The organism is Microbacterium sp. CCNWLW41 (assembly GCF_037083505.1).
In genome coordinates this window covers 57,026-113,940 of sequence record NZ_JBAOJP010000014.1, presented here as the reverse complement: position 1 = coordinate 113,940, position 56,915 = coordinate 57,026, and the positions used below count along the sequence as shown (strand labels likewise).

The following is a 56,915-nucleotide window of genomic DNA, read 5'->3' as shown; positions in this document are numbered from 1 at the left end:
GACGTGCAGCAGCGCCTCATCGCGGCCACGCGCAACCGCGTCTTCCAACAGGCGATGGCGCGCTTCGAGATCCGCCAGCGGGTGCTGGCCGCTGCGATCGAGCCGCGCACCGATGCGCGCAGGTGGCTCCACGCGCTGATGGACGCGCTGGTCGCGCGCGACGTGGAGACCGCGGTGAGTTTGCTGGAGGAGGAGGAATCGCGGATCCAGCGTGCCGGCGTGGACCGCGCCCTCCGCGGATTGGTGGAGGCCGAGTCGGCGGCTTCCGGTGTCGACGGAAGGGCGCGCGCGTGACGACGACGGTGACCAAGGCGGAGGGTGCCAGGACGCACTCCTCGGACGAGGCCGCCCGCGTGGCGCAGGCCCTGCGGCGCGAGATCATCTCGGGCCGGCGTCGGGCCGGCAGCGTGCTCTCCGAACGGCAGATCGGCGACGCGCACGGCGTGGGGCGCGCCGCCGTCCGTCCGGCGGTGCAGAACCTGATCGACGAGGGCCTCGCCACCCCGGGCGGACCCCGGTCGGCCGCCCGCGTGGCCGAGTGCAGCTACCAGGACGTGACCGACCTTTTCGTCGTTGCACAGCAGGTGTCGGCGTACGGCTGCCATCTTGCGGCGCAGCGGCGCTCCCAGGACGACCTCGATCGTCTCGCCGCCCTGCTGCGCCGAATCGACTCCGCCCTCGCGAAGGACCGCCCGAAGGACGTCATGCGCGGGTGCATCGAGTTCCGCGATGAGTCGATGCGCATGTCCGACAACGAGGCGCTCATGGACATGGACGACGTCGTGCGTCCGCGACTGGAGGCGTACTTCGAGGAGATCGATCGTCCGTTCCCGTCTGCCGTCGGCTTCCACGCGGTGTACCGCGCCTTCGTCGAGCGGGACGCGGAGGCCGCCTACGCCATCGTGTTCCGGCTGTACCAGGACGCGATCGACGCGCTGACCGCGCACGACGCCGAGGGGCGTTCCTCGGCGGACGCGATCGCCGTGCTGAGCGGCGCCCTGGAGGCCTGACCCGCCGGGCTCCGGGAGTCGCGACGGCGCCGGTCGGTGCCGGCGTGCGCTGCATCCATCGCCGTGCGGTCGCGACGGGCCGGGAGACGGAGTCCGGGTCGTCGTCGTCACACGGCGACGCGGACGTGCGGCAAACACACAGGAAACACTCAGATGTCGATATTCTGGTCGCGCCGATCGGGTGTTCGATCCCGCACGGCGCGCGGGCGAGCATCGCCCATTCGGATGAACCCACGAGAAAGGGCATCACCATGACCGGTACGGCACGGAAGGCGACCGCTGAGGCGCTCGCGACCTTCCTGTTCGTCTTCAGCATCATCGGGGCCGTCAACAGCGGCAACGCGCTTGCACCGCTCGCGATCGGCCTCGCCCTCGGCGTGCTCGTCTTCGCGACCGGGCACATCTCCGGCGCGCACCTGAACCCTGCCGTCTCGGTCGGGGTGTTCCTGCGCGGCGGCCTGAGCGTCGGCGACCTCATCGCCTACATCGTGGCCCAGTTCGTCGGCGGCGCCCTCGCCGCGCTCGCGAGCTTCGCCCTGTGGCCCCGCGCCGCGGAGCCGACGCAGATCGAGATCGGCCCGGCGTTCCTCGCCGAGGCGCTGTTCACGCTCGTCCTGGTCTGGGTGGTGCTGAACGTCGCGACCTCCAAGGACACCGCCGGCAACTCCTTCTACGGCCTCGCGATCGGCGGCACGGTGTTCGTCGGCGCCGTCGCGGTCGGCGGCGTCTCCGGCGGCGGGTTCAACCCGGCCGTGGCCCTGGGGCTGTCGATCAGCGGGCAGTTCGCCTGGAGCGCGCTGTGGCTCTACATCCTCGCCCCCGTCGTGGGCGCGATCGTGGCCGCGCTCGCCTTCCGTCTGCTGAACACGGACGACGCGAAGAAGATCGCCGCCGCGGAGTGACCTCGCGCTCTCTCGAGCGCACGATCACCGACAGCGGCCGCGGAGCCCTGTCATCGCCACCTGCACGACGTCGGCTGCGATGTCGTCCGGAAGGACGGGACCTTCGGGGCGATACCACTCCACGAGCGAGTTGATCATGCCGAACACGAACCGCGTCAGGAGCGCCGGCTCGATGTCGTCCCGCACGCCGCCCTCGCCCTGGGCCTCGGCCACGAGGGCGGCGACCCGCTGGTCGAACGTCCGCCGTCGCTGCATCGCGGCGAGCTCCACCTGGCTGTTGCCGCGGACGCGAAGAAGCAGAGTGACGGTCGGCAGTTCGTCGGTCAGCACGTGAACGGCGCCGGTGACGACCTGTTCCAGACGGGACGTGGCCGGTCCCGGTGACCGCAGTGCGGTCTCGAGCACCTGCTCGAGCGAACCGAGAGCGGAGTCGAGCGCGATGCGGAGCATCTCCTCCTTCGAGGAGAAGTGGTGGTAGAGCGCGGCCTTGGACACGCCCAGTCGTCCCGTGATGTCGGAGACGCTGGTCGCGTCGTAACCGCGCTGGGTGAACAGCAGCACCGCGGCCGCAAGCACCTGGTCCCGGTCATAGCCCGGCCGGCCGCGCCGCGGTGCCGTCGCGGTCGGCGCGTCGGCGGACGCGCGCTCGGCATCGGGGGTCATCGAACCAGTCTCGCACCGTCCGGCGGGTCGCCGCCGCCGGGAACGGACGATCACGGGCGAGACCCGGGTTGCCGCGGTGACCCCCGGTCTGCGAAGATTACTGAACGATCGGTAGGAAAAGCTCAGAGCGTCGAGCGAGCGCCCGATTCCGCCGACGAGGACGATCCGCCCCGCACCGTCGCAGGAGGTCACGATGCCCGAGGCCTATCTGGTCGGCGGCGTGCGCACGCCCGTCGGGCGCTACGGTGGAGCGCTCGCCTCGGTGCGGGCGGACGACCTCGCGGCCCTCGTTGTCCGTGCCGCCGTCAAACGCGCGGCGCTGCCGGTCGACGCCGTGGACGAGGTCGTGCTCGGCGCCGCGAACCAGGCGGGTGAGGACAACCGCAACGTCGCGCGCATGGCCGTGCTCCTCGCGGCGCTTCCGGACACGGTGCCGGGCGTGACGGTGAACCGGCTGTGCGCCTCCGGGATGACGGCCGTCGCGCTCGCCGCCCAGGCGATCCGCGCCGGCGACGCCGATGCGCTGGTCGCCGGCGGCGTGGAATCGATGACGAGGGCGCCCTGGGTCCAGGCCAAGCCGGAGCGCGCCTGGGCGAAGCCGGTCGCCGCCTTCGACACGGCGATCGGGTGGCGCTTCACGAACCCGCGCCTGCTCGCGAGGGACCGGGCGACGTCCTCCATGCCGGAGACCGCCGAGGAGGTCGGGCGGATCGACCGGATCACGCGGGAGGACGCCGACGCGTTCGCGCTGGAGAGTCACCGTCGCGCGGTCGCGGCCCTCGACGCCGGGAGGTTCGCCGCGGAGACCGTCCCCGTGACCACCGCAGGCGGTCGCACCGTCGAGACAGACGAGGGGCCGCGCCGGGACACGACTCTCGCGGCGCTCGCTCAGCTGCCGGCCGTCGTCCCGGGCGGGTCTCTCGTCACCGCGGGCAACGCCAGCCCGCTCAGCGACGGTGCCTCCGCGCTGGTCGTCGCGTCCGAGACGGCCGTGAACCGCCACGGGCTCTCTCCCCGGGCCCGGATCGTCTCCTCCGCCACCGCGGCCCTCGCTCCCGAGATCATGGGGCTCGGCCCGGTGCCGGCGACCGGGAAGGCGCTGGAGAGAGCGGGCCTGTCCGTGGCGGACATCGGCGCCGTCGAACTGAACGAGGCCTTCGCGACCCAGGCGCTCGCCGTCATCCGTCGCCTGGGCCTGGATCCTGGGCGCGTCAACGCCGACGGCGGGGCGATCGCCCTGGGCCATCCCCTCGGCTCCAGCGGCTGTCGGATCCTCGTCACGCTGCTCGGGCGGATGGAGCGCGAGGGAGCGCGATACGGGCTGGCCACGATGTGTGTGGGCGTCGGCCAGGGTACGGCGATGATCCTGGAGCGGGTGTGACATGGCTGCGTCCCTCCGAATCGAACGGGCCCCCGACGTCGTCGTGGCGACGCTCGACCGTCCCGAGACCCGTAACGCCATCGACCAGGGGATGATCGACGAGCTGCACGCGCTGTGCGCCGAGCTGGAGTCGGAGCCGCGGACGCTCATCCTCACCGGCGCGGGAGGGGTCTTCGCCTCCGGGGCCGATATCGCCGAGCTTCGCGAGCGCCGCGCCGACGATGCGCGCCGGGGGATCAACACGCACGCGTTCCAGCGGGTCCGCGCGCTTCCGATGCCGGTCGTGGCGGCGCTCGACGGCTATGCGCTCGGCGGCGGCGCGGAGCTCGCCTATGCGGCCGACATCCGGATCGGCACGCCGGGTCTTCGGATCGGGAATCCGGAGACCGGACTGGGCATCATCGCGGCCGCGGGCGCGACCTGGCGACTGCCGGAGATCGTCGGCGCGGCCCGGGCTGCCGAGCTCCTCCTCACCGGGCGCATCCTGACGGGAGACGAGGCCCTCGCCTGGGGGCTGGTGTCCTCCCTGCACGAGCCCGGCGACCTCCGCGCTGCGGCGCACGCGATCGCCGAGCGGATCGCCCGGGCGGATCCTGCCGCGACGCGGCACACCAAGACGGCCCTGCGGGCGGAGAGCGACGCGCACCCGGAGCTCGAGCTCGAGCTCCAGGCCGATCTCTTCGAAAGCCCGGAGAAGCACCGGCGCATGACCGCATTCCTGGAACGGAGGAGTCGTCGATGAGCGAGGCGGACGCCACGGGCGCAGGCGAGGCGGACCGGGAGCGGGCCCCCGCGCGCGTCGGTGTGATCGGCGGCGGCCGGATGGGCGCCGGGATCGCGCACGCCTTCCTCCTCGCCGGATCCCACGTCGTCGTGGTGGAGCGCGACGAGGAAGCGGCCCGCTCGGCGGGAGAGCGGATCGCGGAGAGCATCCGCCGCTCGGTCGAGCGCGGCGGCACGGTTCGGGGTGTCGACGAGGCGTTCGCGCGGCTCGTCACCGGCACCGCACCGACCCTGCTGGCGGATCGGGACCTCGTGATCGAAGCCGTCCCGGAGGACCGGGGGCTGAAGACCGAGACCCTGCGTCGCATCGAGGGCGCCGCCCCGCACGCCGCACTGGCGACGAACACGTCGTCCATCCCGATCGACGATCTCGCCGCGGCTCTGGCCCGACCCGATCGGTTCCTCGGGCTGCACTTCTTCAACCCCGTGCCCTCGTCCGCCCTCATCGAGATCGTGACCGGGACCGCGACGGACGTCACCCTGGTCGAGGCGGCGCGGACCTGGGCGGCCGCCCTGGGCAAGACCGCGATCGTGGTGCGGGACGCCCCCGGGTTCGCGTCCAGCCGTCTCGGCGTCGCCCTTGCGCTCGAGGCGATCCGCATGGTCGAGGAGGGCGCCGCGACGCCCGCCGACATCGACGCGGCGATGGAGCTCGGCTACCGGCATCCCGCCGGTCCCCTCCGGACCACGGACCTCGTCGGCCTCGACGTGCGTCTGGGCATCGCGGAGGAGCTGCACGCCGCGTTCGGCGAGCGCTTCGCACCGCCCCGCCTGCTGCGCGACATGGTCGCCGACGGCAGGCTCGGTCGCAAGAGCGGCCGAGGATTCTACGAATGGAGCCCGTCATGACCGAGGTGCTGCCCAGCTTCGTGCGGGGATCGTGGTGGACACCGGCGGGCGAGGGCGGCGTCGTCGTCCGGGACGCGTCCACGGGGGAGGAGATCGTCCGGGTCGACGCGACCGGGATCGATCTCGAGGGCGCGCTGGCCCACGCCCGCTCCGTGGGGCAGCGCAGCCTCGGGGCGCGGACGTTCCACCAGCGGGCGCTCCTCCTCAAGCAGATGGCGCTCGTGCTCACCGAGCACAAGGAAGAGCTGTACGCGCTGTCCTTGCGCGCCGGGTCGACCCTGCGCGACTCGGCGAACGACATCGACGGCGGCATCGGCGTCCTGTTCACCTATTCGTCGAAGGGGCGCAGGGAGCTGCCGAACGCGCAGGTCGTCGTGGACGGCCCGGCCGAGCCGCTGTCCAAGGACGGGTCCTTCCTCGGGCGGCACGTCTACACGAGGCTCCCGGGGGCCGTGCTCCAGATCAACGCCTTCAACTTCCCCGTGTGGGGCGCCCTGGAGAAGTTCGCGCCCGCCTTCCTCGCGGGGGTCCCCACCATCGTCAAGCCCGCGACCCCGACCGCGTACATCGCGGAGGCGTGGGTGCGGATCCTCGTCGACGCCGGACTCGTGCCGGACGGAACGCTGCAGCTGATCTCGGGAGCCGTCCCCGGCCTCCTCGAGCGCCTGCGCCTCGGCGACCTCGTGGCCTTCACCGGCAGCGCGAGCACCGCGGAGGGTCTTCGCGTGCAGACTCCGGAGGGGGTCCGGTTCACGAGCGAGACCGACTCGATCAACGCCTCCGTGCTGGGTCCGGATGCGACCCCGGACACCCCCGAGTTCGACGCGTACGTGACGCAGCTCCTCGTCGAGCTGACGACCAAGGCGGGGCAGAAATGCACCGCGATCCGCCGGGCGATCGTCCCCGCGGGGATGTCGGCACCGCTCGCCGACGCACTGCGGGCGAAGCTCGAGGAGCGGGTCGTCCTCGGTGACCCTCGCGGGGAGGGGGTCACGATGGGCCCGCTCGTCTCGGTCGCGCAGCGCGACGAGGTACGGCGGCAGGTCGACGCGCTGCGGGCGGCCGGGGGAGAGCTGCTCCTGGGCGACGTCTCCGAGCCGGAGGTCCGTCGTGCGGACGGCAGCACGGGGCCGGCGCCGGACGGGGCGTTCGTCGTCCCGACGCTGATCGGCTTCGCGGACCCGAGGACGCCGGCGGTGCACCGGATCGAGGCCTTCGGGCCGGTTGCGAGCGTCCTGGAGTATGCGGACCTGGAGGACGCGGCCCGACTCGTCGGCGAGGGGGGCGGCTCGCTGGTCACGAGCGTCGCCACCCGCGACCCGGCCACCGCGGCGACGCTGCTGGCGGGCATCGCCGCGTACAACGGGCGCGTGCTGTTCCTCAACCGGGACGACGCCCGGACCTCCACGGGGCACGGGGCGCCGGTGCCGCACCTCGTCCACGGCGGGCCGGGGCGGGCGGGCGGCGGCGAGGAGCTCGGCGGCATCCGCGCCGTCCTGCACCACATGCAGCGCACCGCCGTGCAGGGGACCCCGGAGATCCTGACCGCGATCACCGGCATCTGGCACACGGGCGCGGGCACGGACAGGACGCAGCACCCGTTCCGCAAGTCCCTGGCCGAGCTCCGCCTGGGCGATCAGGTGGAGTCCGGGCTGCGGGAGCTGTCGCTGGAGGACGTGGAGGCCTTCGCGCACTCGACCGGTGACACCTTCTATGCGCACATGGACGAGGAGGCCGCCGCGGCCAACCCGTTCTTCGGCGGGCGCGTGGCGCATGGCTATCTGCTGGTCTCCTGGGCGGCCGGGCTGTTCGTCTCGCCGGAGCCCGGGCCGGTGCTCGCGAACTACGGTCTGGAGAACCTACGCTTCGTCACTCCGGTCAGGCCGGGCGATGCGATCCGGGTCACCCTCACCGCCAAGCAGATCACCCCGCGGGAGACCGAGGAGTACGGAGAGGTGCGCTGGGACGCCGTGATCCACAACCAGCGGGACGAGGTCGTGGCGACCTACGACGTGCTGACGCTGGTGGAGAAGGAGCCCGCGGCGGGCTGACACGGACGGAATCCTCGTCCTGCGCCCTCGTCCTGCACACCGGGGAGCGAGGGCGAGCTGTGCACGGACCACGTCCCACCGCGGCGGTGCGTCCGGTTGGGGCGGTACCGTCTCTGGCGTGGCGTCGAATTGCGCGCCAGAATGGGGGCGTGTACATGTCGATCGAGATCCTCGCGACGATGATCACCGGGCTGGGGCTCGTGGTGACCCTCGGGTCCTCGATGTTCGTCGGCTTCGCCTGGATGCTCCGCCGGATCGATGACGTGCAGGCCGAGCTCGTCGACGTCAAGGTCTCGGTGGCGCGCTGGGAGGGGCCGCGGCCGCAGTTGCAGACGCGCCGCTGAGTCCGAGCGGGACGGGCGTCGAGTCGTGGTCGCCGCCGTCGTGACGGCATGTCGTCCCGTCTGTCATCGCCACGGACGAGGGTGTGTGTCATAATTACTGTACGATCGTTAGGTAATTCCTGGAGGAGTCGATGATGACGACCCGGACCGAGCGCGACGCACCGCCGGTCGACGCGGAGCAGCAGGCGCTCTTCGACGCGCTCATCGCCGACGAGCAGCGGATCGAGCCGCGCGACTGGATGCCCGACGCCTACCGCAGGACGTTGATCCGCCAGATCTCCCAGCATGCGCACTCCGAGATCATCGGCATGCAGCCCGAGGGCAATTGGATCACCCGCGCACCGAGCCTCAAGCGCAAGGCGATCCTGCTCGCCAAGGTCCAGGACGAGGCCGGGCACGGTCTGTACCTCTACTCCGCTGCGCAGACCCTCGGGATCACCCGGGAGGAGATGACGCGGCAGCTCATCGACGGCGAGGCGAAGTACTCCTCGATCTTCAACTACCCGACCCCGACCTGGGCGGACATGGGGGCGATCGGATGGCTGGTCGACGGCGCGGCCATCTGCAACCAGGTGCCACTGTGCCGCGCGTCCTACGGACCGTACGGGCGTGCCATGGTCCGCATCTGCAAGGAGGAGTCGTTCCACCAGCGTCAAGGGTTCGAGATCCTCCTTACGCTGATGCAGGGCACGCCGGCGCAGCGGCGGATGGCCCAGGACGCGGTGAACCGCTGGTACTGGCCCAGCCTGGCGATGTTCGGGCCGCCCGACGATCAGTCGCCGAATTCGGCGCAGTCGATGGCGTGGAAGATCAAGCGGTTCTCGAACGACGAGCTGCGCCAGCGCTTCGTGGCCATGCTCGTACCGCAGGCGGAGGTCCTCGGCGTGACGCTTCCGGACCCCGACCTGCGTTGGGATCCGGAGACCGAGCGGTACGAGATGGGCGAGATCGACTGGGACGACTTCTTCGCGGTGCTGCGCGGACACGGGCCGTGCAATGCCGAGCGGCTGCAGCGGCGGCGGGATGCGCACGAGGACGGCGCCTGGGTGCGTAAGGCCGCGGCGGAGTACGCCCGCAAGCGCGCGGCACAAGAGCAGGCGGAGGCGGCATGAGCATGCCCGACGCATCGATCCACGGGCACGACGCGGAGGAGTGGCCCCTCTTCGAGGTGTTCGTCCGCGCCAGCCGGGGGCTGAGTCACGTGCACGTCGGCTCCCTGCACGCGCCCGACGCCGAGATGGCCGTGCGCAACGCGAGGGATCTCTACACCCGACGCAACGAAGGGACCTCCCTCTGGGTGGTCCCGGCAACGGCGATCACGGCGAGCGATCCGGATGCGAAGGACGCCTTCTTCGAGAGCCCGGCCGGGAAGAACTATCGCCACGCCGTGTACTACACCGCCTCCGAGGGGGTGCCCCACCTGTGAGCGCCGGATCGCCGCGGACGCCGGGAGGCCCGCACGGGGACGTCACGGTCGACGAGCTCCCGCTCTCGGCCGAGTTCGCCGGGGAGGAGAGTCGTGCCCCGTCAGGAGACGTGGCCGAGTATGCCCTCCGGCTGGGCGACGATGCGTTGATCCTCAGCCAGCAGCTGGCCGGCTGGGTCACCCGTGCGCCGGAGCTGGAAGAGGACGTGGCGCTCGCGAACATCGCGCTCGACCTGCTCGGCCACGCCCGATCTCTGCTGCGCTACGCCGGGAGCTGGGACGGGCGCAGCGAGGACGACCTCGCGTACTTCCGGGATGAGGCGGAGTTTCGCAGCGCGTGGCTCGTGGAACAGCCCAACGGCGACTTCGCTCACACGATCGCACGCCAGCTGATCGCCGCGGCGTACTTCGTCGAGCTCTACGGAGCCCTGCGCGATAGCACGGACGCGATGCTCGCCGCCGTGGCCGAGAAGGCCCGCAAAGAGGTGGACTATCACCGCGACCACGCCGTCCAGTGGGTGCTGCGCCTGGCGGGGGGAACGGAGCAGTCACGCCGACGGATGATCCGGGGGCTCGGCGACATGCTTCCCTATGCGGCCGAGCTGTTCCGAGACGACCCGCTCACCGATCGACTCTCGGCGCCGCGCGCGGGAGTCGCCGTGCGTCCGTCTTCTCTGCGCCCGGGATACGACGCGGTGATCGCGGCGGTCCTGAGCGAGGCGGGGCTCGACGACGCCCTGCCGGTGGTCGCGGAGGCGGCGGGAGGCGGACGCCGGGGATCCCACGCGCCGCACCTCGGGCATCTCCTCGCGGAGATGCAGGTGCTCGCCCGGCAGCATCCGGGGGCGTCATGGTGACCGTCGAGGAGCGCGCCTGGGAGGTCGCGGCAGCGGTGCCGGACCCCGAGGTCCCCGTGCTGACGATCGAGGATCTCGGTGTGCTGCGGCGCATCCAGGTCGACGACGGTCGGGTGCGCGTGGACATCACGCCGACGTACAGCGGCTGTCCTGCGATGGACGCGATCCGCGACGACCTGATCCTGGCGCTGACGCACGCGGGGTTCGGCGACGTCGACGTGCGCCTCGTGCTCTCGCCGGCGTGGACGACCGACTGGATGACCGCTGCCGGTCGGCGGAAGCTGACCGAATACGGGATCGCGCCGCCGTCGGGTTCCGCTGCGGCGACTCGCGGGAGCGGACCGGTTCCGGTCGTCCTGCGCGTGCGTTGTCCGAGGTGCGGATCGCCGGAGACCCACGAGGTGTCCCGTTTCGGGTCGACCTCGTGCAAGGCGCTCTACGAGTGCCGCTCGTGCGGAGAGCCCTTCGACCACTTCAAGGCGTTCTGATGACGAGCCTGTGGACACCGGCACCCCCGAGCACCGCACCCGCGGCCGATGCCGAGCGCGTCGCCGGTGCACTGCTGCGGGGACTGGTGGGTGGCTCGGCCGATCGCGCGGGGGAGGCAGCGGACGGCGACGAGCCGCGGCGTCGTCCGCGTGCCCGGTTCCACCGGCTGACCGTGGCGTCCATCCGCCCGCTCACGACGGACGCCATCGAGGTGACGTTCGCCGTCCCGCCCGAGCTGACCGGCGAGTTCGACTACCTCGCCGGGCAGCATGTGGCCCTGCGGACGCGGATCGACGGTCAGGAGGTGCGCCGCTCCTATTCGCTCTGTCGAGCCCCGGAGGCTCACGGAGGGGCGCCAGGAAGCGTCGGCTCGCGCATCAGCGTGGCGATCAAGCGGGACCGCGGCGGGCGGTTCTCCACGTGGGCGCACAGCGCGTTGCGTCCGGGGCAGGAGATCGACGTGATGAGCCCGCAGGGCACGTTCACGTCGTCGCTCGCGGATCTCGACGGCGCCCGCATCGCCGGGATCGCCGCCGGATCCGGGATCACGCCGCTCATGGCGCTCGCCGCCTCGGTCCTTGCGCGATCCGACAGCGCCCGCTTCGACCTCGTCTACACGAACCGCCGCGCCACGGACGTCATGTTCCTGGACGACCTCGCCGATCTGAAGGACCGCTTTCCGACGCGGATCGCCGTTCACCACGTCCTCACGCGCGAACAGCGCAGCGCGCCGCTCCTGTCCGGGCGGATCGACGAGAAGCGGCTGCGCGGCATCCTGGATCGGCTGATCCCTCCGAGCTCCGTGGACGAGTGGTTCCTGTGCGGGCCGTTCGAGCTCGTCCAGCTCTGTCGCGACGTGCTCGCCGACAGCGGAGTGGACCGTCGGCACGTGCGCTACGAACTGTTCACGACGGGAGAGCCCGGCGAGGAGCGGCCGGAGGGCGGCCGCCCGGTCGAGGCGCTCGAGGACGAGCCGGTGCGCACGATCGCCTTCACCCTCGACGGCCAGTCCGGGTCCGTCGAGACGCCCGTCTCCGCGGACGAGTCGATCCTGAACGCCGCCCTGCGGGTGCGGCCGGACGTGCCGTACGCCTGCGCGGGCGGGGTGTGCGGCACGTGCCGGGCGCGGCTGGTCGAGGGGTCCGTCACGATGACTGAGAACTACGCGCTGGAGAAGGAAGAGCTCGACTGCGGCTACGTGTTGACGTGCCAGTCGCACCCGACCTCGGATCGCGTCGTTGTCGACTACGACGTGTGAGGTGCGATCCATGTGCGTCGAGACCCCTCCTTCCCGTCGAGACCCCCTTGCGCGGACGTGATTCAGAGGGGGTCTCGACAGGGGGAGGGGGTTTCGACCGACGCAGACGCGGGGGAGCGGAGATGAGAGAGGAGAGGACCGTGATCGACCTGCGGATCGACGGGGGCGTCGCCCACGTCACGCTCGACAACCCGTCGACCCTCAACGCGCTCGACGAAGGGGCGCTGCGTGACCTCGACAGCGCCTACGCCGAGGCGGCGAACGCCGGGGTGCGGGCGCTCGTCCTGCGCGGCGAGGGGAGGGCGTTCTGCGCGGGGCGGGACATCTCCCGTGTGGACCCGGCCGAGGACGATGTGTCCGCCTTTCTGGACGGCCTCGTGACGCCGCTGCTGGAGCGGATGTCCGCGTTCCCCGCGCCGACCTTCGCCGCGGCGCACGGCGCCTGCCTCGGCGTGGGGCTGGGGCTCCTGATCGCGACGGACGTCGTGTACGTGGCCGAATCGGCGAAGATCGGCTCCCCGTTCGCAGCTCTCGGCGCGGTCCTGGACTCGGGCGGTCACGCGCTCTTCTACGAGCGACTCGGCGCGCACCGGACGCTGGACCTGATCTACACGGGTCGGTTGATGAGCGGCGCCGAGGCGGTGCAGGCGGGGGTGTTCTCGCAGGTGCTGCCGGACGAGGAGGTGCAGGCGGCGACCCGTGCCGCGGCCGAGAGGGCGGCGACCGGGGCGACGGCGGCCTTCCTCGCCAGCAAGCGGCTGGTGGCGGCGCTCCGGGACCAGCGACGGGGGCTGTGGGATTCGATGCGGCAGGAGAACACGGCGCAGGCCGCGCTCCGTGACACCGCCGACTACCGCGAGGGCTTCGCGGCGTTTCAGCAGAAGCGACCACCGGTGTTCCGTGGGGAGTGATCCGTCCGCGCGTGGGCGACGCCCGGGCATAGGCTGGTCGATGCTGCCCGCCGACCGCGCGGGGGACGGGAGAAGACGTGGGCGAGGTCGTCGAGCGCATCCGGGGGCCACGCGCCTACGCGTCCTTCATCGGGATCGGCCTGGCCGCGGGGCTGCTCTCCGGGCTCTTCGGAGTCGGCGGGGGAACGGTCATCGTGCCCCTGCTCGTGCTGCTGCTCGGGTTCGACCAGCGCCTCGCCGCGGGCACGTCGCTGGCGGCGATCGTTCCGACCGCGACGGTGGGAGTCGTCTCCTATGCCGTCTCCGGCTCCGTCGCGTGGGTGCCGGCTCTGCTGCTGGCCGCCGGCGCGGTCGTCGGCGCCCAGATCGGCACCCGTCTCCTTCCCCGGATCTCGCAGACGGCGCTGCGCTGGTTCTTCGTCGGCTTCCTCGTCGTCGTGATCGTCAGCCTGTTCCTCGTCATCCCGTCCCGTGACGCGGCGCTGGAGCTCACCTGGGCGACGGGACCACTGCTGGTGCTCGTGGGGCTGCTCACGGGTGTCATGGCCGGCCTGATCGGCGTCGGCGGTGGCGTCATCGTCGTCCCGGTGCTCATGCTCGGCTTCGGCACGAGCGACCTGATCGCGAAGGGCACGTCGCTGCTGATGATGATCCCCACCGCCGTCTCGGGGACGATCGGCAACGTCCGCCACCGGAACGTCGACCTGCTCGCCGCCGGGCTGATCGGCCTCGCCGCCTGCACGACGACGGCTCTCGGCGCGTGGCTCGCGACGCTCATCGATCCCTTCGCCGGCAACATGCTGTTCGCGGCATACCTCGTGGTGATCGGCGTGCAGATGGCGCTCAAGGCCATCCGCGGCCGCAAGAAGGGCTGAGCCGCGTCACCCCGGGGATGGCCGCGTCACGCCGGGGATGGCCGCGTCACCCCGGGGATGAAGGAATCTTCATCCCCGCCTCATGTCGGCATCACGAACGCCGGGCACGATGGGGACATGACCTTCGCACGTCGGATCCTGCTGCCTGGCACGCTGATCGCCCTGCCGGTCCTCTTCGCCGTGGGCAGCGTCGTGCTGACGCAGATGCCGGGGGCGCCCGCGCTCCAGGACGAGCCGATCGTGATCCGGGTCGAGCCGACCCCGCGCCCCGCGCCGACTCCCCGTCCGACCGCGCCGGTCACAACCCCCGCGCCGCCCGCCGCCCCGGCCCAGCCCGTGGCACCGGCACCTCCGCCCGCCGACCCGGCCCCACCGGCGGACCCCGTGCCGCCCACGGGAGACGACGACGGCGACGACGACGGTGACGACGGCGGCGACGATGACTGACCCGGGACCGACCGCGGTGATCGGGCGCCCTCCGGGCCCCGACGCCGAGGAGCCCGGATCCGGTGCGCCGCGACCCCGCCGACGCGTGCTCCCCGCGCGCTGGCGTATCACGGCATGGATCATCCTGAGCACGGTGGTGACCCTGCTGGCGGTCGGGATCTTCGGGCGCAACCTCTTCCTCTCGGGAGTGGAGCAGGGCGCCAACACGGAGATCGAGCAGGAGGCCGCCGAATTCCGGCGCTTCATCGAGGACGGACGCGCCGCGCGGGCCGGTTCGCTGACCGCCCTGCTGGAGGACTACGTCGCGATGCAGTCGGTGCACCGCACAGAAGTGGTCCTCGGCCTGGTGGACGGCCGGGTCGTCGCCGTGGCCGACGGGCGGACGGAGGTCGCGGGAGAGCGCCCGGCGCTCGACGCGGCGATGCGGCAGCGGATCCTCGCCGCCGACGCCGTCTCCGGGACGACGACCGACCCCGACGCCGGCCCGATCCGCTGGGGCCGCGTGGATGTCGTCCGCGGCGACGAGTCCGGTGCCCTGGTGATCCTGCAGTTCACGGCGGACGAACGGGCCGCGATCGACGACGCCGTCGTGGTGGTCGCGGTGGTCGCCCTCATCGGCATCGTCCTGAGCTCGGGGGTCGCCTGGCTCGTGGCCGGCCAGATCCTCGCGCCCGTGCGGGCCGTGTCCCGTGTCGCTCGCGAGATCGGCGAGCACGATCTCAGCGCCCGCGTCCCCGTGGAGGGCCACGACGACATCGCGGCGATGGCGACCACGTTCAACCAGATGCTCGACCGGCTCGAGGAGGTGCATGCCACCCAGCAGCGCTTCGTCGACGACGCGGGCCACGAGCTTCGCACGCCGATCACGGTGGTGCGCGGGCATCTGGAGCTTCTCGGGGACGACCCCGTCGAGCGCCGGGAGACGCTGCGCCTGGTCGGCGACGAGCTCGCTCGGATGAGTCGGATCGTGGCGGACCTGCTCATCCTGGCCCGCGCTCAGCAGCCCGATTTCGTGCGGACCGCGGCCTGCGACGTCGCGACCCTGACCCTGGACATCGAGGCCAAGGCACAAGCCCTCGGTGACCGGAGGTGGCAGCTCATGGAGGTCGCAGAGGGGCCGGCCCCTCTGGACCCGCAGCGCATCACCCAGGCGGTGCTGCAACTGGCGGCCAACGCGGTGCAGGTCACGGCGGACGGCGACCGCATCCGCATCGGCTCGCGCTTCGACGGAGACGGTGCCGCCCGGATCCTGCGGTTCTGGGTCCAGGACACCGGCCCGGGCGTCGCGGCGCAGGATGCGGAGCGGATCTTCGAGAGGTTCGTGCGCGGTGGAGCTCCCGGCGACACCCGCGGCAGACGCCCCGGCTCGGGCCTGGGCCTGGCGATCGTCCGCGCGATCTCGGACGCGCACGGCGGATCCGCGTGGGTCGACAGCGTCCCCGGCGAGGGCGCCACGTTCGGGATCGACGTCCCCGCCCCCCTTGCCGATCCGCAGGCCGACCTAGGAAGGGAAGACTGATGCGACACATCCTCATCGCGGAGGACGATCCGCACATCACGTCGTTCGTGCGTCGTGGGCTGCGCGCCGCCGGCTACGAGACGTCCGAGGCGTCCGACGGGCGGACCGCGCTGCTCATGGCTCGGTCCGGCACGTTCGATCTCGTGCTGCTCGACATCGGACTCCCCGGCCTCGACGGGTTCACCGTCCTGTCGCATCTGCGCGGCGAGGGCATGACGACGCCGGTCGTGATCCTCACCGCGCGCGACTCGGTCGTGGACACGGTGCGCGGGCTGGAGGGCGGGGCGAACGACTACGTCACCAAGCCGTTCCAGTTCGCGGAGCTGCTCGCTCGCGTGCGGCTGCGGATCGGGGACGGCGAGCAGCGTCACGCCGGTCCGGTGCTCGCCCACGGCGACCTCGTCGTCGACGTCCGCGCCCGCCGGGTGACGGTGGGCGACGCCGTGGCGGACCTCACCTCCCGCGAGTTCGCCTTGCTGGAGGTGTTCGTGCAGCATCCGGATCAGGTGCTGTCGCGCGACCAGCTGATCGGGCAGGTCTGGGGCATGGACTTCGATCCGGCCTCGAACGTGGTGGACGTCTACGTGCGGGCCCTGCGTGCGAAGATCGGGCCGGATCGGATCGAGACGGTCCGCGGAGCGGGATACCGACTGCGATGAGTACGGACAGCCCCCTCACAGAGCCCTCCCGGGCGGACGACGCGGCGGCGCGGGTCCGGTACGCGACGGTGCCGCCCGCGGGGATGCGGACGGCGCAGCCCCGCCCCCGTCCTGCCCGCTCCGCTCCTGCCCGCTCGCGCGGTGCCGCCGTGCGCCGCCGGTCCGGCCTCCCGCTGCGGACAGTCGTGTCCGCGGGCGCGGTCCTCGCCGTCGGCATCGTCCTCGTGGTGCATGCCGCGGTCGGGACCGGATCCGGCGACCCGGCGGCGCCGTCGGTCCCCGCGGCGGCGACCCTGGCGGTCTTCCTCCTCGCGGTCTGGGCGTGGATCGCGACGCCGCTGGACGACACGCTCGTCGCGTTCCTCGCGGCGGTCGCGCTCATGGCGTGTGCCTCGTTGCCCGTCGCGACCTTCTTCGCATCGCTCGGAGACGAGACGATCTGGCTTCTCATCGGGGCCTTCGTGCTCGCCGCCGGGGTGAGCGACTCCGGACTCGCCCTGCGCGGCGCCGTGGCGCTCGTCCGCCGTGCCCGTCGGCCCCGGTCGCTGTTCCACCTCGTCACGCTCGCCCTGACGCTGACGACGTTCGCCGTGCCGGCGACGTCGGGACGCGCTGCGCTGGCCGTACCCGTGTTCGCCGCGCTGGCGGCGGCGCTCGCCGGGCGCGCGTCGACGGTGCGGGCCCTGTCGCTGCTGTTCCCGACCGTCATCCTGCTCTCGGCCGTCGGGTCCCTCCTGGGCGCCGGGGCGCATCTGATCACCGCGCAGCTGCTGGCCGCGTCGGGCGACGGGGGGTTCACGTTCCTCACCTGGCTCTGGTTCGGGCTCCCTCTGGCGATGCTCTCCGCGCACCTCGCCTGCGAGATCGTCCTGCTGCGCTTCACCACACGGGCCGATCGCCGCCTCCCCGTCCGGATCGACCCCGACGAGATCGCCCGCTCCGCCGGGACGCCCGTGCGGGGGCCGCTCACCGGCGGCGAACGGAAGGCGCTCCTGCTTCTGGCCGCGGTGGTGCTGCTGTGGTGCACCGAGCCCTGGCACGGGGTCCCCGCCGCGCTCGTGGCGCTGATCGGCGGGCTCGCCGCGGTCACCCCGGCCATCGGCGTCACGACTCTGCCGTCGGCCGTCGGACGGGTGCCCTGGAGCCTGCTGTTGTTCCTCGCCGCGACCCTGGCTCTGGGCTCCGCGCTCACCGGGACCGGCGCGGCCGAGTGGATCGGGCGGGTGGCGCTGGCGCCGCTGGCCGCGACAGGTGAGGCCGCAGGGATCGTGTTCGTCCTGGTCGTGATCGCGGTGTCGCTCGCGGCGCACCTGATCATCCCCTCGCGGTCGGCCCGCTCGGCGGCGATCATCCCGCTCGTGATCGCGTTCGCCCCCGGTCTCGGGGTGGAGCCCGGGGCGGCTGCGTTCGCGTCCACGGCGGCCGCCGGGTTCTGCCACACGTTGCCGAGCTCGGCCAAGCCCGTGGCCATGTTCGCGGACCGCCGGATCGCCCCGGGCGGATTCCAGCCGGCCGACCTGCGCCGTCTCTCGGCTGTGCTCGCCCCCGCCATGTTCCTGCTCGTCGTCGTCTTCGCCCTGGGGATCTGGCCGCTCATGGGGATGCCCATGCTGCGCTGACGCCGCCGGGCATCCGCCCGCCCCGCCCCCGTCCGGGAGGGCGACCGCTCGAATCGGGACGACACCGTCGTACCCGCTGATCGTCGTGCCCGCCCGGGCACCGAAGGAGGAAACATGTCATCCATCCGCATCCCGCAGCGCATCCTCGTCGCACCGAGCGGCTTCAAGGAGAGCATCGACGCCGACGGCGTCGCCCGGGCGATCGCCGCCGGCATCCGCCGGGTCATCCCCGGCGTCCGCGTCGACGAGTTCCCCGTCCCCGACGGCGGGGAGGGGACCGCGGCCGCCCTCGCCGCCGCCACCGGAGGAGCGCTGGTGCCGGCGCGGGTCACCGGTCCGACCGGCGCGGCCGTGGACGCGCACTGGGCGCGGCTGGGCGGGGCGGCGGAGGGGACGGCGGTTGTCGAGATGGCGGCGGCCGGCGGCCTCCGCCTCGTCCCGCGCGACCGCCGTGACCCGGGTGCGACGACCACGCGCGGCGTCGGGGAGCTCATCGCCGCGGCCCTCGACGCCGGTGCGCGACGGATCATCGTCGGGTGCGGGGACTCGGGCACCAGCGACGGCGGGGCCGGAGCCCTGCAGGCTCTGGGGGCGCGTGTCCTGGACGCGCAGGGCTGTGTCGTCCCGGACGGCGGTCGGCACCTCGCCGCCGCCGCGAGCCTGGACCTGTCCGGGCTTCATCCCCGTGTCGCCGAGGTCGAGATCGTGCTCGCGTGCAACATCCACAACGTGCTGTGCGGCCCGCGCGGGGTGGCGCGGGTGTTCGGCCCGCAGAAGGGGGCGACGCCCGCGCAGGTGGAGGAGCTGTCCGCCGCCCTGGACTCGTGGGCGGCACTGCTGGAGCGGTGCTCGCCGTTCGGCGGCGCGATGGACGTCCGCACGGGGCAGGGGACGGGGGCCTCGGGCGGATTGGGGGCCGGTCTGGCGGCGGTGCTCGGCGCACGGCTCGCCCCGCGGTTCGAGGTCCTGCTGGATGGCGGGCTGCTTCCGCAGTCCCTGGACGACCTGCTCTCCGAGGCAGACCTCGTGATCACCGCTGAGGGGGCGATCGACTTCCAGACGCCGCGGGGGAAGGTCCCGGCGGAGATCGCGCTGCGGGCACGCGTGGCGGGCGTCCCGGTGCTCGGGATCGCCGGGACCCTCGGCCAGGGGGCGCCCGCCGTCCACGACATCGGCATCGGCGCGATCGCCTCGATCCTGACCGTCCCGATGCCGCTGGAGGAAGCGGTGGCGAACGGCGAGGAGCTGCTTCGGGACGCCGCCGAGCGCAGCATGCGTCTGGTCCTGCTCGGCTCCGCGCTCGCGGCGCGGGCGGAATGAGGCTTTCCCACGGTGCGGCCGCGGAACGGGGCACGGACCCGCTGGGTAGGATCGAGGGGTGCCTGTGAACCCCGAACTGGTGGGACGCGCGTTCCCGCCGACCACGCCGTATCTCGTCGGGCGGGAGAAGGTGCGCGAGTTCGCCCGCGCCGTCTTCGCTGACGCCCCCTCGCACACGGACGTCGAGGCCGCCCGCGCGCTCGGCTTCGCGGACGTCGTCGCCCCGCCGACGTTCGCGATGGTCATCCAGGACCTGACCCTGCAGCAGCTGTTGTCCGCTCCCGACTCCGGCATCGTCCTGGCCCGCACGATCCACGCCGAGCAGCGCTTCGCGTACACCCGCCCGATCGTGGCGGGTGACGAGCTGACGGCCCAGCTGCGCATCACCGGCATCCGGCCGATGGGCGCCGCGGCGATGGTCACGAGCGAGGCGGAGATCACGGACGCCGACGGCGCGCACGTCGTGACGGCGACGAGCGTGCTGCTGATCGGATCCGACGAGGAGAAGGCGGAGGCCGCGGCATGACCGCCGAGACGTTGGAGGTCGGCACGGTCGTCGCCGAGCGCTCCGTGCACCTCACCCGGGACTCGCTCGTGCGCTATGCGGGCGCCTCCGGGGACTTCAACCCGATCCACTACCGCGACGACGTTGCGGCGGAGGTGGGACTGCCCGGCGTCCTCGCCCACGGCATGCTCACCATGGGGATCGCCTCCTCCGTGGTGGTCGCGGCGCTGCCCGGCGCGGCACGGGTGGTGGACTACGGCGTGCGTTTCGCCCGACCGGTCGTGGTGGACCCGGTCACCGGCGCAGAGCTGACCGTCACCGCGAAGGTGGGAGCGGCGGACGAGTCGGCCGTGCGCATCGACCTCACGGTCAAGCACGGAGACACGACGGTCCTCGTCAAGGCCCAGCTCCGCGTCGCGGCGGACTCGCTCGGACGATGACGGACGCCCGCGTGCCGGAGACCGCCCCGATCCGCCTCGCCGAGCTGACGACGCTCCAGACCGGTGCTGCGCCCGCCCGCATGGTCGACGCGTCCACCGCCGATGAGATCGTGGCGGCGCTCCGGGACGTCTGGTCCCGCGGAGACGAGTGGTTCGTGCTCGGCGGCGGGTCCAACCTGTTCGCCGGGGACGAGCCGTTCGACGGCACCGTCGTCCGGATCCGCTCCACGGGGATCGAGCGGCTCCCCTCGCCGCACCCCGGCCGCGTCCGGCTGCGCGTGCAGGCCGGCCACGACTGGGACGCCCTCGTCGCGGAAACGGTCGCGCAGGGACTCGCCGGGATCGAGGCGATGTCGGGCATTCCGGGCACGGTCGGCGCGGCGCCGGTGCAGAACGTGGGTGCGTATGGACAGGAGATCCAGGAGACGCTGGTCGAGGTCGAGCTGATCGACGAGTCCACCGGCGAGGTGTCCGTCGTCCCGGCCGCCGAGCTCGGGCTCGGGTTTCGCACCTCCGTCCTCAAGCACCATTACGGCTCGGTGCCGCGGCGCCGAGCGGTGATCCTCTCGGTGACCCTCGACCTCGCGGAGGTCGGTCCCGCGGGGCGCGTGGTGCGCGGCGAGCAGCTCCGGCGCGCGCTGGGGCTCGAGGGGGAGGAGCCGGTCCCGCTGAGCTGGGTGCGCGAGCGCATCCTGGCCACCCGCGCGGCGAAGGGCATGATCTTCGATCCGGAGGATCCCGACACGCACGGCGCCGGGTCCTTCTTCCAGAACGCGATCGTCTCCGAGTCGTTCGCGCGGACCCTTCCCGCCGAGTGCCCCCGGTGGCCGGTGTCCCCCGACCTCGACACCGTCACGGTCATCCCGCTGGACTCCTACGACGGCATCGTGCCCCCGCCTCGCGCCGACGTGTCCTCCGACGTGAAGGTCAGCGCGGCATGGCTGATCGAGAACGCCGGCATCCGCAAGGGATTCCGGCTGCCGCGTTCCCGCGCCGGCGTCTCGACCAAGCACGCCCTCGCGCTGACGAACCGCGGCGGCGCGACCGCGGGGGAGATCGCCGAGCTGGCGCGGTTCATCCAGGGGCGCGTGCACGCCGAGTTCGGACTGCTGCTGCAGCCGGAGCCGGTGCTCGTCGACGTCGAGCTGTAGCCGGCGGCTCAGCCACCGCGTAGGCTCGCCCGCATGACCGCACCCGCTCCGTACCTGCTCTTTCCCGGCAACGCGGCCGAGGCCCTGGAGTTCTATCGGAGCGTGTTCGGCGGCGAGCTGATGACGTTCACGTATGCCGAGGGCGGCCGCAGCGATGGTCCGGGAGACGCGATCGCGCACGGAGAGCTGCACGGCCCCGTCGCCGTGTCCGGTGCCGACGCCGGCGCCGACCAGGACGGCGTCCAGATGAGCGGGATGTTCCTCGCGCTGCTGGGCACCGCCGAGCCCGAGACGCTCACCCGCTGGTACGAGCAGCTCGCCGTCGGCGGGCGCATCATCGATCCGCTGCAGAAGCGTCCTTGGGGCGACCACGACGGGTCTGTCGCGGATCGATACGGCGTGCGCTGGCTGATCGGCTTCCGCGGCTGACCTTTCCGCGCCTGCCTCTCCCTCGACGTCCGAAACCCCCTCGCAACGCCGATACCCCCTCACACCCGCGTGGGTGAGAGGGGGTCTCGACGGCGAGAGGGGGTCTCGGTGAACCCGTCCGATCAGGAGAACAGACGCTGGAGTCGCTGCACGCCCTCCAGGAGGGCGTCGTCGCCGAGCGCGTACGACATGCGGATGTACCCCGAGGGCCCGAACGCCTCGCCCGGGACGACGGCGACCTCGGCCTGCTCGAGGATGAGGTCTGCGAGCTCCAGCGAGGTCGTCGGGGTCACGCCGCCCCACGAGCGGCCGAGGAGTCCCTGGACGTCCGGATACACGTAGAACGCGCCGTGCGGGTCGGGCACGACCAGCCCCTCGATCTTGGACAGCTCGGAGACGATGAGTCGACGGCGGCGGTCGAAGGCCTCGCGCATCTGCTCAGCCTCGGTCTGCGGACCGGTGAGGGCCGCGATCGCCGCCTTCTGCGCGACGTTGTTCACGTTGCTCGTGAGGTGCGACTGCAGGTTGCCGGCGATCTTGATCGCGTCGGCGGGACCGACCATCCAGCCCACGCGCCATCCGGTCATCGCGTAGGTCTTCGCCACGCCGTTGACGAGGATCGTCTGCCCGGCGACCTCGGGGACGGCCTGCACGACCGAGGTGGCCCCGACGCCGTCGTAGGTGAGGTTCTGGTAGATCTCGTCGCTGATGATCCAGATGCCGTGCTCGAGCGCCCATTCGGCGATCGCTCGCGTCTCCTCGGCGGTGTAGACCGAGCCGGTCGGGTTGGACGGGGAGACGAACACAAGCACCGTGGTGCGCTCGGTGCGGGCGGCCTCGAGCTGCGCGACCGTGACCTTGTAGTCCTGGTCGGCACCGGCGAAGACCTCCACCGGCACGCCGTCGGCGAGGCGGATGGCCTCCGGGTACGTCGTCCAGTACGGCGCGGGCAGCAGCACCTCGTCGCCCGGGTTCACGACGGTCTGGAACGCCTGGTAGACGGACTGCTTCCCGCCGTTCGTGACGATGACCTGGCTCGGAGAGACCTCGAGCCCGGAGTCGCGCAGCGTCTTGGCGGCGATGGCCTCGCGTAGCGCCGGCAGGCCCGCGGCAGGCGTGTACCGGTAGTTCGCCGGGTCGGCGAGGGCCTCGGCGGCCGCGTCCACGATGAACTGCGGTGTGGCGAAGTCGGGCTCGCCTGCGGCATACGAGATGACGGGCTTGCCCTCGGCCTTGAGGGACTTGGCCTTCGCGTCCACCTTGAGCGTGGCGGACTCGGCGATGGCGGAGAGCTTGCGGGAGAGAGGCGCGCGTTCGGTCACACGGGAAAGCGTACCCGGGCGCCCTGCGCCGGGTCATCCCCGTGTCGAGGAGCCTCCGAGCGTGCGGTCGAACGCGCCGTCCCGGGTCGAGACGATGTCCTTGCCGAGCGGCATGAGCGAGATCGGGACCATCTTGAAATCCGCGATCGCCATCGGGATGCCGATGATCGTGATGCACAGCGCGATCCCCGAGACGATATGCCCGAGCGCCAGCCACCACCCGGCCAGGATCACCCAGATCACGTTGCCGAGGAACGAGCCGACGCCCGCGGTGGGCTTGGCGACGATCGTGCGGCCGAAGGGCCAGATCACGTAGCGCGCGGTGCGGAAGGAGGCGATCGCCCACGGGATCGTGATGATCGGGATGCACAGCAGGATCCCGGCGAGCACGTAGGCGAGGAAGAGGCCCACGCCGGCGAAGACCAGCCAGATGATGTTGAGCAGCGTGCGCATGCTCCCATTCTCCCCGCCCGCCGCCGCACGGATGCCGAGTGGTCAGTTTCTGTGGGTTCGCGGGCTCTCAACCCACAGAAACTGACCACTCGACGACGCGGCGGAGCGGACGACGCGGATCAGGCGTTTCCACCCGAGCAGGTGAGCTCGCCGGGCGTCGTGCCGGTGATCGACGGCGGAAGCTCCAGACGGCCGTCCACGACCGCGCCCGGCGGCGGCTCCGGTGGCTCGACCGCGTTGGGGTCGACGGGGGCGTTGGGGTCGACGGGGGCGTTGGGGTCGACGGGGGCGTTGGGGTCGACGGGGGCGTTGGGGTCGGGCACAAGCTCCGCCCCGCCCACGGGGGAGACGTCCCCCGTGAGCCGCAGCGGCTGGTTGGCGGCGATCGCGGCCCACAGGATCTCCGCGGAGTCCTCGTCGGGAACGACACGGTTCGGATCGGACGGATCCGGGAAGGTCGGGTACTGCAGGAACACGTAGTCGTCGAAGGGCACGCTCTTCAGCGCGAGTGCCATCCGGACCAGGAGCACGGGGTCCTGCAGGGTGTCGCTGGTGACGACGTTGTCCGTGACCACGGTGGCCATCCGCAGCAGCTTCGCGGGGTCGCCGAGCACCTCGTCGCTGACCACCTTCCGCGCCAGGCGCGACATGTACTGCTGCTGGTTGGAGATGCGCCCGAGGTCGCTCTCGTCGCCGACACCGTGGCGGGTCCTCAGGAACTGCAGCGCGTCCAGCCCCTGGATCACGCGGTTGCCGGGTTCCCATTCCAGGCTCGTGTGCTCGTCGCTGATCCCGGTGCCGCCGATGCAGACCTCGACCCCTCCGATCGCGTCGGTGATCTGGATGACGTCGTCGAAGCCGAGCTTCGCCGCGTAGCCGACCGTGATCCCCGCCAGATCGCCGAGGGTCTTCGCCACGCAGGGGAGCCCTCCGGTCGCGAACGCCGTGTTGATCTGCGCCCGCCACATCGGCGAGGTCTCGTCGCCGTCGTCGTCCGTGCACGCGGGGATGGAGATCATGAGGTCGCGGGGGAAGGAGACGACCGTGACGCGGCGGGGCGCGTCGGAGACGTGCACCAGCAGGTTGACGTCGTTGAGCGGCACGTCGCTCTCCGGATCGGCGCACCGGTCGCCGAACAGCGGCGTGGTGATCGGCCCGCACTCGTCGATACCCGTGATCACGACGTCGAAGCCGCCGCTGTAGGCGCCGATGCCGGGCGGCTGGGCGGGGATCGCGGCGTCCTGCCCGAGCGACACGGTGTTCTCGGCGAGGCTCCCGGTCAACTCCGAGAGGACGAAGGCACCGACGGCGAGGGCGGCGACGAGGACGGACGCGGCGCCGGCTCCCAGCACGGTGAGGAGCTGGCGGAGGACCCCAGGGGAGCGGAACGCGGCGTGGCGGGCGAGCGGGCGGCGATGACGACGGGTCACGGGCATCGCGTCCGTGGGCATCCGGCGGCGGCGGGCCACGGCGATCGTTTCGGCATGAGTGCACGCTACCGGGTCGCGGGCCCGGGGCCCGGCAGCGGTGCGGCGGATCCCGTAAGAGGGAGTCGTGCCGCGGTGTCAGGCGAGGTGGCCCGGCGGCACCGCGCAGTAGTCGCCGAAGCGTCGGGTCGGGCGCTCTGGGTCGGTCAGATCCACGAGGGCGTCCGCCGCCGTGTGCGGCGGCTCGTCGCCGGCGAGCACCCAGATCGACTGGTGCCAGAGGCCGCGCGCCGAAGGGGTCAGCAGTCCGGCGTCGCCGGTCACGATGCGGACCGCGTCCACGCGGGAGGCCCGATACGGCGCGACGACCTCCGTGCGCAGGGCGGCCTCGTCCTTGCCCGTGGCGTCGGCGACATCGGCCACGACGTCGTGGCCGGCGAACGCCTCCGCCAGCCGTGCCGCGAACGCGGTCACCCGGTCGGCGTCGGCTCCGGCGACCGCGATCAGGCGTGCGCCGTGCGCGGAACGGGCGAGGAACTCGCCCACGAGGTCGACGGCGACGGAGGGGACGGCGTCCGGGGACTCACTCATGCGGCCAGCGTACGCCCGGGTCAACAGCCGGGGCCGCGTGGGGCGGTCAGGCGAGCGCCGCGACCTCGGGCGGATCCCTCAGCGCTCGACGAGGATCCCGTCCTCGTCGGCGACGAGGCGTGCGCCCGGACGGAACACGACGCCGCCGAACGCGACTTCCACGTCGACCTCGCCGGCGCCCTCCTTCGTGCTCTTGCGCGGGTTGGTGCCGAGGGCCTTCACCCCGAGCGGCAGCCGGGCGATCTCGACGCTGTCGCGGATCGCGCCGTGGATGACGACGCCGGCCCACCCGTTCGTCACGGCGAGCCCGGCGATCATGTCGCCCATCAGGGCGCGGTCGAGGGATCCGCCGCCGTCCACCACCAGCACGGCCCCGTCGCCCGGCGTCTCCAGGACGGACTTCAGGACGACGTTGTCCTCGAAGCACCGCACCGTGCGGACGGGGCCGGAGAACGCCGCCCGTCCGCCGAACGAGCGCAGTTGCAGCGGGAGGGACTGCAGCGCCTCGCCGAGACGGTCGTAGAGGTCGGCGGTGGACTCGGTCATGTCGGCTCCTCGGGATCGCGCGATCGGCGCCGCGTCGTCGCGAGTGGTCAGTTTCTGTGGGTCGAACGGCGCCGAACCCGCAGAAACTGACCACTCGATGGAAGGGATCGAGGCGATCAGTCCGTCTCGGTCAGGTGCTTCGAGTATGCGCCCAGCGTGAGGAAGGCCGGGAACTCCTCGCGCAGCGCCACCTCGCGGAACACCTCCGCGGCGTCGTCGAACCGGTCCGAGGTGCGTTCGGCGGACGAGCCCGTGACCGATCCCGTCGCCTCCGACGATCCCGTCGCGCCCGCGGAGCCCGTCGCGCCCGACTCACCCGCGGAGCCCGCGCGGACCTCGGCGAGCACCTCCGCGATCAACGCCTCGACGTACTCCACGGTGATGGCGGTGCCGTCCTCCGTCTCCCGATCCTGGTGGATCCACTGCCACACCTGCGACCGGGAGATCTCGGCGGTCGCCGCATCCTCCATGAGGTTGTCGATCGCCACCGCTCCCTGACCGCGGAGCCATGCCTCCAGATAGCGGATCGCCACGGAGACGTTGTCGCGCACGCCCGCCGCGGTGATCGGACGGCCGATGTGCACGTCCAGGAGGTCCTCCGCCCGCACCTGCACGTCATCGCGCCGGCGATCGAGCTGGTTCGTGCGCTCGCCCAGCACGGCGTCGAACTCGGCCTGCGCGGTCGGGATCAGATCCGGGTGGGCGACCCACGTGCCGTCGAACCCGTCCCCGGCCTCCCGCTTCTTGTCGGCGGCCACCTTCTCGATCGCCCGGGCGGTGACCTCGGGGTCGCGCCGGTTCGGGATGAAGGCGCTCATGCCGCCGATCGCGTAGGCGCCGCGCCGGTGGCACGTCTGCACGAGCAGCTCCGTGTACGCCCGCATGAACGGCACCGTCATCGTGACCTCGCTGCGATCCGGGAGCACGAACCGGGCCCCGCGCCCGCGGTAGTTCTTGATGATGGAGAAGATGTAGTCCCAGCGTCCGGCGTTCAGCCCTGCGCAGTGGTCGCGCAGCTCGAACAGGATCTCGTCCATCTCGAACGCGGCCGGCAGCGTCTCGATCAGCACCGTGGCGCGGATCGTGCCGTGCGGGATCCCGAGGTAGTCCTCGCTGAACGTGAACACGTCGTCCCAGAGCTTCGCCTCCTCGCTGGACTCCAGCTTGGCGAGGTAGAAGTAGGGGCCGCGCCCGGCGTCGATGAGCGCCTGCGCGTTGTGGAAGAAGTACAGGCCGAAGTCCACGAGGGATCCCGAGGCGGCCAGGGTCCGTCCGGTCCGGTCGGTGAACTCCAGGTGCTTCTCCACCAGGTGCCACCCGCGCGGGCGCATCACGATGGTCGGCGTCGTCTCCGCCGTGACGCGGTACTCCTTGCCCTCGGCGCTCGTGTGGGTGAGCTCCCCCCGGATCGCGTCGCGCAGCGACAACTGGCCGCCGATGACGTTGCGCCAGGTGGGGCTCGTCGCGTCTTCCTGGTCGGCCAGCCACACCTTCGCGCCGGAGTTCAGGGCGTTGATCGTCATCTTCGGATCGGTCGGGCCGGTGATCTCGACGCGACGGTCCTCGAGGCCCGGCCCGGCGCCGGCGACGCGCCAGTCGGCGTCCTCGCGGATGTGCGCCGTGTCGTCGCGGAAGCGCGGGTCGTGCCCGTTGCCGATCTCGAAGCGGCGGCGCATCCGGGCGGCGAGCCGGTCGTGACGCCGCCCGGCGAAGCGGTGGTGGAGCTCGGTGAGGAAGGCCAGCGCCTCGGGCGTCAGGATCTCGTCGAACCGGTCGTGGCGGGGGCCGGTGATCTCGATGGACGGTCCGGTGCTGCGGGTGGCGGTGGTGGGGGCGGTGATGCTCATAGTGGGAGTCCTGTTCTGTGAGCGGAGCCGGTGGTGGTGTCGAGACCCCCTCTTGGCCCCGAAACCCCCTCGGAGATGCGTGATTCGGAGGGGGTCTCGGGAGGCCGAGGGGGTCTCGACGGATGCGGCATCCGCGGCGGCTTAGTGGAACTGCGCGGCCTCGGTGGAGCCGGCGAGGGCGAGAGTGGCGCTGTCGGGGTTGAGCGCGGTGGAGATGACGTCGAAGTAGCCGGTGCCCGCCTCGCGCTGGTGCTTGGTGGCGGTGTATCCGGAGGCCTCGGCGGCGAACTCCGCCTCCTGCAGCTCGACGTACGCGCTCATGGCGCGCTCGGCGTATCCGCGGGCGAGGTCGAACATCGAGTGGTTCAGGGCGTGGAAGCCGGCCAGCGTGATGAACTGGAACCGGTATCCCAGTTCCGCCAGCTCCTGCTGGAACGTCGCGATCTCGGCGTCGGACAGGTGGCGCTTCCAGTTGAAGCTCGGCGAGCAGTTGTAGGCGAGCATCTTGCCGGGGAACTCCGCGTGGATCGCCGCGGCGAACTCGCGGGCGAGCGCGATGTCGGGCTCGCCGGTCTCGACCCACAGCAGGTCGGCGTAGGGCGCGAAGGCCAGGCCGCGGCTGATGACCGACTCGATCCCGGCGCGGATCCGGTAGAAGCCCTCGCTCGTGCGCTCGCCGGTGGTGAACGCCTGGTCGCGCTCGTCGACGTCGCTGGTGAGCAGGTCGGCGGCGAGGGCGTCGGTGCGGGCGATGATCACCGTGGGGACGCCGGCGACGTCGGCGGCGAGACGGGCGGCGTTCAGCGTGCGGATGTGCTGCTGAGTGGGCACGAGGACTTTGCCGCCGAGGTGGCCGCACTTCTTCTCGCTCGCCAGCTGGTCCTCCCAGTGGATCCCCGCGGCGCCGGCCTGGATGAGCGACTGGGCGAGCTCGTAGGCGTTCAGCGGCCCGCCGAACCCGGCCTCCGCATCCGCGACGATCGGGGCGAGCCAGTCCCGCGTGACCTCGCCCTCCGCGTGCTCGAGCTGGTCCTGGCGCAGCAGCGCGTTGTTGATGCGGCGGACCACCGACGGCACGGAGTTCGCCGGGTACAGCGACTGGTCCGGGTACGTCTGGCCCGCGAGGTTGCCGTCGGCGGCCACCTGCCACCCGGAGAGGTAGATCGCCTTCAAGCCCGCGCGGACCTGCTGCACGGCCTGCCCGCCGGTGTAGGCGCCGAGCGCCCGGACGTAGTCCTCGGTGTGCAGGAGGTTCCACAGGTTCTCGGCGCCGCGGCGGGCGAGCGTGTTCTCCTCGCGGACGGAGCCGCGGATGCGGACGACGTCCTCGGCGGTGTAGGTGCGCTCGATCCCGTCCCAGCGCGGGTCGTTCTCCCAGCTCTCGCGGAGCTCGGCGGCCGTCTGGACCTGGTCGCCCGCGCGGAGGCCGGCGGGGCGGGGTGCGGTGTTCGTCATGGCGTCTCCTTCGGGGAACCGGCATCGGTGCCGGATGGCGTGCTCCCACTCTGTGTGAAGTTCGAGGTCGGATCCGGTCGGATCGGGTGTGAATTTCTTCCGAATTTCTGTTTCTGTGACAGAATCGCCCCGTGGACGACAACACCGACGCGCTCACCATCGGGCGCCGCATCCGACAGCTGCGGACCACCCGCGGGATGACGCTGGAGGCTCTGGCGACCGCCGTCGATCGCGCGCCGAGCCAGATCTCGATGATCGAGACCGGCAAGAGGGAGCCGAAGCTCACGCTCCTGCAGGCGATTGCGCGGGCCCTCGACACGTCGCTGGACGCGTTGCTGGAGCACGGCCCGCTCGACGAGCGCAGCACCCTGGAGATCGCCCTGGAGCGGGCGATGCGCGGGGGGACCTTCCAGACGCTCGGCATCGAGCCGTTCCGGATCGGGAAGTCCGTGCCGTCCGAGGCGCTGGCCGCCATGCTCGCGCTGCACGGCGAGATCGAACGGCTGCGCGACGAGCGCGCGGCGACACCGGAGGAGGCCCGGAGAGCGAACCTGGAGCTGCGCCATCTCATGCGCCGTCAGGACAACTACTTCGCGGAGCTGGAGGCGAAGGCGGCGCAGATCCTCGACGCCGTCGGTCATCCGGGCGGTCCGCTCACCCAGCGCACCGCCTCCGAGATCGCGGCCTACCTCGGCTTCACGCTCCACTACGCCTCGGATCTGCCGCAGTCCACCCGCTCGGTCGCCGACCTCGCGCACGGGCGGCTGTATCTCCCCAAGTCGGTGCCGGCCAAGGGCGATGCCCGCACGGCGGTGCTGCAGGCGCTCTCCAGCCGGATCCTCGGACACGGCGAGCCCCGCAGCTACGCGGAGTTCCTCCGCCAGCGGGTGGAGACGAACTACCTCACGGGCGCCCTGCTGATCTCCGAGGCGCACGTGGTCCCGGTGCTGCAGGACGCAAAGTCCCGGAGAGCCATCTCCATCGAGGACCTGCGCGACGCATACTCGGTCTCGTACGAGACGGCCGCCCACCGGTTCACCAACCTCGCCACCCGACACCTGGACATCCCGGTCCACTTCCTGAAGGTGCACGAGTCCGGCACCATCACCAAGGCCTACGAGAACGACGACGTGAACTTCCCGACGGACCGGCTCGGATCCATCGAAGGGCAGATGTGCTGCCGGCGGTGGACGAGCCGGGTGGTCTTCGACATCGAGGACCGGTTCAACCCGTACTTCCAGTACACCGACACCGGGAACGGCACCTACTGGTGCACCGCGCGGGTGGAGCCCTCCAGCGAGGGGCTGCACTCGGTCAGCGTGGGCGTGCGCTTCGACGACACGAAGTGGTTCGTGGGCCGCGACACCCCGAACCGCGGGGTGTCGAAGCACTCGGTCGAGGCGTGCTGCCGCCGAGCGCCCGCCGAGCTGGAGCAGCGGTGGCGGGAGAACTCCTGGCCGAACGTGCGGACGCCGAGGACGCTGCTCGCGACCCTGCCGACCGGATCCTTCCCCGGCGTGGACACGACGGACGTGTACGAGTTCCTGGAGGCGCACGCCCCCGCCTGACCCGCTCGGCCGGCTTTTGGGGCGCGAATCGGGGACCCGGGGCGCCGGGCGGCGCGCGCCGGCCCCGGGAAGGGCCCCGAAACGAGGCTTAGGCCGCGTTCCAGCGCAGGCGGGCCGAGGCCTCGTCGAGCTCGCGGCGGAGGGCGGACACATCGGCGACGGGGAAGGTCGTCACCAGGAGCGGGGAGGCGCCCGGAGTCGGCGCGACCGCGTGGACGAGGGCGCGGAACCCGCCGCGTTCCGCGCCGAGGGCGGTGTGGGTGGCCCGGCCGTCCACCGGGGCGAACCAGGCGAACTCGGCGGCGTCCCGCACGGACGCGGCCGCCGCCTCGGCGCGGGCGAGCAGGGTGGTCGATCCGCTCCACGGCAGGAAGTGGTCCGCGGGCAGGCCGAGCGAGACGGCCAGCGCGTCGCCGAGCCAGCGGTCGCGCTTCAGGCCGTACGGCGTGGGCATGGTCGAGAGCAGGTACCCGTAGCCGTGAAGCAGCCCCGCGTTGCCCACCGGCCAGGACGCCGGGAGCCCCGCGCGCTCGTGCAGCGCCTCGAACACGGCACGGGGGATGATCTCGCCGCCGGTCTTCTCGTCGATCACGGTAGACACGCCCCAGCGGGAGAACCGGTCCGCCGCACGGTCGTCGTCGATCGACGCGCCGAGCCAGGGGAGCGCGGTCAGGGCGTCATGGGCGGCGTCCGCCGTGCCGTCGGCGGCACGCTCGGCGACGCGGATGAGCTCATCAATCGGGGCCACGGTGCCCACCCTACGTGACCGCGCGCTCGACCACGACGGCCGGGACGTGCGGACGCGCGTGCTTGGGATCCTCTCGGACAACCTCGCCGACGACGGACCCCGCGGAGCGTCCCGGGCTGCGCCGGTCGGAGGCGAGCGCGCCGGTCCGCGCAGGCTCAGGCGCCGAGCCCGCGCAGGACGGCGTCGAGCCCGCGCGCGAACGCCTCGTCGACGTCGCCGCCCTGGCGGAAGGCGCCGCTCTGCTCCATGGTGCAGAACCCGTAGGCCCAGGCGGTCAGCGTGCGGGCGGCGGAGAGGGGGTCGTCCGGGGCGATCGTCGTCATGGTCTCCAGGAGGATCCGCATGACGGGCGCCGTCGCCCCGGCGGACGGCCCGGTGTCCTCGGCGGAGAAGAGCAGCGTCGTGACCCGGGGGGAGCGGGCGGCGAACGTGCGCAGCGCCTGTGCGATCCCGACGAGCCGCATGCGCGGGTCCGGAGTGGATGCGGCCACCGCGTCGATCATCCCGGTCAGCTCCGCGGCCGCGTCGTCCGCGGCGAGCCGCAGCAGCGCGAGCCGGTTCTCGGCGCGCTTGTACAGGCTCGGCGGGCGCACGCCGACGGCCGCGGCCACGGTGCTCATCGTCACCGCGTCCAGGCCCTCCCTCTCGGCGACCCCGCGGACGGCGCGCACGAGCGTCCCCGTGCTTACGCGCTGCGGTGCGGGCATCGGGCCTCCTCGGGTGTCTCCCGTCCACAATAGGCTATTGACCGTAGCCATGAAAGCTATGTAACGTAGCCTTCATGACCACGCAGCTTCTTCGGATCGGCGACGACATCGTCGCGATGCACGCGATCGTGACCCCTGACGGAGTCACCCTCATCGACGCGGGACTGCCCGGCGACCGCCGTCGACTGGAGCGGGCGCTCGTGGAGGCCGGCCGCACGCTCCGGGACATCCGCGGCGTCGTCCTGACGCACGGCGACAGCGACCACATCGGAGTGGCGGAGTGGCTGCGCCGGACCTACGGCGTGCCGGTGTACGTCCACGAGGCGGACGCCGACCGGGCGCGGGGCACGAGCTCGTCGCACGCTCCCGGCGGGGCGTGGCGCCTCGGTCCGGTCCTGCGGTTCCTCGGGGCGGCGCTGCGGCGCGGTGCGATCCGGACGCGTCCCGTGACCGAGGTGCGCACCATGGTCGACGGCGACGTGCTGGATCTCCCCGGGCGCCCCGAGATCATCGGGATCCCCGGACACTCGCCGGGATCCGTGGCGATCCGGGTCCCGTCCGCCGACGCGCTGTTCCTCGGCGACGCCGTCACCACGCGCAACGTGCTGACCGGTCGGACGGGCGTCGGGATCGGGCCCTTCAGTGACGAGCCGGCCGTGACGCCGGGCAGCCTGGAGCGGCTGCGCGGCCTGCGCGAGCGGCGGCTCCTGCCCGGCCATGGCCCGGAGTTCTCCGGAACGGCCGACGATCTCCTCGCCGCCCTGTCGTCCTGACCCTGACGCCGCGGACACGGGCGATGGGCGCGGCGGCTCAGGCCGGAGGGTCGGAGAGGCGCAGCGCGGTCCAGAGCTCGGCGCGAGCCGGGAACGCGGCGAGGTCCATCCCCAGCAGCTCGGCGGCCTGGGCGATGCGGGTTCGCAGCGTGTGGCGGTGCACGCCCAGCGCGGCGGCGGCCGGTTCGAGTCGGGCGTCGTGATCGAGCCAGACGCGCAGCGCGCGCTCCAGCTCCCCGCCCCTGGCGCCCCGGCCGCCGGATCCGTCGGCGGCCGGGCCGAGGGCGTCGTGCCGGCGGAGCGCGGACAGCCGCGACTCCGCGGCGAGGCGAGCGGCGTCGGTGGCGAGCGATTCCAGGATCGTCGCCGAGGCCTCGTCGCCGTACCGCGCCACCCGCCCGCCAGCGGGGGAGCGGCGCAGCGTCGTCAGCGCCTGCGCATGGGCGCGGGAGAAGGACGCGTACTCGTGCGGGTCGGAGGCGCCGACCGCGACGCCGGCATGCCGGGCCAGCTCGTCCAGCGCATGTGCGTCGCCCTCCGTGACGCACATCACGACGCCCTCGTCGGACTCCGCGACGAAGGCGGGGGAGGCGCCGCGGCGTCGATCCCACCACTCCAGCACCGCCGTGTCGTGGCCCCCGGTGGCGACCGCGACGATGACGGGCGCCGGGGGGAGGGCGCCGAGCACGCGCCGGGCGAGCGCGGGGTCGTCGTCGAGGAGCGACGCGAGCAGCTGGGTGTGCAGTCGCCGTCGGCTCCGGGCGAGCTGATCGCTCTGCTCCAGGGACAGCCCGGCCATGGCGATCACGGAGGTCACCACGGTGCGGGTCTCCGAGTCGAGGGCGGCCGCGGCGATCGCGATGACCCCGCGGAGGTGTCCGGTGCGGCCGAGCGTGAACAGGGTGAACGCGCCCTCGCCGTGCTCGATCGTGCGGCTCGCCGAGCCGCCCCGGGCGATCAGCTCGCGCGCGGCGGCGGCGATGTCCGCGGGAGGATCCGCCTCGGCCGGATGCGCGTGTGCGACGGCGCCCGCGGCGTCGAACATGCCGACCCAGCACCCGAGCCGTCGGGCCAGTTCGCTGAGCGTGGACTCCAGTCCGCGAGGCCGCAGGGCGGCGATCGCCAGGGCGCGCTGGGTCTCCAGCGCCCAGGTCCGCCGGGCGTAGGCCTGCGCGGCGATCGCCTCCGCGTGAGCGCGGGCCACGGCGATGAAGGGAGTGCCGTAGGGAACCTCGAACAGCGCGAGGCCGTGGGAGCCGCAGGCCCGCACCAGCTCGTCCGGCACGCCGGCGCGGTGCACGTCCGCCCCGAAGCCCAGGGCGACCACGCCGCGGGCGGCCAGGCGGGCGACGTAGGGGGACCAGGATTCGGCGTCCGTCATCTGCGTCCCCGTGGTCAGCAGGACGAGGTCGTCGGCGAGGAACGGGGTCGGGTCGGCGAGGTCGGAGCTGTGCACCCAGCGGACCGGGTGGTCGAGGGCGGGATCCGCGATGCCGAGCGACGGTATCGCACGCAGGCGGAGGTCGCGGCGATCGAGAAGAGTGCGGAGCGTGGGGGGTGAGGCGGTGTCCACGGCGACTCTCCTCGCGAATCGGGGTTATACGGACGGGCGAAAACTGCTTCACAATTGTACGTTCCGGCGAGTGCATCCGCCCCGCCGTGGTCGTAGCCTCGGCGGCATGACCCTCATCGATGAGACCTCCACGATCCCTGCCGGTGGACCGACGCTCCCTCAGGAGCGCCGTCTCGTCACCGAGCTCCCCGGCCCGCGATCCGCGGCCATCCTGGCGCGCAAGGCGGACGCCGTCGCGGCCGGCGTCGGCCACACCGTTCCCGTGGCCGCCGTGGCCGCAGGCGGCGGCGTCGTCGTGGACGCCGACGGCAACTCGCTCATCGACCTCGGCAGCGGCATCGCCGTGACCACGGTGGGCAACGCCCACCCCGCCGTCGCGCAGGCCATCGCCGCGCAGGCCGCGCAGCTCACGCACACCTGCTTCATGATCTCCCCGTACGAGTCGTACGTCGCGGTCGCCGAGGCCCTGAACCGCATCACCCCCGGCGACTTCGCGAAGAAGAGCGCCCTGTTCAACTCGGGCGCCGAGGCCGTGGAGAACGCGGTCAAGATCGCGCGCAAGCACACGGGCCGTCAGGCCGTCGTGGCCTTCGACCACGGCTACCACGGACGCACCAACCTCACCATGGCGCTGACCGCCAAGTCGATGCCCTACAAGAGCGGCTTCGGCCCGTTCGCCCCCGAGGTCTATCGCGTCCCCGGCTCCTACCCGTTCCGCGACGGCCTCACCGGCCCCGAGGCGGCGAAGCGGGCGATCACGCTCGTGGAGAAGCAGATCGGCGCCGACAACCTCGCCGCCGTCATCATCGAGCCGATCCAGGGCGAGGGCGGCTTCATCGTCCCCGCGGACGGCTTCCTCAACACCGTCGTCGACTGGTGCCGCGCCCACGGCGTGGTCTTCATCGCCGACGAGGTCCAGACCGGGTTCGCGCGCACCGGCGCGATGTTCGCGAGCGAGACCTTCGGCATCGAGCCGGACCTCATCACCACCGCCAAGGGGATCGCCGGCGGCATGCCGCTCGCGGCCGTCACCGGCCGTGCCGAGATCATGGACTCCGCCCACGCGGGCGGTCTCGGCGGCACGTACGGCGGGAACCCCGTCGCGTGCGCCGCCGCGCTCGCCGCGATCGACGCCTTCGAGAACGAGGGGATGATCGAGCGCGCCCAGCGGGTCGGCGCGATCCTCGTCGAGCGCCTCACCGCGCTGAAGGAGAAGGACCCGCGCGTGGGCGACGTGCGCGGGCACGGCGCCATGATCGCCGCCGAGTTCGTGGACCCCGAGACCGGCGAACCCGACGCGGCGCTCACAGCGGCCGTCGCCAAGGCGGCGATCGCCCAGGGCGTCATCGTGCTGACCTGCGGCACGTTCGGCAACGTCATCCGCTTCCTCCCGCCGCTCGCGATCGGCGACGACCTGCTCCGCGAGGGGCTCGACGTCGTGGCCGACGCGCTCGCCGGGGCCTGAGACCGTCGACCGCGGCCGGGATCGGGGGATGCCGGGCCGCGGTCGACACATTCCCGTCCGCGCTGCGGACCGTCCATCCCCGCCGACGAAGGAGTACCCATGACCACGGTGTCACCGACCACCCAGGAGATCAGCCGCGACGTCGTCATCGTCGGCGCGGGCGCCGCGGGCCTGACCGCGGCGAACGAGCTGCGCAAGGCGGGTCTGTCCGTCGCCGTGCTGGAGGCGCGCGACCGCGTGGGCGGACGACTGTGGACGGACGTCATCGAGGGCGCCATGCTGGAAATCGGCGGCCAGTGGGTCTCGCCGGACCAGGACGCGCTGATCGAGACGATCGCCGACCTGGGGCTGGAGACCTTCAGCCGCTACCGCGAGGGCGACAGCGTCTACGTCGGCCCGGACGGCGTCGCCAAGCGCTTCACCGGCGAGATGTTCCCCGTCTCGGCCGAGACGGAGCGCGTGATCGCCGAGATCACCGAGCGCCTCGACGCCATGGTCGCCGAGATCGATCCCGAGCGCCCGTGGGCCCACGAGAAGGCGGCCGAATGGGACGCGATCTCCTGGGACGCGTGGCTCCGCGCGCAGACCGACGACGACGAGGCCGTCCGCAACCTCGCCTTCGCGACCGGCTCGGCGATGCTCACCAAGCCGACGCACTCCTTCTCCCTCCTGCAGTCGCTGCACATGGCCGCCTCGGCCGGGTCCTACTCGCACCTCGTGGACGCCGACTTCATCCTCGACAAGCGCGTCGTCGGCGGGCTCCAGCAGGTCCCGCTGCTGCTCGCCGAGCGGCTCGGCGACGACGTGCTGCTGAACCAGCCGGTGCGCACGCTCGAATGGGGCGAGAGCGGCGTGACCGCCGTGACCGACGAGGTGACGGTCCGCGCGCGGTACGCGATCCTCGCGCACGCGCCGGTGCTCTACAGCCGGATCTCCTTCGTCCCGGCCCTGCCCCGCCGCCAGCACCAGCTCCACCAGCACCTGTCGATGGGCTTCGTCATCAAGGTGCACGCGGTGTACGACCGGCCGTTCTGGCGCGAGCAGGGACTCAGCGGCACCGCCTTCAGCCCGTACGAGCTGTCGCACGAGGCGTACGACAACACCAACCACGGCGACGAGCGCGGAACGCTGGTCGGCTTCGTGTCCGACCACAACGCCGACGACCTCTTCTCGCTCACCGCCGAGGAGCGCAAGGAGCGCATCCTCGAGTCGCTGTCGCACTACTACGGCCCCGAGGCCAAGAACCCGGTCGTCTACTACGAGAGCGACTGGGGCTCGGAGGAGTGGACCCGCGGGGCCTACGCCGCCAGCTTCGACCTCGGCGGGCTGCACCGCTACGGGGCGGATCTGCCCGCGCCCGTGGGCCCGATTCACTTCGCGTGCAGCGACATGGCCGGAGCGGGCTTCCAGCACGTGGACGGAGCGATCCGGATGGGACGGCGGGCCGCGCGCGAGATCCTGGAAGCGAGCCGGGCATGAGCGCCGGCATCGTCGTCGGCTACACGGCGACCGATGCCGGCTCCGACGCCGCGGTGTTCGGGGCGCGCCTCGCGCGCGCCCTGGGCACGCGGCTGCACCTGGTGATCGTCCTTCCCCGCGAGGGCACGCGCAGCGCTGCCGTCGCGCCGGACCGCGCCTACGAGGACGTGATCCGGGGCCAGGCGCGGACCTGGCTGGACGAGGCGCTGCGCACCCTTCCGCAGGACGTGCCTCGCAGCGCCCACGTCCGCTTCGGCGAGTCGTTCGCGGAGGGGCTGGTCGCGGCGGGCGAGGAGTTCGGCGCGCGGATGATCGTCGTCGGTGCCGCCGGCGGGGCGCTCCTGGGCCGCCACCGGCTCGGCAGCGTCGCCTCCGAGCTGCTGCACTCGTCGACCCTTCCGGTCGCACTGGTCCCGGCCGGCGGGGCGGCCGACCCGGCCACCGCGCTCACCCGCGTGACCGCCGCCCTCGGCACCCGGCCCGGCGCCGACGTGCTGCTCGACGAGGCAGTGGGTCTCGCGGGCGCCGCCGGTGCGACGCTGCGACTGGTCTCCCTCATGCCCTTCGACGTGCCCCCGGGGCTCGACACCGGAGCGATCCGCATCGCCGGGGACGAGCACGGAGAGGACGTCCTCTCCGCCGCGCGGGCCGCCCTGCCCGCCGGCGTCTCGGCCGAGGTCGAGCGCGCGCCCGGCGACAGCGTCGAGGACGCCGTCGCGCACCTCGACTGGCAGCCCGGTGAGGTCGTGCTGGTCGGATCCAGCCGGCTCGCCCAGCCCCGGCGTCTGTTCCTCGGCTCCACCGCGGCGAAGATGCTGCACGTGCTGCCGGTCCCGATGATCGTCGTCCCGCGCACCCGAGCCGCGGGCCACCCCCTCGGAGGAGACCCCGCATGACCGACACCACACGGGCGACGGAGCCCGGCCCCGGGGCGACGGAGCCCGAGTCCGGGGTGACCGGCGGGATCTCCCGCAAGGGGCTCAGCGCCGGGACGGTGGGCCTGATCGGCGCCGTCGTCATCGGCATCTCCTGCGTCGCGCCGGCCTACACCTTCACCGCCGCCGTGGGCCCGACCGCGTCCGTGGTCGGGCTGCAGGTGCCGGCGATCATCCTCGTCGGCTTCCTCCCGATGCTCCTCGTCGCATTCGGGTACCGCGAGCTCAACCGGCGGATGCCCGACTCCGGCACCTCGTTCACGTGGGCCTCGCGGGCCTTCGGCCCGTGGATCGGGTGGATGGCCGGGTGGGGGCTGATCGCCGCCACCATCCTCGTGCTGTCGAACCTCGCCGGCATCGCGGTGGAGTTCCTGTTCCTGCTCATCGCGCAGGTGACGGGCAACGCGGCGATCGCGGACCTCGCTGGCGTCACGTGGATCAACATTCTCGTGTGCCTGCTCTTCATGCTCGGCGCCACGGTGATCTCCTACCGCGACATGCAGACCACCCAGAAGCTGCAGTACTTCCTCGTCGGGTTCCAGATCCTGGTCCTGCTGTTCTTCGCGGTCGCCGCGATCGTCAAGGGGGCCTCCGGCGACGCGTTCGATCCGACCCCGTTCGACTGGCAGTGGTTCAACCCGTTCGCGGTGTCGTCGTTCAGCGCCTTCGCGGCGGGACTGTCGCTGTCGATCTTCATCTTCTGGGGCTGGGACGTCACCCTCACGATGAACGAGGAGACGAAGGACCCGGAGCGCACGCCCGGTCGGGCGGCGACCGTGACCGTCCTCACGATCGTCGCGCTGTACCTGCTGCTCGCCGTCGCGATGATCATGTTCTCCGGCGTCGGCACCGGCGCGCTGGGCCTGGGCAACGAGGACATCCAGGAGAACGTGTTCTTCCACCTGTCCGGCCCGATCCTCGGCCCGCTGGCGTTCCTGGTCTCCCTCGCGGTGCTCACCAGCTCCGCGTCGTCCCTGCAGTCGACGTTCGTCTCGCCCGCACGGACGCTGCTGGCGATGGGCCATTACGGCGCGTTGCCGTCGACGTTCTCGAAGGTGAGCCCGCGCTTCTTCACGCCGGGATACGCGACGATCGTCTCGGCGATCGTCGCCAGCGCCTTCTACGCGGTGATGCGCTTCCTCAGCGAGGACGTGCTGTGGGACACGATCACGGCGCTGGGAATGATGATCTGCTTCTACTACGGCATCACCGCGTTCGCGTGCGTCTGGTACTTCCGCAAGCAGTGGTTCGACTCCGCGCGCAACGTCTTCTTCACCTTCCTGTTCCCGCTCGTCGGCGGCGTGATCCTGGCCGTGCTGTTCGTCACGACCCTGATCGACTCGATGAGCCCCGACTACGGCAGCGGCTCGAGCATCGGAGGCCTCGGGCTCGTGTTCGTCCTCGGCGTCACCGTGATCCTGCTCGGCATCGTCGTGATGGTCTGGCAGGCCGTCCGCCGACCGGCGTTCTTCCGGGGGGAGACCCTCGGCACGGACGCTCCGCTGAGCGCCCGCCGACCCCGCCGCTGACCCCGTTCCGCCGGCACGCCGGCACCGACCCGCCACCCACGGAGGAGAATCCATGACCACGCAGATCGCACCGGTCGAGCAGGAGCTGCTCGACCGCGTCCCCACCGGCCTCTTCATCGGCGGCGAGTGGGTGCAGACCGAGCGCACCTTCGACGTGCAGGACCCGTCCACCGGAGCCGTGATCCGCTCGATCGCGGACGCGACTCCCGAGGACGGCATCCGCGCCCTCGACGCCGCCGTCGCCGCGCAGGACGCCTGGGCGGCGACCCCGCCCCGCACCCGCAGCGACATCCTGCGCCGCGCCTTCGACCTCGTCCAGGCCCACAAGGAGGACCTGGCGCTGCTGATGACCCTCGAGATGGGCAAACCCCTCGCGGAGGCCCGCGGCGAGGTCGCCTACGGCGGCGAGTTCCTCCGCTGGTTCAGCGAGGAGGCCGTGCGCATCTCCGGCCGTTATGGCCTGAACCCCGAGGGCACGGGCCGCATGGTCGTCTCGCAGCGTCCCGTCGGACCGTCGTTCTTCATCACGCCGTGGAACTTCCCCTTCGCGATGGCGACGCGGAAGATCGCCCCGGCGCTCGCCGCCGGCTGCACGGTGGTCATCAAGCCCCCGGCACTGACGCCGCTCACCACGATCTTCTTCACCACGTTGCTGGAGGAGGCGGGGCTGCCCAAGGGCGTGGTCAACGTCGTGCAGACGTCCCGCTCCGGGGCGTTGTCCGGGCCGATCATCGCCGACCCGCGCCTGCGCAAGCTCTCCTTCACCGGTTCGACCCCGGTCGGCCAGCGCCTCATCGAGCAGGCGGCCCAGGGCGTGCTGCGCGTCTCGATGGAGCTCGGCGGCAACGCGCCGTTCGTCGTGTTCGAGGACGCCGACCTGGACAAGGCCGTGGAGGGCGCACTGGCGGCGAAGTTCCGCAACATCGGCCAGGCCTGCACGGCGGCCAACCGCTTCATCGTCCACGCGGACGTCGCCGAGGAGTTCGCCCGCCGGGTGACCGAGCGCGTGCAGGCGATGAAGGTCGGCCGCGGCACCGAGGAGGGCGTGACCATCGGCCCGCTGATCGACTCCGATGCCGTAGACAAGGCGGCCGAGCTCGTCGGCGACGCCGTCGACCGCGGCGCGCGGCTGCTCGCCGGCGGCACGGCGATCGAGGGGGAGGGCACGTTCTACGCCCCGACGGTCCTCACCGACGTGGTGGCCGGCAGCGCCATCCTGAAGGAGGAGATCTTCGGCCCGGTGCTGGCGATCGCCACCTTCCGCGACGAGGCCGAGGCCGTGCGCCTGGCCAACGACACCGAGTACGGGCTCGTCTCCTACGTGTTCACCGAGGACCTGCAGCGCGGTCACCGGATGATCGACGCGCTCGAGACGGGCATGATGGGGCTGAACGTGGGGGTCGTCTCCAACGCCGCCGCCCCGTTCGGCGGAGTCAAGCAGTCCGGGATCGGCCGCGAGGGCGGGTTCGAGGGCATCCACGAGTTCCTGTCCACCAAGTACACGCTCATCCCGGTCGACTGAGAGGAACCGACATGACCGACTACGCCGTCGTGAACCCGGCCACGGGCGAGACCCTGGCCACCTATCCGACCGCCACCGACGCGCAGATCGAGGACGCCGTCGCCCGCGCCGCCGCGGCGGCCACGGTCTGGGGCACGACGCCCCCGTCCGAGCGCGCCGCCGTGATCCGCCGGATCGCCGAGCTGCACCGCGAACGCCGCGACGAGCTCGCCGGGATCATCGTGCGTGAGATGGGCAAGCCCGTCGCCGCCGCGGTCGGCGAGGTGGACTTCGCCGCCGACATCATCGAGTTCTATGCGGACAACATCGACCGGATCACCGCCGACCAGCCGCTGGACATCCTCGGCGAGGGCACCGCGGTGGTCCGCCGTGCGCCGCTGGGCGCGCTCCTGGGCATCATGCCGTGGAACTTCCCGGCGTACCAGGTGGCCCGCTTCGCCGCGCCGAATCTCGCGATCGGCAACACGATCATCCTCAAGCACGCGCCGCAGTGCCCCGAGTCCTCGGCGGTGCTGGAGCGGATCTACGCCGACGCCGGGCTTCCCGACGGCGGGTACATGAACGTGTACGCCACGAACGAGCAGGCGGCGACCATCATCGCCGACCCGCGCGTGCACGGCGTCTCGGTCACCGGATCCGAGCGCGCGGGAGCGGCGGTGGCCGAGGTCGCCGGCCGCAACCTGAAGAAGGTGGCGCTGGAGCTGGGCGGGTCGGACCCGTTCATCCTGCTGTCCACGGACGACCTGGACGCCGCCGTGCAGTCCGCGGTGGACGCGCGCCTGGACAACAACGGCCAGTCGTGCAACGGCGCCAAGCGGTTCATCGTGACGGACGCCCTGTACGACGCGTTCACGGAGAAGTTCGTGGCGGCGCTCTCGGCGGTGTCCGCCGAGGACCCCACGCAGGAGGACACCGTGCTCGGGCCGCTGTCGTCGCTGGCGGCGGCGGAGCGGCTGCAGGAGCAGATCGACACGGCCGTCGCCCAGGGCGCCACGCTGCTCACCGGCGGCACGCGGGAGGGCGCCTTCTTCGCCCCGACCGTGCTGGCCGACGTGACCCCCGAGATGGACGTGTACCGCGAGGAGCTGTTCGGACCCGCGGCCGTCGTCTACCGGGTTGCCGACGAGCAGGCCGCCGTGTCGCTCGCCAACGACACGTCGTTCGGGCTGGGGTCGTACGTCTTCACGACCGATCCGGCGCAGGCCGAGCGCGTGGCGGACGCGATCGAGGCCGGGATGGTCTACGTCAACGTCGTCCTCGCCGACAGCCCCGAGCTGCCGTTCGGCGGGGTGAAGCGCAGCGGCACCTCGCGCGAGCTGGGTCTGCTCGCGGCGGACGAGTTCGTGAACAAGAAGCTCATCCGCGTCGCCTGACGCGGAGTGCTGCGGGCCGTCCTCCCCTCGGGAGGGCGGCCCGCTCGCGTTCCCGGCGCGGTCCTGCTCCGCTCGCGTTCCTCTCCCTCACGCCGGGACAGGCGATCGCGCGGGATCAGGCAACTTTGCACGATGCGTGCCTGATTGCGCGCGGATGCCTGATCCGGCGCGGCGGAACCTCGGGAGAAGACGGCCCTGCGGCCATTCGCCCGGAGTAGCGTCGGGGTATGACCAACGTCGCCGAGAACATCGTCCAGTCCCTCCGCGCGAACGGCGTCACCCGTGTGTACGGCATCCCCGGGGACTCCCTCAACGGGTTCACCGACGCGCTGCGCAAGGACGGCACCATCCGCTGGGTCCACGTGCGGCACGAGGAGTCCGCGGCGTTCGCCGCAGCCGCGGAGGCCGCGCTGACCGGAGACCTCGCCGTCGTCGCGGGGTCCTGCGGCCCCGGCAACCTCCACCTCATCAACGGTCTCTACGACGCCAACCGGTCGCGGGTCCCGGTGCTCGCGATCGCCGCCCACATCCCGACGAGCGAGATCGGGACCACCTACTTCCAGGAGACCCACCCGCAGGAGCTCTTCCGGGAGTCCAGCGTCTACGTCGAGTACGTCTCGGACCCGGCGCAGATGCCGCGCCTGCTGGAGATCGCGATGCGCACCGCGATCGAGGAGCGCGGCGTCGCGGTGCTCGTCATCCCGGGGGACATCGCCCTGGCCGAGGCCGAGGACGACCGGGTGACCGTGATCGAGCGCACGCACCCGGTCGTCGTCCCCTCCGCGGACGAGCTGGAACGTGCGGCGACCCTTCTGAACGCCGCCAAGCGCGTCACCATCCTCGCCGGCGCGGGAGTGCAGGGATCCCACGACGCCGTCGTCGCCCTCGCCGACCGGCTGGCGGCGCCCGTCGTCCACGCGCTCCGGGGCAAGGAGTTCATCGAGTACGACAACCCCCACGACGTCGGCATGACCGGACTGCTGGGCTTCGCGTCCGGCTATCGAGCGATGGAGGGCGCCGACGCGCTGCTCGTCCTCGGCTCCGACTTCCCCTATCCGCAGTTCTACCCGGCGGACGCGACGACCATCCAGGTCGACATCCGCGGCTCCCAGCTGGGGCGTCGGCACCCGCTCGATCTCGGTCTGGTCGGCGACGTCGGGGCCACGGCCGAGGCGCTCCTTCCCCGGCTGCGGGCGGACCGGAGCCGCGCGCATCTGGACGACGCCACCGCCCACTACCGGAAGACCCGCGCGAAGCTCGACGAGCTGGCGGTGCCCTCGCGGGGCAAGGCGCCGATCCACCCGCAGTACCTGGCCCGGCTGCTCGACGAGGCGGCCGCCGAGGATGCGGTCTTCACCGCGGACGTCGGCTCGCCCACGGTGTGGGCGGCGCGCTACCTGAGCATGAACGGGAAGCGGCGCCTGATCGGGTCCTTCAACCACGGATCCATGGCGAACGCGCTGCTGCACGGCATCGGTGCGCAGGCCACGCACCCGGATCGGCAGGTCGTGGCGCTGGCCGGGGACGGCGGCCTGACCATGATGCTGGGCGAGCTCATCACGCTCACGCAGAACGCCCTCCCGGTGAAGACGATCGTCGTGAACAACTCGTCGCTCAACTTCGTCGAGCTGGAGATGAAGGCGGCCGGCTTCGTGACCTACGGGACGGATCTGCACAACCCGGACTTCGCCGCGGTCGCGCAGGCCTGCGGGATCTTCGCCCGACGCGTCGAGCGCTCCGACGAGCTCGAGGACGCCCTGCGGGAGGTCCTGGCGCACGACGGGCCGGCGCTGCTCGACGTCGTCACCGAGCGCCAGGAGCTCTCGATGCCGCCGGCGGTGACCGCGGAGCAGGTCAAGGGGTTCGCACTGTACGCCATCCGCACGGTCCTGTCCGGGCGCGGGGACGAGCTGCTCGACCTCGCGAAGGCGAACTGGCGCCAGCTGTTCTGAGCCGGCTGCGCCGCGACATAGAGGAGCCCCCGGACCTGCCGGGGGCTCCTCCGTGCGGGATCAGGCGTCGCGCCGACGCACCCGCAGCAGGACGAGCCCGACCAGGACGCCGACCCCGGCCAGCCCGATCAGCAGCAGCGGCACCGCGCCGCCCGTCGCGGCCAGCGGGGGCGCAGATCCCTGCTCCGCGCTGATGACGATGTCCTGCCAGCCGATCACGGTGCCGTCGGCCTCAACGGCGGCGAGCCGGTGAGCGCCGGTCACGCCCTCCGGCAGCGTGACCTGGACGGTTCCGTCGGCGGCGATGGCCCGCACCCCGAGTGACGACGGGTCGGAGAGGAGCCACAGGCCCGCGCTCTGGCCGGCGCGCGCGGCGTCGAACGTCACCGTGAGTCGCTGCCCTTCGCGCGCGAATGCGGCGGTGGAGATGCCTCCCTCGGTCGCTTCGGTGAGTGCCTCGGGCGCCGGAGCCGGGTAGTCCGTCGCACCCGGGTTCGGGACGCTCGGCGTCGGCGTGGGGTTCGGCGTCGACGGTGACGGTGACGGCGTCGGTTGCGGGTTGGTCGGCGTGGGGGTCGGGGTCGGGCGGGGACCGGCGTCGCCCTGGAGGTTCCATTCGAGGACGGAGCTGCCGCAGGAGCCGAGCCCGGCGATGAGACGTCCGGATGCGGAGCCGTCGGCCTCGACGATCCCCGCGAACGTGAAGTCGAAGCCGGCGGCGCTGCCCGCCCACTCGATCTCGAAGGGGCGGGCGGTCGTGAGCGGGGTCGCCGGGATCGGCGCCTCGTCCGCGACATCCACCGTGCCGGACCCCACCTGACCGTCCGGTGTCACGCAGATCCACCGGAACTCGCCGGAGAGCCCGGTCACCCGTCCGGCGCCGTCGATCGTCATCGCGAACGGGCGCTCGTCGACGTCGGGCTCGTCGAGTCGGACACCGCCGACGTGCGTCTGCCGCGCGTCGCCACCGTAGGTCCCTGCCGCGGGGCGGTCGCCCTGTCCCTCGGGCACGACATGGAAGTCCGCCTCGAGCGAGCCCGAGGCGTGCACGATCCGCACGCGGTGCTCGCCGAGCTCGAGGGGGCCCGCGACGTCCAGCACCACCGTGCCCAGCGGAGCGATCTCCTCGGTGGAGACCAGGCGACCGTCCAGGTAGTAGTCCGCGGAACTGCCGCCGGGCAGATCCTCGGCGCGGACCCGGATGGGCTCTTCGGCCAGCTCCTGCGCGGTCACGACCCATGGGGACGCCGAGATCGTGCCCTCGAACGGACCGGGGTAGACGTCGCCGTCCGCGAGGACGTGCAGAGACGCCGTCGACGTGGCGACGACCTCGGTGGAGGCGAGGGCGACCTCGTGTTCCCCGACGGCGAGGTCCTGGACGAGGGCGAGCTCGGCTCGGCCCCAGGCGTCGCTGATCACCTCGTCCACGGCGGTCCCGTCGACGGTCAGGGTCAGCGGGGCGTTCGCCGGGTAGCCGTCGCCGGTGACCGCGGTGCCGCTGCGGGCGAGGTCCCACTGGGCGAGGCCTTCGGGGTGGGAGATGTCCAGGCTCGTGTCGAACCCGCCGGCGGTGACCGTGAGCGGAGCCTCCGCAGCGGTCCCGTCCGCGACGATCCGGATGACGTGCTCTCCCGCGGGGACGCGCCCGGCGATGTTCGCGGACACCCAGCCGTCGTCGTCCACGTCCTCCGTCGTCTCGGCGAACCCCGGGATGCTGATGGTCGCGACCGAGCCGGCGGGGAATCCGTCGCCCTCGACCCGGATCCCCTCGTCCGAGAGGACCTGCTGGGAGACGACGTCCGCATCCGGGAGCATGACGGCGCGTGCCGCGAGGTCCGGCGCCGAGGTCGTGGGGGCGCCGGAGGGCACGGCGGCGGGGACCGCGATCGGTGCGGGGAGCGCGGCGACGCGCGGCGCCTCGGCGGCAGCGGCGGGCGCGGCGGGCGGGGAAGGGGGCGTCGCGTCCTCTCCGGCCGCCGCCGACAGCGCGCCGGAGACGGTGAGCGCACCGGCGAGGCCGAGAGCGAGGGGGAGAGCGAGGGCGCCGATGCGCCGCGGCGCCGGGGTCCGGTGTGGTGTCTTCATGGCTTCCTTCGTCGAGAGGGGTCCGCACGGCGGGCCCCTCCGTCATCGCGGAGGCGAACCGCCCGACGGAAGCCTTCCCGCGCCCGACGGGGCGGACCAAGAATCGGGACGAATCGGAACGCGGGCCCGACTACCCGGCGGCGAGCTCGGCGCGCACCTCGTCGGCGAGATAGCAGCCGGCCTGGTCGAATCGCTCCACGGCGGCCCGGCGCAGGGCGTCGCGTTCTCCGCCGTCGTCGGCGAGCTTCGAGCGCTCATGGAGGATCTGCCCGTGGAGCATGTGCTCGGTGAAGGGCAGCAGCTCCTCCGCCTCGCGGAGCATGTCGCGGGCCCGGTCCGCGTCGCCGGTCCGCGCGATCCAGGGGGCCGCGATGATCAGGGTGTCCGCCGTGATCATCGCCTGCGCCATGCTCCGGGCGCGCTCCAGCGAGGCCTCCAGGACCTCCACGGCCTCGTCGAGGTCTCCGCGCGTGCCGAGCGCGACGCCGAGGTGGGAGTCGGCGTACACCAGGACGTGCTCGTACTCCAGCTCCTCGCCCAGCCGCTTGGCGATCCGCGTCGTCTCGACGGCCTCGTCCAGGAGTCCCTGGCGGATCAGCATGGTGCTCTGGTTCACCCGGAGGTTCGCCTCGAAGAGGCGGTGCCCGATCTCCTGGGCGATCCGCAGCCCTCGCGCGATGACGGCCTGCTCCTCGTCGAACAGGCCCAGGGTGTGCAGGGTGATGCTCAGGTTCAGCAGGTCCACGGTCAGGACGACCTTGTCGTCCAGCTCCTCGTGGATCCGCGTCGCCCGCTCCAGCTTCTCCTTCGCCACCTCGGGTCGGCCCTGTCGTCGGTCGATCATCGCGGACTGGTTGAGCAGGAGCCCGACGAACCGGGGATCGGGGTGCGAGGAGGACTCGTCGGCGAACGACATGGCGCGGTCGAAGTACTCCTGCGCGGTGTCCAGGTCGTCGCCGAACAGCAGGAGCTGGCCCGCGTCGCCGCTCGCCTTCCCCGCGGCGAGGTCGTCGCCCACGAGGATCGCCGTGTCCATCGCCGCCTCATGCAGCCGTACCGCCTCGCTCACGTAGCCGGCGACGGTCATCCACCAGCTGAGCCCCTCGGAGAGCCGGAACAGCAGCTCGGGGTGTCCGCGGTCGGGCGCGGCATGGGCGAGCGCGAGCAGGGACGGCAGCTCACGGCGGAGCCACGCCCGAGCCTCGTCCTCGCTCCAGTCCCGCTCGGGGTAGACGAACGCGGTGCTGCGGGCGCGATCGCCCGTCGCCCGCGCCAGGGTCGCGTAGGCGGCCCAGGTCCGCTCGGCGGCGGTCCGCGCCACACGCTCGAACGTCGCCGACCGCAGCCGCGGGGGATCCGTCTCCTCCGCGCGCTCGCGACCGAAGGCGCGCACGAGCGCGTGCAGCCCGATGTGCCGGTCGTCACGGCGGACGGCGACGCTCGCGTCGACGAGCTCGGCGATCGCCTTCCGAGCGCGGTCCCGGTCCCCGTCGAGGACCGCGGCCGCCGCGTCGGCGTCCAGCTCGGCGACGGGGAGGTCGGCGAAGGCCCGGAGCAGCAGGGTGGCGTCGGCGTCGAGAGCGGTGTAGGACAGGGCCAGGGAGGCGCGGATGTCGTCGTCCACGCGCGCCGTCGCCACGCGCTCGGCCATCAGGTCGATGTGCTCGGCGAGGGTCCACGTGGGATGCGTCGCCAGGCGGGCGCCGACGAGGGCCACCGCCAGGGGCAGGCCACCGGTGGCCTCGATGAGGTGCTCGGCCTCGGACCCGTCGACGACGGATCCGGCGGAGAGCGTCTCCAGCAGCGCCGCCGTCTCCTGCGCGTCCAGTCCGTCGACCTCGATGACCGTCCACGGCGAGTCACCGGGACGCGCCCGGCTGGTGACCAGCACCGCGCACGCGGGGTCCTGCCCGATGATGCGGTCGACCTGCTCGACCCCGGAGGCGTCGTCGAGCAACAGGACGGCGCGGCGGCTGGCGAGGGTGTGGCGAATGAGCGTCGCGCGCTCCTGCGGCGTCCTGGCCGTCGTCTCGTCGACGTCGAGCTGGCGGAGGACGGCGCGCTGCGCGGCGTCGGGATCGACGGGCAGCGCGCCCGCGCCCTTCCCGCGCAGGTCCAGGAACACCGCTTCGGCCCGCAGATCGGCCAGCGTCCTCAGGGCGAGCTGGGTCTTCCCCGCGCCTCCCATGCCGGTGAGCCAGAGCCGGGTCGGGACCGCGAGGGCCGCGGCGGCCCGGGCGAGGGCGTCCTGGCGTCCGGTGAAGGAGGGGACCGGGGCGGGCGGCTCGTGGCGCACCACGGCGACCGCGGCGCCGTCGGTGGCCGAGCGGGCCAGACGCACCCGCTGCGCCCACGGCTCGCGCAGATGCTCGGGGAGGCCGAGCACGGCGGCGATGTCGGCGACGGCCGCGGCGTCGAGCCGGCGTCGTCCCTGCTGGAACGACGCCCACACCGTGGTCTTCGCCAGGCCTTGGCGTCGATGCTCCGGCACCCCGCGCGCCGCCTGGAGCTCGACGACGCGGCGGCCGATCTCCTCGTAGGACGGAGAGCCCGCGGCCTCCCGCATCCCGCGCAGCTCGGCGGCGATCGTGTCCAGGCCTGTCGGCGGCCGGTCCCAGTCGACGGCGTCTTCGGCGTGTGGCATCGTCGTCCTTTCCCCCGCGCCGATGCTAGCGGTACCCCGGCCGCCTTCCGTCGCCGGGATCGGGCGGACGTCAGTCCTCTGCGAGCGCGCGGGCCTCGGCCGCCTCCCCGGCGCGTCCCAGCCCCTGCAGGACGTCGCCGAGCTCGAGCGCGGCGATCTGGCGCAGGGGAGGGATCTCGGCCGCGTGCTCGACGGCGGCGCGGTAGGCCGCCACCGCGTCCTCCGCGCGGCCGTCGCCGGCGAGGATCCGCGCCGCCATCAGCGCGGCGCCGCCGGCGGACTGCACGTCGCCCGCGGCGGCGTAGCCGTCCGAAGCCGTCAGGGCCGCCGAGACGGCCTCGTCGATGCGACCCAGCGGCGCGAGAGCACGGGCGCGGGAGTCGGTCACGTCCGCCACGAGCCAGTCGGCGTCGTTCTCGGCCGCGAGCCGCTCCACCTCGTCGAACAGGGCGAAGGCGCGGGCATCCTGCTTCGCGCCGTAGGCCTGGCCCAGGTTGTGCAGCACCTCGACGACGGCGCCGAGGGCATCCGTCGCGGTGCGGACGATCTCCGCGGCGGACTCCAGCAGCTCGACCGCGTCGTCCTGCTCGCCGAACTGACCGAGGATCCGTGCCTGCTCCAGCATCGCCATCGCCTGGTCGGCCGGCGCCTCCGCCTCGCCGAACAGCTGGGCGGCATGACCGAACGCTCCGTACGCCGGGCCGAACTCCTCCGCGGCGCGCAGCGCCCGTGCCAGCATCGACACGGTCATCGCCCGGCTCCCCGCCGGCTCGTCCTGCTCCTCCTCGATCGCCAGCACGTCCCCGAACACCTCCGCCGCCTCCGCGGCGTCGCCGATGGCCAGCATGGTCCGTCCGACGCGGTACTTCGCGCCGGCGACGTCGCCGCCCTCCTGCTCCGCGAACCGGGCCGTCACCCGATAGCGGGCGAGGGCCTGCTCCGGCTCTCCGGCGTCCTCCCACAGCGCCCCGGCGAGGAACTGCGCGTTGGCCAGGGCCCGGCGTCCGCCGAGACCCGCCACGATCCGGCTGACCTCGTCGGCGTCGGCGGCGCCGGCGGCGAACTCCCCGCGACCGCCGCGGATGCGGGCCCGCACCTCCAGCGCCCGAGCACGGACGCCCTGCGGCGTCTCCGGGTCCTCCAGCAGGCGCTCGGCGTGCACGAGGGCCGCCTCCGCGTCGTCGTTGCGCACGAGGAGGCCGATCGCCGCGAGCACGGCGCCGTATCCGAGGCGCGCGTCCTGGGCGGCGTCGAAGTGGCGCGCGGCCTGCTCCACGAGGTCCATGGCCGCGGCCGGGTCGGTCTCGTCGCGATGGTGGGCAAGGGTCAGGGCGATGTCGCCGCGGGTGCGCGGGGAGAGATCCGCGGACGACGCGAGCAGCTGTGCGAGCCCGTCCAGGTCCTCGTCGGAGGCGCGCCCGAACAGCGCCAGGCCGAAGCGCTCCTCCACGTCCGCCTGGGAGGTCTCCCCGGCTTCGCGGAGGGTCCGCACGCGATCCTCCAGCAGGGCCGCCGCCTCCTCGTCGCGGCCGAGGTGCACGAGGGCGGCCAGGCGCTGGCCGGTGAGCACGGCGCGGCGTTCCGCGTCGACGGCGTCGATCGCGTGCGGCAGGGCTTCGAGGGCCTCGTGCGCCGCGCCGAACGCCGAGAGGTCGACCACCCGGCGGTACCAGCCGTCGGGGTCGGCGGGCGCCTGATCCGCGGGCGGCGTCACGAACGCGTCCGAGCGGATCGGGACGTCGAAGCTCTCCGTCGCGAGCGCACGGGCCGCCTCGAGCCGTCGGGCCTGCCCGTCCGTCCCGTCGCGCTCGTCGAACCGACGTCCGATCCGCTCCGCGGCCGCCCACGCGGCCCCCGCGAGCTCGGCGGCCGTCCATGGTCCTCGGCCGCCGCCGTCGCGCTCGCCGAAGAACGGGACGAGCTCGGCGGCGTCCGCGCCGCGCACCGGCGTGTCGCCGTGGCCGGCGGTGACCACGCGGTCGAGGGTCGTGCCGACGGCCTGGAGCATCCGGACGTGGGCGCGGACGGCGAGCGGGTCGTGGGCCAGCCACGGCAGGTGCCGCTCGACGAGGCTCAGCGCGCGGGCCTCGTTGCCGGTCACCGCGCAGAAGACGATGTTGTTGGCGATCGTCGAGAGCAGATCCGGATTGTCCTTGGACATCCGGTAGCTCCGCAGATGAGCGGCCTTGGCGTCGTCGTGGCGGCCCTCGTGCAGAGCGGGGACGAGGGACACCGACAGGGCGTGCTCGGGCTCCTCGCCGCAGGAGAACCCGCCCTCGATCATCTCGTCGACGAGGCGCAGGGCCTCGTCCTCACGCCCGGTCTCGGCGAAGAAGCCCGCGATCTGGCTGCGTCCGCAGGCGTCGCAGTGGCTGTGCGAATCGCGCGGCGTCGCCTCGAGCCGGACGCGCAGGCGCTCGGCCTCGTCGATCCGGCCGGAGGCCCACGCGTCCTCGAACCGGGCCATGAGCACGCCGCTGATGCCCAGCCCGGCCGTGCGGTAGTGCGTCTCCATGTCGTCCAGGACCGCGGCGATCTGGTCGGCGGCGAAGGCGGGGGAGGAGCGCAGCGACGACGCCATCCACTTGAACTGCCACATGAGATCCGCCGCGCCGTTCTCGATGTCGGCGGGGAAGCGGACGGGGTCGGCGTCGTGGTGTGCGAGGCACCACGCGAACGAGGTCAGCATGAGATCGGTGATCCCGCCCATGTTCGCCGAGGCGGTCTGGCGCATCCGTGCCCGGTACTCCAGCTCCTCGTCGCCGATCTCGACGGCCAGCGCCACCGCCTCGGCCGTCAGGGCCTGCTCATGCGGACCCCACGGGGTGCGGTCGATCTCGTCGAACAGCTCGATGAGACGGTTCTTGGGGCCAGGCATGGTTCCTCCTGAGGCTGCTTTCGGTCGTTGAGCGAGCGGAGCGTGTCGACACGCGATGACAGTGCGGCGGTCACAGCTCCGGCAGGGGCGGATGCTCCGCGCCGAGTCCCGCGGAGAGCGCCACGAGGTCGGCGAGCGCCCCGGTCATGAGGGAGCGGTCGGCGTCGGAGAGGGGACGATGACCGGCCAGCAGCGCCTGGATGTAGAGGAGCTGGACGGTCCGGGCGAACACGGCGTCGTCGGTCACGCCGCGCAGCGCCCTGACCACGCGGTTGGACCAGTTCAGACAGAGGCGCGCGGCGAGATCGTCGTCCGTGCCCGGCGCGACCGCGTCGTCGATGCGGTCCAGCACGCCGCCCCACAGCGTCCCGGTCACGCCCTTCGTCCGGGTGCGGTCCATCCGCCGCAGGACCGCGGGGTCGGCGACGTACAGCGCGGGAAGCTCGGACTGGCCGATCGTGCGCACCACCACGGCGCAGCCGATCCCGGCGAGCACGGCGGCCGCGCGGTCCTCCAGGGCGACGGCGGCGGCACGGTCATCGAGCGGCGGCGGATCGAGGCGGTCCAGCTCGCCCACCACGTCGACCTTCTCCACCGTGACCGACGGGTAAAGGTCCGGCAGCCGCCGGACGAGGTCGGCGTCGTACAGGTAGCCGCCGTTGACCAGGATCTGGTCGGCGCGGCTGATCCCCGCCACCTGGCGGAACTCGTCCACGGTCTCGGCGTAGCGGATGTGCGGATGCCGCTCGACCAGGTCGCCGACGCTCATCGTGCCGTGCGTGGTCTCCACGGTGAGCCACCGCGTGATGAAGCGCGCCAGCTCCTCGTCGTGGCGGATCAACGACTTCAGCCCGACCTCGTGCACCGCGACGAACTGCGCCAGGCGGTGCGGCTCCCGCAGCCCGAGCTCCAGCACCCATCGACGGATCGCCGCGCCCAGGTGCTCGCGCACGTGCTCCAGGGCGGCGTCCTCGACGAGCGACTCGCGACTGGCGGTCGGCGACAGCCCCGTGGAGTCGACGACGGCGCGGACGAAGAAGGCCCAGTCCGGAAGGACGTCGTCGGCGCGCTCGGACAGGAGCATCCGGCCCAGGTACATGCGGGTCGCCTGGCGGGCACCGGGAGGAGGGGCGAAGGGGAGGACGTACGCGACGCCGCGGGTGCCGGTGGCGGGCTCGTCCAGCTCGATGAGGTCGAGGGGCGTCGCCCCGAGCAGCTCCCGGCCGTAGGCCACGGCCGACTGGGGATCCTCGCGCAGGCAGAGGAACGGGGCGGGATGGGTGAGATCGGCGACGCCGCCGTCCGGCAGCTCCAGCTGCACGGACACGGGCAGGAACTCGGCGAAGGTCCGCGCGAGGTCACGGACCGCGTCGGCGCGCAGCAGGTCGGCCTGACCGAAGCGCGGCGCGAGGTGGACGCTGGTGCCGACGGGCAGGTCCTCGTCCAGCTCACGGACGTGGAAGGTGCCGTCGGCGTTCCCGGTCCACTCCACGGGGGCGCCGCCGCGCGCGCTGCGGGAGCGGATCACGATGGCGTCGGCGACCATGAAGCAGCTCAGCAGACCGATCCCGAACTGCCCGAGGTAGTCCGAGCGGGGCAGGTCGAAGATGTCCCGCTTGGAGCTGCGGCCCACGGTGGCGAGCAGGTCCGCGACCTCGGCGGATGTGAGGCCCACGCCGTCGTCGGTGAGGACGAACTCGCCGGTGGCGTCGGTGAGCGGACGGATCCGGATCCGCCCTCCTCCGCCGTCGACCTCGGCGCGAGCGGTCACTGCATCGCGGGCGTTCTGCAGCAGCTCCCGGAGGTACACGCGCGGACCGGAGTAGATGTGCCGACTGAGCAGGTCCACGACCCCGCGCAGATCCACCTGGAACTGCTGAATCTCGGCGCCCACCGCGCTCCCTCCCCGCGGCCCTCGCCCGGTGTCCGGGCCGCGTGCCGAGCCTAACAACCACGGGCCCTCCCGCTCACAGGAACGGCGTCGCCGTCGCCGCGCCTCGCCCGGGACCGGCCCCGGTTCGGCGGGGGCCTCCGGCATGCCGTACACTGGATCCGCAGTTGTTGTCTGCATTCTTTCGCCGTGCCCCGGTCTGACCGGGACCGACGGGGAACGCGGGCAGAGACCCCCGGGTCTCTAGGGCGGTAGCTCAATTGGCAGAGCAGCGGTCTCCAAAACCGCAGGTTGCAGGTTCGATTCCTGTCCGCCCTGCGCGTCAGCGCGAAGCTGGCACACGAAAGGTACATTCAGGATGGTTCAGGACGCATCGGGCGCTGTGGTCTCCGCAGCGAACGGCGGCGCGGGCCGCGAGAAGAAGCTGGGCTTCTTCGGTCGTATCGCGCTGTTCTTCCGCCAGGTGATCGCCGAGCTCCGCAAGGTCGTCACCCCGACGCGCAAGGAGCTGGTCAAGTACACGCTGGTCGTCCTGGCGTTCGTCCTGGTGATGATGGGGCTGGTCTACGGCCTCGACATGGTGTTCTCGTGGCTGACGGCGCAAGTCTTCGGCGTTCCTGCGTGATCCCACGGGTCGAGTCCTGACGCCCCACCTGACCGAAAGAAACCAAGTGTCTGAACGATTCCCCGACGACGCCGACTGGGCGACCGCCGCTGAGCAGTCCAGCGAGGAGGACGAGGCGCAGGAGGGCGAGACGCTCTCCGAGCAGGAGCGCTCCGTCACCCCCGCCGAGCACGTGGCCCTGCACATCGAGGGCGACGAGGCGGACGAGGACGACACGGACGAAGACATCGACATCGAAGACCCGGAGGCGGACGCGATCGTGAACGACGCTCTCAACCTGGACGAGGCGGCGGAGTCCGAGGCCGCCGCCGAGGTCCTCAACGACGCCACGGCCGAGGAGGCCGCGGACCGCGAGGCCGCCGCGGCCGAGGAGGTCAGGCCCTACGACGGCCCCGACGTGAACGGGGAGGACGAGGCGGCCGACGACGCCGACGAGGAGGACCCCTACGAGGCCTTCCGCGCCGACCTGCGGATGCTCCCCGGCAAGTGGTACGTCATCCACTCCTACGCCGGATTCGAGCGCAAGGTGAAGGCCAACATCGAGCAGCGCAAGTCGACGCTCGAGGTCGAGGACGACATCTACCAGATCGAGGTCCCGATGGAGGACGTCGTCGAGATCAAGAACGGGCAGCGCAAGATGGTCACGCGCGTCCGGATCCCCGGCTACGTGCTCGTGCGGATGGAGCTCAACGAGGACACCTGGTCGGTCGTCCGCCACACGCCCGGCGTCACCGGTTTCGTGGGCAACGCCCACAACCCCACGCCGCTGCGCTTCGAAGAGGCCTTCAACATGCTGAAGTCGCTCGTCGAGGTCAAGGACGTCCCCACCGCCAAGGCCGTCGCGGCCAAGGGCGGCACGGCCGTCGCCCGCCCGCTCGCGGCGGAGGTCGACTTCGAGATCGGCGAGACCATCACCATCAAGGAAGGCTCGTTCGCGGGTCTTCCCGGTTCGATCTCCGAGATCAAGCCGGAGAGCGGCAAGCTCACCGTGCTGGTGTCGCTGTTCGAGCGCGAGACCCCGGTCGAGCTGTCGTTCGACCAGGTCACCAAGATGGTCTGACACTCTGCGTCACGAGAACGGCCGCCCCTCGGGGCGGCCGTTCCGCGTTTCGGATGCCGATGCACGACGCGGACGCACGGGCGATCCCCGCATCCGGCCGGGCGCCTGTCCCTGGTCGTGCATCCGTGCCGGCCAGGCCGCGTCAGGCGTGCTGCGCAGCCCAGTGCGGGCTCTGGATGAGCCCGATCAGGTTGCCGAAAGGGTCGCTGACAGACGCCGACCACCAGCCCTCTCCGCGCTGGGTGACGGGGTCGAACGGGCGGGCGCCGAGGGCGATCAGGCGCTCGAAGCTCGCCTGGATGTCATCGACGTGCATGCTCACCAGCGCGCCGCCGGGCTGGGAGAGCACGGGACGGAAGCGGGCATCCATGAGGGCGAACTCGTCCTCGTCGTCGCCGAAGCGCCACTCGGCGTACTGTGCAGGCCCCTGCTCGGGCCGTACGAAGTACGGCGCCGAGTCGAACACGGCGCTGTACCACTCCACGGCGGCGACCATGTCGTCGGCGACGAGGTTCAGGTTGGCGAGTCCACGGAACATGATTTCTCCTTCACGGCGTTGGTGCTGTTCCTTCTATGCTC

The 56,915-nt window shown here is 72.4% G+C and carries 51 protein-coding genes and 1 tRNA gene (1 of these 52 cut by a window edge); 36 read left to right on the top strand and 16 right to left on the bottom strand.

Annotated features, from left to right (window positions below; genetic code table 11):
• The 3 genes from V6R91_RS33845 to V6R91_RS33835 all read left to right on the top strand — a co-directional run.
• On the top strand, window positions 1-294 hold the final stretch of the coding sequence (locus tag V6R91_RS33845; protein WP_336398964.1) for a GntR family transcriptional regulator. Its footprint begins 438 nt before the window's first position; only the last 294 of its 732 coding nucleotides appear in the window; the start codon falls outside the window, past its left edge; the stop codon is at window positions 292-294.
• Complete coding sequence (locus tag V6R91_RS33840) at window positions 291-1,010, top strand: GntR family transcriptional regulator (RefSeq protein ID WP_336398963.1); 720 nt, start codon at window positions 291-293, stop codon at window positions 1,008-1,010. Before V6R91_RS33845 ends, V6R91_RS33840 begins: the two co-directional genes overlap by 4 nt.
• A 251-nt stretch (window positions 1,011-1,261) precedes the next feature.
• Window positions 1,262-1,912, top strand: a complete 651-nt coding sequence (locus V6R91_RS33835; protein WP_067243302.1) for an aquaporin — start codon at window positions 1,262-1,264, stop codon at window positions 1,910-1,912.
• A gap of 24 nt (window positions 1,913-1,936) precedes the next feature.
• On the opposite strand, the gene V6R91_RS33830 is transcribed toward V6R91_RS33835, so the two are convergent.
• The gene (locus V6R91_RS33830) at window positions 1,937-2,575 is read right to left on the bottom strand and encodes a TetR/AcrR family transcriptional regulator (RefSeq protein ID WP_336398962.1); all 639 of its coding nucleotides are present in this window, start codon (window positions 2,573-2,575) and stop codon (window positions 1,937-1,939) included.
• Between the two features lie 193 nt (window positions 2,576-2,768).
• Here V6R91_RS33830 and V6R91_RS33825 point away from each other — a divergent pair, with 193 nt between their 5' ends.
• The 21 genes from V6R91_RS33825 to V6R91_RS33725 all read left to right on the top strand — a co-directional run bounded on the left by V6R91_RS33825 (window position 2,769) and on the right by V6R91_RS33725 (window position 21,888).
• Entirely contained in the window at window positions 2,769-3,956 is a 1,188-nt protein-coding gene (locus tag V6R91_RS33825) for a thiolase family protein (protein WP_336398961.1), read from the top strand.
• A gap of 1 nt (window position 3,957) precedes the next feature.
• The gene (locus V6R91_RS33820; RefSeq protein WP_336398960.1) at window positions 3,958-4,698 is read left to right on the top strand and encodes an enoyl-CoA hydratase/isomerase family protein; all 741 of its coding nucleotides are present in this window, start codon (window positions 3,958-3,960) and stop codon (window positions 4,696-4,698) included.
• Window positions 4,695-5,588 carry a 3-hydroxyacyl-CoA dehydrogenase family protein gene (locus V6R91_RS33815; RefSeq protein ID WP_336398959.1) on the top strand — a complete coding sequence of 298 codons (894 nt, stop codon included), beginning with the start codon at window positions 4,695-4,697 and terminating at the stop codon, window positions 5,586-5,588. The genes V6R91_RS33820 and V6R91_RS33815 overlap by 4 nt, the downstream gene beginning before the upstream one ends.
• The gene (paaZ, locus tag V6R91_RS33810; protein WP_442928213.1) at window positions 5,573-7,639 is read left to right on the top strand and encodes a phenylacetic acid degradation bifunctional protein PaaZ; all 2,067 of its coding nucleotides are present in this window, start codon (window positions 5,573-5,575) and stop codon (window positions 7,637-7,639) included. Before V6R91_RS33815 ends, paaZ begins: the two co-directional genes overlap by 16 nt.
• 155 nt (window positions 7,640-7,794) lie before the next feature.
• Window positions 7,795-7,983 (top strand): hypothetical protein, encoded by a 189-nt coding sequence (locus V6R91_RS33805; protein ID WP_336398989.1) that lies wholly within the window; start codon window positions 7,795-7,797, stop codon window positions 7,981-7,983.
• A 134-nt stretch (window positions 7,984-8,117) separates the two neighbouring features.
• Window positions 8,118-9,095 carry a 1,2-phenylacetyl-CoA epoxidase subunit PaaA gene (paaA, locus tag V6R91_RS33800; protein ID WP_336398958.1) on the top strand — a complete coding sequence of 326 codons (978 nt, stop codon included), beginning with the start codon at window positions 8,118-8,120 and terminating at the stop codon, window positions 9,093-9,095.
• A complete protein-coding gene (paaB, locus tag V6R91_RS33795) occupies window positions 9,092-9,409 on the top strand; it encodes a 1,2-phenylacetyl-CoA epoxidase subunit PaaB (RefSeq protein WP_336398957.1) in 318 nt (105 codons plus the stop codon). Before paaA ends, paaB begins: the two co-directional genes overlap by 4 nt.
• Window positions 9,406-10,266 (top strand): 1,2-phenylacetyl-CoA epoxidase subunit PaaC, encoded by an 861-nt coding sequence (gene paaC / locus V6R91_RS33790; RefSeq protein WP_336398956.1) that lies wholly within the window; start codon window positions 9,406-9,408, stop codon window positions 10,264-10,266. The genes paaB and paaC overlap by 4 nt, the downstream gene beginning before the upstream one ends.
• Window positions 10,260-10,754 (top strand): 1,2-phenylacetyl-CoA epoxidase subunit PaaD, encoded by a 495-nt coding sequence (gene paaD / locus V6R91_RS33785; RefSeq protein ID WP_219085176.1) that lies wholly within the window; start codon window positions 10,260-10,262, stop codon window positions 10,752-10,754. Before paaC ends, paaD begins: the two co-directional genes overlap by 7 nt.
• A complete protein-coding gene (gene paaE, locus V6R91_RS33780; RefSeq protein WP_336398955.1) occupies window positions 10,754-12,013 on the top strand; it encodes a 1,2-phenylacetyl-CoA epoxidase subunit PaaE in 1,260 nt (419 codons plus the stop codon). The genes paaD and paaE overlap by 1 nt, the downstream gene beginning before the upstream one ends.
• 140 nt (window positions 12,014-12,153) lie before the next feature.
• A complete protein-coding gene (locus V6R91_RS33775) occupies window positions 12,154-12,924 on the top strand; it encodes an enoyl-CoA hydratase/isomerase family protein (RefSeq protein WP_271061579.1) in 771 nt (256 codons plus the stop codon).
• 77 nt (window positions 12,925-13,001) lie between these two features.
• Window positions 13,002-13,799 (top strand): sulfite exporter TauE/SafE family protein, encoded by a 798-nt coding sequence (locus tag V6R91_RS33770; RefSeq protein WP_231821436.1) that lies wholly within the window; start codon window positions 13,002-13,004, stop codon window positions 13,797-13,799.
• A gap of 117 nt (window positions 13,800-13,916) precedes the next feature.
• Window positions 13,917-14,246 (top strand): hypothetical protein, encoded by a 330-nt coding sequence (locus V6R91_RS33765; RefSeq protein ID WP_336398954.1) that lies wholly within the window; start codon window positions 13,917-13,919, stop codon window positions 14,244-14,246.
• On the top strand, window positions 14,239-15,765 hold the full coding sequence (locus V6R91_RS33760) for a sensor histidine kinase (protein WP_271061581.1): 1,527 nt from the start codon (window positions 14,239-14,241) through the stop codon (window positions 15,763-15,765). The genes V6R91_RS33765 and V6R91_RS33760 overlap by 8 nt, the downstream gene beginning before the upstream one ends.
• Window positions 15,765-16,424, top strand: a complete 660-nt coding sequence (locus V6R91_RS33755; RefSeq protein ID WP_271061582.1) for a response regulator transcription factor — start codon at window positions 15,765-15,767, stop codon at window positions 16,422-16,424. Before V6R91_RS33760 ends, V6R91_RS33755 begins: the two co-directional genes overlap by 1 nt.
• Window positions 16,421-18,043, top strand: coding sequence for an SLC13 family permease (locus V6R91_RS33750; RefSeq protein ID WP_336398953.1), 1,623 nt, complete (start codon window positions 16,421-16,423; stop codon window positions 18,041-18,043). The genes V6R91_RS33755 and V6R91_RS33750 overlap by 4 nt, the downstream gene beginning before the upstream one ends.
• A gap of 114 nt (window positions 18,044-18,157) precedes the next feature.
• On the top strand, window positions 18,158-19,363 hold the full coding sequence (locus V6R91_RS33745) for a glycerate kinase family protein (protein WP_336398952.1): 1,206 nt from the start codon (window positions 18,158-18,160) through the stop codon (window positions 19,361-19,363).
• A 58-nt stretch (window positions 19,364-19,421) separates the two neighbouring features.
• A complete protein-coding gene (locus V6R91_RS33740) occupies window positions 19,422-19,889 on the top strand; it encodes an FAS1-like dehydratase domain-containing protein (protein ID WP_336398951.1) in 468 nt (155 codons plus the stop codon).
• Window positions 19,886-20,308: a MaoC/PaaZ C-terminal domain-containing protein gene (locus V6R91_RS33735; RefSeq protein ID WP_336398950.1), complete on the top strand. Its 423-nt coding sequence runs from the start codon at window positions 19,886-19,888 to the stop codon at window positions 20,306-20,308. Before V6R91_RS33740 ends, V6R91_RS33735 begins: the two co-directional genes overlap by 4 nt.
• 11 nt (window positions 20,309-20,319) lie before the next feature.
• Window positions 20,320-21,459: a UDP-N-acetylmuramate dehydrogenase gene (locus V6R91_RS33730; protein WP_336398988.1), complete on the top strand. Its 1,140-nt coding sequence runs from the start codon at window positions 20,320-20,322 to the stop codon at window positions 21,457-21,459.
• A gap of 33 nt (window positions 21,460-21,492) precedes the next feature.
• Window positions 21,493-21,888 carry a VOC family protein gene (locus tag V6R91_RS33725; protein ID WP_271061588.1) on the top strand — a complete coding sequence of 132 codons (396 nt, stop codon included), beginning with the start codon at window positions 21,493-21,495 and terminating at the stop codon, window positions 21,886-21,888.
• A gap of 122 nt (window positions 21,889-22,010) precedes the next feature.
• Here V6R91_RS33725 and V6R91_RS33720 read toward each other — a convergent pair whose 3' ends face one another.
• From V6R91_RS33720 to aceA, 7 genes are all read right to left on the bottom strand, one after another.
• Window positions 22,011-23,210: a pyridoxal phosphate-dependent aminotransferase gene (locus tag V6R91_RS33720; protein WP_336398949.1), complete on the bottom strand. Its 1,200-nt coding sequence runs from the start codon at window positions 23,208-23,210 to the stop codon at window positions 22,011-22,013.
• Window positions 23,211-23,243: 33 nt separating this feature from the next.
• Entirely contained in the window at window positions 23,244-23,663 is a 420-nt protein-coding gene (locus V6R91_RS33715; protein WP_067243285.1) for a YccF domain-containing protein, read from the bottom strand.
• Between the two features lie 119 nt (window positions 23,664-23,782).
• Window positions 23,783-25,132, bottom strand: coding sequence for an LCP family protein (locus V6R91_RS33710; protein WP_336398948.1), 1,350 nt, complete (start codon window positions 25,130-25,132; stop codon window positions 23,783-23,785).
• Between the two features lie 96 nt (window positions 25,133-25,228).
• Window positions 25,229-25,681 carry a hypothetical protein gene (locus V6R91_RS33705; protein ID WP_271062982.1) on the bottom strand — a complete coding sequence of 151 codons (453 nt, stop codon included), beginning with the start codon at window positions 25,679-25,681 and terminating at the stop codon, window positions 25,229-25,231.
• A gap of 78 nt (window positions 25,682-25,759) precedes the next feature.
• On the bottom strand, window positions 25,760-26,227 hold the full coding sequence (gene rraA / locus V6R91_RS33700; RefSeq protein ID WP_336398947.1) for a ribonuclease E activity regulator RraA: 468 nt from the start codon (window positions 26,225-26,227) through the stop codon (window positions 25,760-25,762).
• A gap of 116 nt (window positions 26,228-26,343) precedes the next feature.
• A complete protein-coding gene (gene aceB, locus V6R91_RS33695; protein ID WP_336398946.1) occupies window positions 26,344-28,074 on the bottom strand; it encodes a malate synthase A in 1,731 nt (576 codons plus the stop codon).
• 141 nt (window positions 28,075-28,215) lie between these two features.
• Window positions 28,216-29,529 (bottom strand): isocitrate lyase, encoded by a 1,314-nt coding sequence (aceA, locus tag V6R91_RS33690; protein ID WP_231821429.1) that lies wholly within the window; start codon window positions 29,527-29,529, stop codon window positions 28,216-28,218.
• Window positions 29,530-29,660: 131 nt separating this feature from the next.
• Here aceA and V6R91_RS33685 point away from each other — a divergent pair, with 131 nt between their 5' ends.
• Window positions 29,661-31,097, top strand: coding sequence for a helix-turn-helix domain-containing protein (locus V6R91_RS33685; RefSeq protein WP_336398945.1), 1,437 nt, complete (start codon window positions 29,661-29,663; stop codon window positions 31,095-31,097).
• An 88-nt stretch (window positions 31,098-31,185) separates the two neighbouring features.
• Here V6R91_RS33685 and V6R91_RS33680 read toward each other — a convergent pair whose 3' ends face one another.
• Window positions 31,186-31,845 (bottom strand): amino acid deaminase, encoded by a 660-nt coding sequence (locus V6R91_RS33680; protein ID WP_336398944.1) that lies wholly within the window; start codon window positions 31,843-31,845, stop codon window positions 31,186-31,188.
• 155 nt (window positions 31,846-32,000) lie between these two features.
• Complete coding sequence (locus V6R91_RS33675) at window positions 32,001-32,552, bottom strand: TetR/AcrR family transcriptional regulator (RefSeq protein WP_336398943.1); 552 nt, start codon at window positions 32,550-32,552, stop codon at window positions 32,001-32,003.
• Window positions 32,553-32,626: 74 nt separating this feature from the next.
• Between V6R91_RS33675 and V6R91_RS33670 the strand changes: the two genes are divergently transcribed.
• Window positions 32,627-33,325 (top strand): MBL fold metallo-hydrolase, encoded by a 699-nt coding sequence (locus tag V6R91_RS33670; protein WP_271062738.1) that lies wholly within the window; start codon window positions 32,627-32,629, stop codon window positions 33,323-33,325.
• 37 nt (window positions 33,326-33,362) lie between these two features.
• On the opposite strand, the gene V6R91_RS33665 is transcribed toward V6R91_RS33670, so the two are convergent.
• Complete coding sequence (locus V6R91_RS33665; RefSeq protein WP_336398942.1) at window positions 33,363-34,898, bottom strand: PucR family transcriptional regulator; 1,536 nt, start codon at window positions 34,896-34,898, stop codon at window positions 33,363-33,365.
• Between the two features lie 106 nt (window positions 34,899-35,004).
• On the opposite strand from V6R91_RS33665, the gene gabT reads away from it, so the two are divergent.
• From gabT to poxB, 7 genes are all read left to right on the top strand, one after another.
• A complete protein-coding gene (gabT, locus tag V6R91_RS33660; RefSeq protein WP_271062740.1) occupies window positions 35,005-36,363 on the top strand; it encodes a 4-aminobutyrate--2-oxoglutarate transaminase in 1,359 nt (452 codons plus the stop codon).
• A 99-nt stretch (window positions 36,364-36,462) separates the two neighbouring features.
• The gene (locus V6R91_RS33655) at window positions 36,463-37,842 is read left to right on the top strand and encodes a flavin monoamine oxidase family protein (protein ID WP_219085189.1); all 1,380 of its coding nucleotides are present in this window, start codon (window positions 36,463-36,465) and stop codon (window positions 37,840-37,842) included.
• Window positions 37,839-38,738: a universal stress protein gene (locus V6R91_RS33650; RefSeq protein WP_336398941.1), complete on the top strand. Its 900-nt coding sequence runs from the start codon at window positions 37,839-37,841 to the stop codon at window positions 38,736-38,738. Before V6R91_RS33655 ends, V6R91_RS33650 begins: the two co-directional genes overlap by 4 nt.
• Window positions 38,735-40,306 carry an APC family permease gene (locus tag V6R91_RS33645; protein WP_336398940.1) on the top strand — a complete coding sequence of 524 codons (1,572 nt, stop codon included), beginning with the start codon at window positions 38,735-38,737 and terminating at the stop codon, window positions 40,304-40,306. Before V6R91_RS33650 ends, V6R91_RS33645 begins: the two co-directional genes overlap by 4 nt.
• A 52-nt stretch (window positions 40,307-40,358) precedes the next feature.
• Window positions 40,359-41,828, top strand: coding sequence for an NAD-dependent succinate-semialdehyde dehydrogenase (locus V6R91_RS33640; RefSeq protein WP_336398939.1), 1,470 nt, complete (start codon window positions 40,359-40,361; stop codon window positions 41,826-41,828).
• Between the two features lie 11 nt (window positions 41,829-41,839).
• Window positions 41,840-43,201 (top strand): NAD-dependent succinate-semialdehyde dehydrogenase, encoded by a 1,362-nt coding sequence (locus tag V6R91_RS33635; RefSeq protein ID WP_336398938.1) that lies wholly within the window; start codon window positions 41,840-41,842, stop codon window positions 43,199-43,201.
• Between the two features lie 227 nt (window positions 43,202-43,428).
• Complete coding sequence (gene poxB, locus V6R91_RS33630; RefSeq protein WP_336398937.1) at window positions 43,429-45,153, top strand: ubiquinone-dependent pyruvate dehydrogenase; 1,725 nt, start codon at window positions 43,429-43,431, stop codon at window positions 45,151-45,153.
• A 60-nt stretch (window positions 45,154-45,213) separates the two neighbouring features.
• Here the strand turns inward: poxB and V6R91_RS33625 are convergent, their stop codons facing one another.
• The 4 genes from V6R91_RS33625 to V6R91_RS33610 form a co-directional block, all read right to left on the bottom strand.
• A complete protein-coding gene (locus V6R91_RS33625) occupies window positions 45,214-47,238 on the bottom strand; it encodes a hypothetical protein (protein ID WP_336398936.1) in 2,025 nt (674 codons plus the stop codon).
• Between the two features lie 130 nt (window positions 47,239-47,368).
• Window positions 47,369-49,882, bottom strand: a complete 2,514-nt coding sequence (locus V6R91_RS33620) for an NB-ARC domain-containing protein (protein ID WP_336398935.1) — start codon at window positions 49,880-49,882, stop codon at window positions 47,369-47,371.
• A 70-nt stretch (window positions 49,883-49,952) separates the two neighbouring features.
• Window positions 49,953-52,760: a hypothetical protein gene (locus tag V6R91_RS33615; RefSeq protein ID WP_336398934.1), complete on the bottom strand. Its 2,808-nt coding sequence runs from the start codon at window positions 52,758-52,760 to the stop codon at window positions 49,953-49,955.
• Window positions 52,761-52,830: 70 nt separating this feature from the next.
• Window positions 52,831-54,654: an HSP90 family protein gene (locus V6R91_RS33610; protein ID WP_336398933.1), complete on the bottom strand. Its 1,824-nt coding sequence runs from the start codon at window positions 54,652-54,654 to the stop codon at window positions 52,831-52,833.
• A 242-nt stretch (window positions 54,655-54,896) separates the two neighbouring features.
• On the opposite strand from V6R91_RS33610, the gene V6R91_RS33605 reads away from it, so the two are divergent.
• The 3 genes from V6R91_RS33605 (at window position 54,897) to nusG (ending at window position 56,336) form a co-directional block, all read left to right on the top strand.
• A tRNA-Trp gene (locus tag V6R91_RS33605) sits at window positions 54,897-54,969 on the top strand.
• 40 nt (window positions 54,970-55,009) lie between these two features.
• Window positions 55,010-55,276, top strand: a complete 267-nt coding sequence (secE, locus tag V6R91_RS33600; protein WP_067243855.1) for a preprotein translocase subunit SecE — start codon at window positions 55,010-55,012, stop codon at window positions 55,274-55,276.
• 46 nt (window positions 55,277-55,322) lie between these two features.
• Window positions 55,323-56,336 carry a transcription termination/antitermination protein NusG gene (gene nusG, locus V6R91_RS33595; protein WP_336398932.1) on the top strand — a complete coding sequence of 338 codons (1,014 nt, stop codon included), beginning with the start codon at window positions 55,323-55,325 and terminating at the stop codon, window positions 56,334-56,336.
• Between the two features lie 142 nt (window positions 56,337-56,478).
• On the opposite strand, the gene V6R91_RS33590 is transcribed toward nusG, so the two are convergent.
• A complete protein-coding gene (locus V6R91_RS33590) occupies window positions 56,479-56,874 on the bottom strand; it encodes a VOC family protein (RefSeq protein WP_217996188.1) in 396 nt (131 codons plus the stop codon).
• Window positions 56,875-56,915 lie beyond the last annotated feature (41 nt).

Bases quoted from the DNA above. Each gene is read 5' to 3' on its own strand.
- V6R91_RS33835 (WP_067243302.1), top strand. From the start codon at position 1,262: ATGACCGGTACGGCACGGAAGGCGACCGCTGAGGCGCTCGCGACCTTC.
- V6R91_RS33830 (WP_336398962.1), bottom strand. From the start codon at position 2,575: ATGACCCCCGATGCCGAGCGCGCGTCCGCCGACGCGCCGACCGCGACG.
- V6R91_RS33825 (WP_336398961.1), top strand. From the start codon at position 2,769: ATGCCCGAGGCCTATCTGGTCGGCGGCGTGCGCACGCCCGTCGGGCGC.
- V6R91_RS33820 (WP_336398960.1), top strand. From the start codon at position 3,958: ATGGCTGCGTCCCTCCGAATCGAACGGGCCCCCGACGTCGTCGTGGCG.
- V6R91_RS33815 (WP_336398959.1), top strand. From the start codon at position 4,695: ATGAGCGAGGCGGACGCCACGGGCGCAGGCGAGGCGGACCGGGAGCGG.
- paaZ (WP_442928213.1), top strand. From the start codon at position 5,573: ATGGAGCCCGTCATGACCGAGGTGCTGCCCAGCTTCGTGCGGGGATCG.
- V6R91_RS33805 (WP_336398989.1), top strand. From the start codon at position 7,795: ATGTCGATCGAGATCCTCGCGACGATGATCACCGGGCTGGGGCTCGTG.
- paaA (WP_336398958.1), top strand. From the start codon at position 8,118: ATGACGACCCGGACCGAGCGCGACGCACCGCCGGTCGACGCGGAGCAG.
- paaB (WP_336398957.1), top strand. From the start codon at position 9,092: ATGAGCATGCCCGACGCATCGATCCACGGGCACGACGCGGAGGAGTGG.
- paaD (WP_219085176.1), top strand. From the start codon at position 10,260: ATGGTGACCGTCGAGGAGCGCGCCTGGGAGGTCGCGGCAGCGGTGCCG.
- paaE (WP_336398955.1), top strand. From the start codon at position 10,754: ATGACGAGCCTGTGGACACCGGCACCCCCGAGCACCGCACCCGCGGCC.
- V6R91_RS33765 (WP_336398954.1), top strand. From the start codon at position 13,917: ATGACCTTCGCACGTCGGATCCTGCTGCCTGGCACGCTGATCGCCCTG.
- V6R91_RS33760 (WP_271061581.1), top strand. From the start codon at position 14,239: ATGACTGACCCGGGACCGACCGCGGTGATCGGGCGCCCTCCGGGCCCC.
- V6R91_RS33755 (WP_271061582.1), top strand. From the start codon at position 15,765: ATGCGACACATCCTCATCGCGGAGGACGATCCGCACATCACGTCGTTC.
- V6R91_RS33750 (WP_336398953.1), top strand. From the start codon at position 16,421: ATGAGTACGGACAGCCCCCTCACAGAGCCCTCCCGGGCGGACGACGCG.
- V6R91_RS33745 (WP_336398952.1), top strand. From the start codon at position 18,158: ATGTCATCCATCCGCATCCCGCAGCGCATCCTCGTCGCACCGAGCGGC.
- V6R91_RS33735 (WP_336398950.1), top strand. From the start codon at position 19,886: ATGACCGCCGAGACGTTGGAGGTCGGCACGGTCGTCGCCGAGCGCTCC.
- V6R91_RS33725 (WP_271061588.1), top strand. From the start codon at position 21,493: ATGACCGCACCCGCTCCGTACCTGCTCTTTCCCGGCAACGCGGCCGAG.
- V6R91_RS33715 (WP_067243285.1), bottom strand. From the start codon at position 23,663: ATGCGCACGCTGCTCAACATCATCTGGCTGGTCTTCGCCGGCGTGGGC.
- V6R91_RS33705 (WP_271062982.1), bottom strand. From the start codon at position 25,681: ATGAGTGAGTCCCCGGACGCCGTCCCCTCCGTCGCCGTCGACCTCGTG.
- rraA (WP_336398947.1), bottom strand. From the start codon at position 26,227: ATGACCGAGTCCACCGCCGACCTCTACGACCGTCTCGGCGAGGCGCTG.
- aceB (WP_336398946.1), bottom strand. From the start codon at position 28,074: ATGAGCATCACCGCCCCCACCACCGCCACCCGCAGCACCGGACCGTCC.
- aceA (WP_231821429.1), bottom strand. From the start codon at position 29,529: ATGACGAACACCGCACCCCGCCCCGCCGGCCTCCGCGCGGGCGACCAG.
- V6R91_RS33675 (WP_336398943.1), bottom strand. From the start codon at position 32,552: ATGCCCGCACCGCAGCGCGTAAGCACGGGGACGCTCGTGCGCGCCGTC.
- V6R91_RS33670 (WP_271062738.1), top strand. From the start codon at position 32,627: ATGACCACGCAGCTTCTTCGGATCGGCGACGACATCGTCGCGATGCAC.
- gabT (WP_271062740.1), top strand. From the start codon at position 35,005: ATGACCCTCATCGATGAGACCTCCACGATCCCTGCCGGTGGACCGACG.
- V6R91_RS33655 (WP_219085189.1), top strand. From the start codon at position 36,463: ATGACCACGGTGTCACCGACCACCCAGGAGATCAGCCGCGACGTCGTC.
- V6R91_RS33650 (WP_336398941.1), top strand. From the start codon at position 37,839: ATGAGCGCCGGCATCGTCGTCGGCTACACGGCGACCGATGCCGGCTCC.
- V6R91_RS33645 (WP_336398940.1), top strand. From the start codon at position 38,735: ATGACCGACACCACACGGGCGACGGAGCCCGGCCCCGGGGCGACGGAG.
- V6R91_RS33640 (WP_336398939.1), top strand. From the start codon at position 40,359: ATGACCACGCAGATCGCACCGGTCGAGCAGGAGCTGCTCGACCGCGTC.
- V6R91_RS33635 (WP_336398938.1), top strand. From the start codon at position 41,840: ATGACCGACTACGCCGTCGTGAACCCGGCCACGGGCGAGACCCTGGCC.
- poxB (WP_336398937.1), top strand. From the start codon at position 43,429: ATGACCAACGTCGCCGAGAACATCGTCCAGTCCCTCCGCGCGAACGGC.
- V6R91_RS33625 (WP_336398936.1), bottom strand. From the start codon at position 47,238: ATGAAGACACCACACCGGACCCCGGCGCCGCGGCGCATCGGCGCCCTC.
- V6R91_RS33620 (WP_336398935.1), bottom strand. From the start codon at position 49,882: ATGCCACACGCCGAAGACGCCGTCGACTGGGACCGGCCGCCGACAGGC.
- V6R91_RS33615 (WP_336398934.1), bottom strand. From the start codon at position 52,760: ATGCCTGGCCCCAAGAACCGTCTCATCGAGCTGTTCGACGAGATCGAC.
- secE (WP_067243855.1), top strand. From the start codon at position 55,010: ATGGTTCAGGACGCATCGGGCGCTGTGGTCTCCGCAGCGAACGGCGGC.
- V6R91_RS33590 (WP_217996188.1), bottom strand. From the start codon at position 56,874: ATGTTCCGTGGACTCGCCAACCTGAACCTCGTCGCCGACGACATGGTC.